This window comes from Mycolicibacterium litorale, assembly GCF_010731695.1.
Lineage (GTDB): Bacteria > Actinomycetota > Actinomycetes > Mycobacteriales > Mycobacteriaceae > Mycobacterium > Mycobacterium litorale.
Map to the genome: position 1 here is coordinate 4,042,949 of NZ_AP022586.1, position 55,933 is coordinate 4,098,881.

Below are 55,933 nucleotides of genomic sequence, written 5' to 3' on the forward strand. Positions count from 1 at the left end.
GCTCGTCGGTGGAGGTGCTGACCCGCCAGCCGGGGGCTTCCTTGGCGTAGTTGGAGGCCTCGCATTCGCCCAGGCCGTTGGCCGCGCTGGTCGGTCCGCCGTCGCGGTGTGGCCGGGCGTGGTCGCGATGCCGAATCGGCGCATTGCAGTAAGGCGTGCGGCAGGTGCCGTCGCGCAAATTGATGAACGTGGCCAACCCCTTCGGGAACAACCGTTTTCGGGACTCCAGCGCGACAAGCCGCGCAGGTGGTGAAATCGTCGAGCATCTTGAAGTCGGCGCTGAAGTCGGCGCGCATGGTGGCATCGGAGCGGTTTGCGCGTTGAGGTGGCGGGAGAACTGCGGCGGCTGAACCGTAAAGACGCGTCCGAACTCTCCGATCAATTAAACCCTTCCGGAACCCTTCGTACGGAAGCGGCGAACCCTTCGGAAAATGAAACCCTTCCGGGGCCGATGCTGCGCGCCACGCTCGGCGGCCGGTACACCGAGGACCGCGCACCGGTGTCTTCTTCACGCAACGTGGGGATCCTGATCGACGCGACCAGTGACCGGATCATGGCGGAGATCGTCGAATGAACTGGATACGCAGCCGATCTCATCGCAGACCGCCTCAAAACCTAACGGCCGGACGGAAGCCGGAAACTGGCGAAAGTGATGCTCGACGACCAGCTGAGCGCCCCGGTAGCCGGATCACTCGCGAACAGCACCTGGCAGAACACGAAGCCACCGGAATGTGACCGCCGGGCCGCCTATCTGGCCATCATCGAACCGAACTTCGCGCGCCTCGAGATAAGCCCTGTCGACACCGTGCAGGTGTGGGCGCAACCGCAGCGCAGCCGGGTGCACGGCGCAGAGATCGCCGCCACGCACCGCATGCTGGACCTCGCCCGCGGTATCAAGGACCGAGAGGAGATCCGCGACGCCGCCGAGCAGCTCCAGGCCGCGAACGCCGCCGCCGGCAACTGCAACGAGTGCTGCGGATGGTGTAAAGATGGCCGATCGCAAGCCAGCACCGACGTCCAACTCAGCGGCATGGACGTACTGCTTAAACTCACCCGGCTGCACGACCTTACGAGATAGCACCTCGACCAGACGAAACTCCGCCACCGCTACTCCATGCCCTGCACCCGCTGCGGTGCAAACCTGGACGCGACGACGGCTCGAACATCATCACCTGCGACAACAAGGCATGCGGCGCGTCCTGGACCGAACGCGAGTACCAGTTCCTCACCAGTCTGTATGTCGATGACGAGAAGTCAATCAAGATCCTCAAGTATCCACTCGCCGAGGAATACTCACGTCTCGACAAGATCGCCAACCTAATCGAGATGCTGAGCGGCGATGCCACTGTCGACCACACCGGTGCCGGCCGCATCATCCTCGAGCACCTCACGGACATCCTCGGCGGCGAACACCCGCACATCTCACCCGAAGACCGCCAAACCGCCACCGACCGGGCCGCCACCCAGAAACGTCAGCTCGCCGAAGACAACTGGACATGGAAACGCGAACGGCCCTACGAGCGGCCGAAGCCGAAGGCGAAACCCGCGGCGCATGCGGGCGGCGTCAGACGGCAGCCAGCTCACGCAGCCTCGTCGTCGACACCATCCCGCGCCGAGCGGAAAGGCCTGCCCGGCGCCCGGGTGCAACCTCGTGCACGCGGGAGAATGCCCATGAGGTTTGACCTCCGCATCGGCGACAACGGCCGACCCGCATGCAAGTACGGGCAAATCGCTCGAACGGTGGTGTCCAGGGATCACCTCTGCGAGATACGCGGTGTTGGCCCGCTCATCGTTTTCAACGCCGACCACGACCGTGAAACGCGGAACCTCGGTCACTTCGCAGTCAAGTACTGGGTCACCGACGGCAACATCGCCCACATCAAGGCTGACAACGGAGAGTGGTTGTGGCGGCTTGAGCCCGCGCACTGGTGGAACGACCCACCGCCGCAGGAACTCTGGAGCGTCGAGGTTCTTCTCGGAAGGTGGCCAGACTTATGGGAATCAGCCGCGTACTCGATGGCGGACCAAACCCTGGCCGTGGCCGGGTGATTCACGTGAGGACAAACCGAAACGCGTCGCCCTCTCCTACCGGGGCCTCGTCCAGCGCATCAGTCAGGGCCAATGCGACGACCCGACCGGCGACCTTCACCGCCTCGACACCCACCCACTGGCAAGAGCTCGACATCCACTGGCACCTACCCAGACCCGACCTACTCGTCGACGCCGAAGACGAATGGATGTCCGCGCGCGACCTCGCCCACGCAATCGACCGCACCCGCAAGGACATCTACAACTGGGCCCGCATCGGCCACATCGAACAACGCTGCGGTCCAGACGGCGCACCTGAATATCGCGTCGGATCTGTAATCGACTACCAGCGGCGCCTGGCTAAGCGGAACCGCCGCGCGCAACCGAGCAGCTGACCGGTCCTTGCGCATGCATGTTTGCCACATCTACGCCACACCCCGTCGTATCCTGGCAAGTCTTATGCCACCAAGGAGTCACCGGCCGATCACCGAAGCGACCGCTAAGGAGCTCTACGCTCATGCGATCAGCTGCGGGCACCCACAGTGCAACGAGCCGCTCTACCGGGACGAAGGCAGCGGCGTCCGCGCCCTCAACTCCCGTATTGCCCATATCTGCGCCCGCTCTGAAGGCGGCCCCCGCTGGAACCCGGACATGCCGGAAGCGGAGAACCGAAGTGCTTCCAACCTCGTGGTCCTCTGTATCAGCCACGCGGACCTCGTCGACCAGAAACAACTGGTAGCCCAGTACCCCGTTGAACTGCTGCTTCAGTGGAAACAGGCGCAACTCGACGAGTACACCAGGGTCGTTGAGACGGGCCGCGTAGCCGGATGGGCATTGACCGACGACGAAGCTGCTGAGGTGGTCGAAAAGTCGGAACGCTCGACCACGATCAACCTGACCGCAGAGACCATCATCGTCGGGGGGATGGGCGGGCATCTCGGGGGAGCCGGAGGCGGCGGCGGTGTCATCGGCTCAGACGCGGCGACAGGCGGCACTGGGGGCGACGTCACGATCAACCTTGAAGGACAGCCAGGACAGTTTCCCGGCGCAGGAGGTGGTGGCGGCGGCGCTTTGGACTATCAAGGTCCCTGGCTACCGCACACAGGTGACGGCACCGCCGGCCGCGCACACATAGCTGGATACGACGGCGGCGACGGCGGCGACACAGTCATAAGCATTGGTGACCGCGAGATCCTGCGAGCCCCAGGTGGACGAGGCGCGCGTGCGGGATCGGGCGAGCGCAAGCAGACCGATCGCCTGCATGTGTCTGCCCTACTGCCAGCGAACGCCGTCTTCGTAGACAACGCGCTGGCCCACATCCTCTACGGCGGCTGGCGACACGTCGACGTGATCTTCACGCCCGCGCGTATCGAGATGCCAATGCTCGTCGTCGTCGAGGCAGGAGGCGTGGATGCAGGCGAATACACCATCACGATCGACTTGCACAGCCCCGACGGCGAACTCCGACTGACCGCCAGCCTCGCCCTCGTGATCGACGAGCCCGGCGATCTTGTCAGAGTCCCCTTCCAGCACACCTGGGACTTCCAAGCCGATCAACTAGGGGTTTGGCGAATCTCGGTCAGGTCTGAGACCAGCACCCTCGCGGTGTATGACCTCATGATCAAGCAACCAGACGCGCCTGTAGCCAGCTCCTCCGTGAAAGGCGTTGCTACGTAGTACGCTATGCCCTAAGCACCGCTATGCCCTGATGCGGTATGAGACTCGCGAAAGGTCGCGGATTTGCCGGACTGGGTCACCGTAGGCATATCAGTGGTTACGAGCGGTGGTTTCGCTACCGGTCTCTTCGCGCTTCTCAATGGTGGATTGCAGCGGCGACTCACCGCCCGGGTGGAAGACTCAAAGAACGCCACAGCCGAAAAGCTGAAGCAGGTGGACGCGTCGATAGCTGAGGCCGATCGCAAGTCTGCGCTTGCGCTCCGGCGCGATGACTCACGCATGACGACACTTCTTCAGATCAATCGATTGGCGGCCGACGCGATCGCGCTTGCGCACAACGCGACCCTTCCACCGCTGCCCGACGGCACCCCGATCTATCCCCAGCGACCGTACGCCAACGCAGGCAGGCCGGCAGAGGAAGTTGAACGCGAGACCGCGCGTTTACTATCTGACGCTTACTTCTTCGATCCCGAGCTCGGGCGCGCCACCACGCGTCTCCACGAGTGCCGGGAGAATCTGCTGTATGAGGCCCATGAAATTCGCACGCCCGTGGAGGAGTTCGACGAAGACGATCCTCTGGTCGTGAAGCTGCGCGATGCCGGACATGCAGTCCGCGAACATGTTCAGACCATGTTGACGAAGTGGGAGTACTGACCTAACTACCGAGATCCGGGCGTCGCCCGTGAATCGCACCCCACGCCGGGAGGTGAGCAATGGCAGCGGGAGTGGACACCAGACACGGCGTCGGCGCATCCGCCAGCCTCAACGCCTACTGGACAGTCGGCCAGGGCCGCGCCAAGTGGGCGACTAGCCCGAAACCCTGGACGACGCTGTACAACCTGCTTCGCAAATACATGAGCGACGCCAAGGCAAAAGGTTGGCCACGTCGGACTACGTGAGGGTGTTCGGTCATGACCCGGGAGCTGACCGCTGATGGCAGCACCGGACGATCCGATCGGCACCGTGCGGGCCGCGCCGGTGTCCTCGCGCTGCGCGCACCCGCATCTAGCTTCCGACCCGATCTCGACGACGACGATGGTGTCGACCTCAGCTGGTTCATCGTCGACATCGGCGGAGCGGAAGACCCCGTCGCCCTGGACATCGAGGACATCGAAGACCTGCTCGCTTTGTGGCCCATCGTCTACCAACCCTGTTGGCGCCACGGAGACCCGGTTCACTGTCGGGCACCAGGCTGAGGGTGGTCCGCGCTACTGGTGCACGGGCGTCATTTACGACACGACGAAGGCCATGCACCGAGCAGCTCTCCGCCACCGCCCAACGTCGGACGCCGACTCTATCGACGAGAGCGGCGGATGCTTCCAAGCCGCGGGCAGGGGACATCCCACGTACCTCGGCATTATGCGCCTCACTCGCGAGTACCTCGCGCCGGCTGCGGTCGTGCACGAATCCGTCCACGCAGCCCTGGTCTACGCGAAGAAGGCTAAGGATGTGAACGTCCTGCACCTCGACGCGTGGAGCGACGGGCAGCGCCTCATCGACAACGAGGAGGCGCTCGCCTACGCCGTGCACGGCATCTCCAGTGCCCTGCTCGAAGAGCTTGGCCTGACGGTCAGCGCCTGATGCCCCGCGCCCCGCGGCGTTGCCCAGGTGACAGCGGCAACTGCACGACACTGATCCGTAACACGCGCTACCGCCCTGAGCACACAGTCGCGTGGCAAGGTGAGCGCACAGCGTCGAGTCGCGTCACCTCGCATCGATCGTGGAAAGAGCGAGTCAGGCCGGAGGTGCTGCAGGCCGCCGGGTATCAGTGCCAGATCCATACCCCGGCATTTGCACCGGCTACGCCACGGTGGTCGACAAGGTGGAACCGGCGGCGCGCCGCCCGGATCTCGCCCGCTATCCGTCGAACTGGCAGGCCGCGTGCGATGCTTGCAACGAGCACAAGGCCCTGACTGCTGATCGCGGCCGCCGACCGCGCCGCTGAGGGCATTTTCGCAGGTCAGAGCGACATTCCGGTGACCCCCTGGCCTCCACCCCTCCCCGGGGCAAGACGGGGACGCCGCGCACCTGATCGGGGGTGGCGGTAGAGGCGGCGCAGCGTCGCCTTCGACCGCTTGTCCGACACCGCGGCGCGGACCAGGTGGCGCCCGACCGACGCGGGAATCGGTCCGTATCCGGCGATGTCGGCGGGCGCCTCGTCACCGCCGAACAGCGACTCGTCAGTGATCCCCAGGTTCACCGCCACCGGAACGGGAACGGCCGTTGGCCGCCCGGTCACCCGCTCGACCAGCGTGTCGACCATGACCTGACCCCGCGAGCGGATCGAAGGTGGTGTCCGCGGCCCGGGTGAGCGCGGCATAGATCGCCACGCCCTGGGCCACCGGCAGCAACGCCGACACATAGGTCATCGTGTCCGGGGCCGGGCGGCAGGTCACCGTGCGTTCGGCGGCGGCTTTGGCGGCCCGGTCGACCACCGCCTGCGGGTTGAGCCGGTAGGCGATCTTCTTGGCCGCCGCCTCGATGCGCCTGTCGCCCATGCCTTCCAGTCCCGGCACGTCCGCACACAGTTCGGTGTCCAGCACGCGGCGGTGCTCGACCGACAGGCACGCCGACTCGCGCACGATCAACGTCGCCCGCCATTCCGAGAGCGCCCCACACTCCAGCGCGGCCAGCGTGTGCGGCATCTCGTGCACCAGCGCCCGGGCGAATCCCAGATGGTGGTTGCCCTTGTTCGGGCAGTCCCGGCGCGCCAGCGCCACCTCCGAAGCCAAGCCCTTGCCGCGCCTGGCCGCCGGCAACCCAGCGGCCGCCTCCGCCGCCCGGCGCTTCTCGTCCAACAACGCAGTGGCCCGCGCCTGCGCAGCCGCCGCGGCCGACTTCGCGCGTTCCAACGCCGCGATCCGCTCAATCAGCGCCGCTTCGTGGCAGCGTCGTCGATCTCCATATCGAACATGAACCCGACGCTAGGTGCGACCACCGACGCGGCACCGCGGGCCACGCCGAGGCATCCACAGCGCCACATTCATCCACAGGCGCTGGGTACAGGACTTGACGATGTCAGCGCACCACCACGTCGCTCGGCGTCCGGGGCGCGCCCAACATGTCGCGGTGGGACCCCGGTTGCCTGCCGCCCTCGTCGGTGATCCCATACCGCACCGCCATTTCCGCCCCGATCACGGTGTGTCCGCTCAGTGCCTCGCGTGCGGGGTCGCGGTAGAGCGCGTCGATCACCCGCCCGGTGAATTCGGGCGTCTCGGCGTGCTCGGCCATCGCGGTCAGGCCTTCCGGGTTGCCGTCGAACGCGCTGCGCATCTTCTCGGTCAGCAGGATGCCCATCCAGATCGAGACCGTGTGCACCGGGGTGTCGCGGAAGTCGACCGCCATATCGGCGGCCATCTTGTCGACGCCGGCCTTCTGCGCACCGTAGGCCGGCCCGTGCATGTAGCAGACCGACCCCGGCGAGGACGTGAAGACGATGAGCCCCCGCGGGCCGCGCAGCAGCAGCGGTGCGGCGTGCCACGAGGCCACATACGCCGAACGCAGCCCCACGTCGAGGACATCGCCGAGCTCGAGAGGCTTGTCCCAGAACGGCTCTGGACGCGTCAGCGCGTCGTGCACCGCGGCGGCGTTGTTGACCAGCAGGTCCAACCGGCCGGTCTCCCCCTCGACTCGGGCGAACAGTGCCGCGACTGCAGCGTCGTCCCGGTGGTCGAGCGGCACCGCAACCGAACCTTCGCCGAGGCCGTCGACGGTGCGGCCGGTGAGGTACACCCGCCAGCCGGCGCTGATCAGCGCGCGTGCGATCCCCCGGCCGGCCCCGCGGCTCGCACCGGTCACCACCGCCACCGGAGCATCGATCTGTTCGGTCACGAGGAGAGACTACGGCGCTGCGTCCACCGTTTCGTCGACGATGGACAACCGGCCCTCCCGGACCGCGTCGACGATCGACTCGGACAGCTCGGAGCAGGACAGGAACACCGTCTTGCGGCCGTGTCCGGCGAGCGCCTCGCTGTCGCGCCGCTGCGGGCAGCGCTGTGCGGCATCGCCACTCCACTGCACGCTGGTCTGCTGCCAGCTGCTCTTGCGCGCCAGCACCTCCGCGCCGCAGGCCCGGCAGGCCACCGGCACCATGGGCGCATCGTCGAGCCGGTTATCGGGCCGAACGCTCATCCCGCACTCGTGGCCGATGCCCGCGCGGCGACGTTGGCGTCGACGATCTTCATCCACTCCTCCCGCGGACGGGTGGTGTCGATCTCGTACTCGAAGCGGTCGACCATGTCGGGGGTGACGTCGGCGACGTCGACATAGAACTGCTCATACCAGCGCCGCAGCTGGTAGACCGGACCGTCCTCCTCACACAGAAGCGGATTGTCGATGCGCGCCTTGTTCTTCCAGATTTCGACGTCCTGTTCGAAACCGATCTTGACGAAGTCGCCCAGCGAGACCGCGGTCTGCACCGCAAGGTCATCGGGCAGCGACTCTGATTTCTTGACGATGATGCCGTATTGCAGGACAAAGGAATTCGCATCGATCGGATAGTGGCAATTGATCAAGACGGTGTGGTGATCGGCCTCTTCGTAGTGGTACGTCAGGTCGTCGATCATGAACGACGGTCCGTGGTAGGAGGCCACCGAGGTGGTCCCGAGCATCCGCGGACCCTCCGGGGGCTGCAGATCGGCGCGACCCGCGCTGTTCATGTACTGGGTCGCGACGTGCCCTTCGAAGATGTTCTTGAAGTGCGTGGGCAGCGATCCGTGGATGTAGAAGAAGTGCGCCATGTCGACGACGTTGTCGATCACCTCACGGCAGTTGGTGTCGACGACCGTGGTGTACCAGTGCCAATCGGTCCACTCGTCGCTGGTGGCGCCCTCGATACGCGGGATCGTCACGCCCTCGGGCGGCGGTTTGCGCTCTGGGTCGTTCCAGACGAACAGCATGCCGTCCTGTTCGAGGGTGGGCCATGTCGCGGTGCGCGCCAAGCGCGGCGCACGCTTGCTGTACGGAACCTGTTTGCAACGGCCGTCGCCGCCCCAGCGCCAATCGTGGAACGGGCAGGCGATCTCGTTACCCTTGACCTCGCCCTGGCTCAGGTCACCGCCCATGTGCCGGCAGTAGCCGTCGAGCACGTTGATCTTGCCGTCGCCGCTGCGGAACACGACGAGTTTCTGGCCGAAGGCGTTGACCGTATGGGGTTTGCCGTCGCCGAAATCGCGTGTCAACCCCAGGCAGTGCCAGCCGCGGGCGAACCGCGCCGGTGCCGCGTCGGCTTCGATCTGCCGAACTTCGTCGATGTCGGACGTCATGTGACTGTTGTACCGCCGGACCCCGGCGCGGGACAGCACACGTTCCGCTCATCAGGAATAGTCGAGCGGCTCCCCTGCGACACCGGCAGACAGCAGGCTGTGCGCCTCCGGGTTGCCGTCGAGCAGACGCGTCGTCCGCGCCGCGATCCGCCAGGTCCCCGCCACTCGCCGCAGCCAGAAATGGTTGGCGGCCGCACGCCACACCACGTACTCGGCCGGCGTCTCACGCGAGGTCCGCAGCACCACGGATTCGCACAGCGCGACGGCCTCGTCCCCGTCGACAGTGACGACCGACGGGCCGAGGAAGTGACAGCAGCCGGCGGCGACAAGGGCCTGGTGGCCGTCGGATTCGACCATCGCGCGGATGTCGTCGCGCGTGTTCATGCGCCAACCCTCGACGTCGTAGCTGCCGTCTTCCGTCCACAACTGCGCGGCACCAACGGCATTCGCTGCATCCACGCAGGGGCCGTAGCTCGCGATGAGTCGCTGGATGTCGCGCTCGTCTTCGAGCCGCTGCACCCTCGCCTCCAGCGTCGCGATCCGGTCTTCGGTCACGGCAGCGCTCCGACGAGCCGCTGGATCGCCATGTGCGAGTCGAGGACGATCTTCGCCCGGTCCGGTCCGCTGTTCTGCGCCGCCCGTTCGGCGTTGCCGCCGGCGACGTGGACTGGCCCGTCACCGAGACGGTCCAGACCCTCCTGGGCGACCTCGGCGGGGTCGTTGACGATGAAGCCCGGGGTGTCGAACTTCAGGCCGACGCGCTCCATCGCCGGTGTGCGGGTGACGCCGAGGACCAGTTCGAGGACGTCGACGCCCTGGTCACGGAGTTCCAGCCAGAGGCTCTCGGCGAACATCCGGCTGAAGGCCTTCACCCCGGAGTACACCGCATGCCTGACCGCGCCCATGTAGCCCGACAGTGAGCCGACGAGGATGATGCCACCGCGCGACCGCGCGACCATCCGCCTGCCGAAATGCTGGGTCAGCTCGAGCATTCGGGTCATGTTCAGGTCGATGATCTTGCGCCACTCGTCCAGATCGGCATCGAGGAACGGGTCATTGCAGGTGCTGGCGCCGGCGTTGTAGATCAGCAGACCCACGTCGATGTCGGTGGTCGCCTCGACGATACGCGCGGTGGCGTCGGCGTCGAGCAGATCGAGGGACAGCGCGCGCACCTGGACGCCGAGTGCACGGCACGACTCAGCGGTCTCGTTGAGCGGCCCGGGTTTGCGGGCCAGCAGAACAAGGTTGAAGCCGTCGGTGGCGAGCGATCTGGCGAATTCCGCTCCGACGCCTTCCGATCCACCGGCGATGACGGCCCACGGTCCGTACTTGTCGAGATCAGTCATGTCACCGATCCAACACCGTGCCACTTGCGGGGCGGTCAGGTGTTCCGCTGACCGGACGGATCGATGCTGCCGTGGTGGGTGACGCCCTAGCGTCACGCCGGTGACGACTGCGCGTACAGCGACGATTCCCGCCGGACTGACCGTTCAAGACACCACCGTCGACCTGCTGGTGGTGGGCTCCGGTACCGGGATGAGTGCGGCGCTGGCTGCGCACGCCCGTGGCCTGTCGGTGCTGATCGTGGAGAAGTCCGAGTATGTCGGAGGCTCGACGGCGCGGTCCGGGGGCGCCTTGTGGCTGCCCGCCAGCCAGGTGATCGCCGGCGACGGCGGTGGTGACACCTTGCAGCGGGCCGCGACCTACCTCGGCGCCGTGGTGGACGGCACGGCGCCGACCGCCCGCTCGACGGCGTACCTCGAACACATCGATGCCACCGTCGACCTGTTGCGCCGCACCACGCCGATGCGGCTGTTCTGGGCGCGGGAGTACTCCGACTACCACCCGGAGCGCCCGGGCGGGACGGCGACCGGCCGCACCTGCGAGTGCCGACCGCTGGACACCGCGGTGCTGGGCGAGTATCTGGCGAAGCTGCGCCCGGGCGTGATGGAAGTCAAGATCCCCATGCCCACGACGGGCGCCGATTACCGGTGGCTCAACCTGATGTCACGGGTGCCACGCAAGGGCATCCCGTTGGTGGCGAAGAGGCTCGCGCAGGGTGTCGGTGGCCTGCTGCTGGGCCGTCGGTACGCGGCGGGCGGGCAGGCGTTGGCGGCCGGCCTGTTCGCCGGTGTGCTGCGCGCCGGCATCCCGATCTGGACCGAGACCTCACTGCAGAGGCTGGTGACCGACGACGGTGGACGGGTCACCGGGGCGGTGGTCGACCACCTGGGCCGGGAGATCACGGTGACCGCGAGCCGCGGCATCGTGCTCGCCGCCGGTGGCTTCGACCACCACATGGACATGCGCTGGAAGTTCCAGTCCGAGAAGCTGGGTGAGCACGCGAGCCTCGGGGCGGAGACCAACACCGGAGACGCCATCCGGATCGCCCAAGACCTCGGCGCCGCAATCGATCTCATGGACCAGTCCTGGTGGTTCCCGGCGGTGGCCGCACTCCCGGACGGCGATCCCAAGGTGATGCTGGCCGAGCGGTCGCTGCCCGGATCGATCATCGTCGACCAGACGGGCAGCCGGTTCGTCAACGAGTCGTGCGACTACATGTCCTTCGGTCAGCGGGTGCTGGAGCGCGAGCGCGCCGGCAACCCTGTCGAATCGATGTGGATCGTGTTCGACCAGCAGTACCGCAACAGCTATGTCTTCGCCGCGGAGCTGTTCCCGCGGATGCCGATTCCGAAGGCCTGGTACGACGCGGGCATCGCGCACCGCTCGGACAGCCTCGAGGACCTCGGCCGGCGAATGGGTGTGCCCCATCCGCAGTTCGCGGCCACCGTCGACCGGTTCAACGAGATGGCCCGTGCGGGGCAGGACTCCGACTTCGAGCGGGGCCGCAGCGCTTACGACCGCTACTACGGCGACCTCACCGTCACTCCGAACCCGAACCTGCGGGCACTCGACCGTGGACCGTTCTACGCCGTCAGAATGGTGCTCAGCGACCTCGGCACATGCGGTGGCCTGCGCGCCGACGAGCGCGCCCGGGTGCTGCGGGAGGACGGCACTGCGGTCGACGGCCTCTACGCGATCGGCAATACCGCCGCCAACGCCTTCGGGGCGACGTACCCCGGCGCCGGGGCGACGATCGCCCAGGGTCTTGTGTACGGCTACATCGCCGCACAGGATGCAGCAGGGGCGGGACCACACGTCTAGACAGGAGTCGCCGAGATGACGCGCTACATCGATCGCCGGGTGCTGGTCACCGGGGCCGGCTCGGGCATCGGACAGGCATGCGTACTGCGCATCCTCGACGAGGGCGGACGCGTGGCCGCCACCGACATCAGCGAGGCCGGCCTGAAGGACACCGTGAGTCTGGCGGCCGCGGCCGGCGACCGGCTGGCGACGCTGACCATGGATGTCGGCGACGAGGAATCAGTCAAGGCGGGCGTCGGCGAGGCGATCGGCATGCTCGGCGGACTGGACACGCTCGTCAACGCGGCCGGGATCCTGCGGTCGGCGCGCCTGGAACACACCACGCTGGCCGACTTCGAGCACGTGCTGCGCGTCAACCTCATCGGCACCTTCCTCGTCACGCGGGAGTCCATTCCCGCGCTACGCACCGGAAACGGCCCGGCGGTGGTGAACTTCAGCTCCACCTCGGCGCAATTCGCCCACCCTTACATGTCGGCCTACGCCGCCTCCAAGGGCGGGATCCTGTCGATGACCCACACGCAGGCACTGGAGTTCGCCAAAGACGGCATCCGCTTCAATTGCGTTCAGCCGGGCTCGATCTCGTCGGGAATGACGGACGGCACCGGGCAGGCTCGACAGAGCGTGGGCCCCGGTCTACCTGACGACGCCGACTACTCGCTGTTCGGCAGGCTGCAGCCGATGCTGGCGATCGACGGAGGCGCGATGTTCGCGGACCCGTCCGCCGTCGCGTCGGTGGTGGCGATGCTCGGGTCCGCCGACGCATTCTTCGTCACCGGCACCGAGGTGCGCGTCGACGGCGGCACTCACATGTGACTCCAGAGCGCGCCGGTGATGACGTTCAGGGCCTCGAGCTGATCGCAGTAGTGGCCGGCGGAGGTCGCCGCCAGTGTGCACGTGACCGCCGTCGCCCCCATCTCGTCGAGTTCGCGGAGCCTGCGCGCGGCTTCCTCCGGATGCGCCGTCGGGTCGAGGGGCCCGACCGGCAGGACGATGTCGAAGCCCGGCGGGACATCCACCGCCGACAGCATCTCGGCGAGCGCCTCACCCCGCAACCCGAAAGGCATCCAGCCGTCGGCCAGTTCGACGGCCCGACGCAGCGAGCGCCGGGTCCGCCCACCCACCCAGATCGGCACGCGCGGTTGCACTGCGCACGGCTCGACGACCACGGAGTCGTAGCGGTAGAACTCGCCGTCGTAGGCCGGTCGATTCGTCGACAGGGAGGTGCGTAGCGCGCGCAGCGCATCGTCGGCGCGGCGGCCCCGGTCGTCGAACTCGGCCCCGAGGAGTTCGAACTCGGCCGCCAGGGACCCCACGCCTACCCCGAGGGTCAGCCGGCCGCCGCTGACCCGGTCCAGGGTGCCGTACCGTTTCGCGATCTCCAACGGGTGGTGGTAGCCGAGCACGATCACGGAGGTCGCCAGCCGGATCCGCGAGGTGCTCGCCGCGAGGAATCCGAACGTGGCGAGGGGATCCCAGTACACGGCACCACGGGCCGCGGCGTCGGCGGCAGGGACGGCCACATGCTCGGAACAGGTCAGATAGTCGAAGCCGAGGGCATCGGCCGTCTGTGCGATCGACCTCAGTTCGTCGATCCCCGCCTCGCGCTCCCACTCCGCAGCCACCCCGGGCACCTGGACGACCACTGGCGTGGACACACCGATTCGCATGCTGAGCTTTCTACAGGCGAACCAGGCGGAAGGGGTAGGTGAAGGTCCCGCCGGGGGCGCCGTCGCACCCGGTGGCGAAGGATGACGACAGGGTCCCCGAGCGGGTGACGTCGTCCCAGGTGTACACGTCGCGGGTCGGGATGACCGGCCCGTAATAGACGTTGCCGCAGCGTAATCCGTCGGGCACGTCCACGGTCATGGAGTAGCGCCCGTCGGCGAGGTGCGCGTCTGCCCGGAATGGGAACGCCTTCGCGACGGGCTGGGCGATCGCCTGCACCCGCAGACACTCGCCGGGGCACCGCGACACCGCCCACAGCCAGGTGTGGAAGTCATACCTGCCCTGGACCTGCATCTCGAAATTGCCGTACGGCGTCTCGGCCTGCGCCGCAGGTGGCGACAGCACCGCGGTCAACGCCAACACGATGCCCAGCAGCGCGCTCCTCACGCGTTCACCACCGGTCCGTAACGCTGGTCCGGATCCAGTACGCAGTGCGTCTTGGCGAACACCGTCACCATGCACTTGTTGTTGTGGTTGCACAGGCTGCGTTTCGAGGGTTGCTCGCGAATCTGGTTGACCAGATCCGGTTCTCGCAGCAACGCGCGTCCCATGGCCACGAAACCGAAGCCTTCGCGCATCGCTTCCTGCATGTGGTCGCGGGTGGTGATGCCGCCGAGCAGGATCAGCGGTGTGTGTTCGACGACCGGGACGAACTGACGCGCCGAGTCGAGCATGTACATGTCGCGGTAGGGGAAGGTCCCGAGCACCCGCTTGCCGACCATCCGAACGCCGAGGTTCATCGGCGGCGGCATGACGGCGGCGAATTCGTCGACCGGGGTGTCTCCGCGGAACAGGTACATCGGTTTGAACACCGACGAGCCCTGGGTGAGTTCGATCGCGTCGAGGTGGCGGTCGGTGTCGAGGAGCTGGACCACGCGCAGCGATTCGCTCAGCGCGATCCCGCCCCGCTTACCGTCCTCCATGCTGAGTTTCGCGATGACGGCGATGCGGCGTCCGACGACCTCACGGACCCGTTGGGCGATCTGCCGGGCGAACCGGGCCCGGTTGTCGATGCTGCCGCCGTACTCATCTTTGCGCCGGTTCATCAGCGGACTCAGGAACGAACTCGGCAGGTAGAGATGGCCGAGGTGCAGTTCGACCGCGTCGAACCCGGCGTCGGCGGCCACTTGTGCGGCAGCGCCGAATTGGTCGACGACAGTGCGGATCTCGTCGCGGGTGATCGGGCGGCAGTAGTCGAAGGACTGGGGATTGACGAACCGGCTGGGCGCCTTCGGGGTGACCTTGTTGACCTTGCGGGTGGCGACGACGCCGCCGTGACCGAGTTGCGCGGAGACCGCCGCTCCGGCCTCGTGGACGGTGTCGGCGAGTTTGCGCAGCCCCGGCACCGCACGCGGGCTCATCAGGATCTGGCCGGGTGCGCTGGCGGCGTCGTCGGCCACGGTGCAGTACGCGACGGTGGTCATGCCGACTCCGCCGTCGGCGAAGCGTTTGTGGAAGTCGATCAGATCGTCGGTGACCAGGCCGTCCGGGGACCGTCCCTCCGATGTGGCGGCCTTGATGATGCGGTTGCGCAGATGGACGGGACCGAGCATCGCCGGCTGCAGCGGGTCGACACCCGACATCGTCACTTCACGGCCCATGCGTCGGTTCTAACAGCGGGGCGCGGGCAAGGCGGGTCGTCCGTCCGCTCACCGGAACAGCGCACTACTCGGCTTCTTCGGCCCGGACCCTGCGCTCGATCTCGTACCAGTAGTCCTTGGCCAGCGACGGCTGGCCGTCCTCGCTGCCTGCGGAGGATTCGGCGAAGGACTCCGCGGCGGCGTCGAGGTCCTTGATCACGCTCAGGGCCAGCTCGCGTTCCGCGGCGTAGTAGCGTTCCGCCCACTGCAGCGCCACGCGGCCGTAGGCCCAGGCCGGTTCGGCCTCGGCCCACCGGGCCTCGGTGGCGGCTTCCCGCTGCATGCGGTCGGCGTAGGCGACGTGTTCCTGCATGATCTCCTTGAGCCGACGCGGGTTCGTCAGATGCCCGAAGGTCACCCGCAGGAGCGGGTTGTGCTTGAGCTGCGGTGGATCCACCGGCCCCTCGTCGGCCCAATCGCTCAGTGCGTCCAGACCCGCCTTGGTGATCTTGTAGAGCCGTTTGCTGCGTGCGCCACCGTCGGTTTCGACCCTCGACGTCACCAAGCCGATGTTCTCGAGTTTCTTGAGTTCGGTGTAGATCTGGCTGTATGCGGGGCTGCCGTAGAAGAAGCGCAGGCTCCATTCGGTCCACTTCTTCATGTCGTACCCGGTCAGTTCGTCCTGGTACGACAGCACGCCGAGCAGGGCCCAACCGGTTGCGGTCACGTTCGGGCCGTCGGCGGATTTCATCCCCTCAGGGTATCAACGGGCCGTGACCAGCGGCTTCGCGTGAACCACTGATCGGGACCGATGCTTGCCCGCCGGGCCACCGCCGGGGCAAGGTGAGCCCATGTCTGCATTCGACGAAGAGGTCGATGTTGTCGTCGTCGGCTCCGGCGGCGGCGTCGCGGGCGCCTACACCGCGGCCCGCGAAGGCCTGTCCGTGGCGCTCGTGGAGGCGACCGACCGCTTCGGCGGGACGACCGCGTACTCCGGCGGCGGCGGCATGTGGTTCCCGTGCCACCCGGTGGGCCGTCGAGCCGGGCTCGACGACACCCCGGAGGATGCGCTCGCCTACTTCCATCGTGTCGTCGGCGATCGGACGCCCTACGATCTGCAGCGGACCTACGTCCTGGGCGGTGCCCGACTCGTCGAATACCTCGAAGAGGACGACTGCTTCCGGTTCGCCGAACTGCCCTGGCCCGACTACTACGGCGCCGTCGAACATGCCCGCGCCGACGGCCGCCGCCACATCGTGCCGGTGCCGCTGCCGGCCGCCGACCTCGGACCGGTGGCCGCGCAGATCCGCGGGCCGCTCGACACCGAGCGGCTCGGACATCCGGCCCCCGATCTGCTGACCGGTGGACGCGCGCTGATCGGCAGGTTCCTCGCCGCACTCGCCCGGTTCCCGCACGCGCGGGCGTATCTGGGCGCACCTCTGGTCGACCTCATCGACGTCGACCGCGCGGTCGTCGGTGCGGTGGTCAACCGCGACGGCCGGGATGTCAGGATCCGCGCGCGCCGAGGCGTCCTGCTCGCTGCCGGTGGATTCGAGCAGAATCCCGAGATGCGCCAGAAGTGGGGTGTCCCCGGCAGATCCGAGGACAGCATGGGGTGCCCCGGCAACACCGGTATCCCCCACCGGGCGGCGATCCGGCTCGGCGCCGACACCGACCTGATGGACCAGGCGTGGTGGTCACCCGGCCTGGTCCATCCCGACGGCCGTTCGGCGTTCGCCCTCTGGTTCACCGGCGGCATCTTCGTCAACCAGCGCGGGGAGCGCTTCGTCAACGAGTCCGCGCCGTACGACCGGCTCGGTCGCGCCGTCTTGAGCGAGATCGACTCGGGGGCGATGACGCTGCCGTTCTGGATGATCTACGACGACCGCGAGGGGACCGTGCCCCCGGTCAAGGCCACCAACGTCTCGATGGTCGACACCGCGCGGTACGAGGACGCGGGACTGTGGCACACCGCGGAGACGCTCGACGCCCTCGCGCATCTGATCGGTGTGCCGTCGGAGGCGTTGGCCGCCACGGTCACCCGCTACAACGCGATGGTCGCCGACGGACACGACACCGACTTCGGCCGGGGCGACGAACCGTACGATCGGGCGTTCTCCGCGGGCAAGCTCCCCATGGTGCCGATCGACCGGCCCCCGTTCCACGCCGCCGCTTTCGGGGTGTCCGACCTGGGCACCAAGGGCGGACTGCGCACCGACACGAGCGCCCGCGTCCTGGACACCGCAGGCCGGCCCATCGCCGGTCTCTACGCCGCGGGCAACACCATGGCCGCCGTGAGCGGCACGACCTACCCCGGTGGCGGCAACCCGATCGGCGCGTCCCTGCTGTTCAGCCATCTCGCCGCGCTGGACATGGCCGGGGCGGGGCCGCGGTGAGCGATCCGCACGAACCGCTCACCGAATCCGTGCGGTCGTTGATCGACGCCGTCATCCGCACCGAAGTGGACTCTGACCAGATCGCCGCCGCGCACACCCATGTCACCGCGGCGCTGGAGATACTCGGCGCACAGTTGATGCCGGGTTCGTTCGGCGTTCGTGTGACGCCCGACGGATCCAGCGAACCGTGCGGCAACGTGCTGATCGGGCAGCGGAACGCGATCGCTCCACCGCTGACCGTCGACCGCGACGCCGACGGATTGGTCAGCACCGAGGTCGACCTCGGTGCTGCGTACGAAGGACCCGTCGGACACGTCCACGGCGGGGTGTGCTCGCTGATCCTCGATCACCTGCTCGGGGCCACCGCGCACCGGCCGGACGGGCCCGCGTTCACCGGCACCCTGCAGTTGCGATACGTCCGGCCGACGCCCCTTGGCCGGCTGCGCGCAGAAGCGTGGGTGGAGCATGAGGACGGACGCAAGACCTATGCGCGCGGGCGCATCCTGTGCGCGGGCCAGACCACCGTGGAGGCCCAGGGCGTGTTCATCCGACCGAAAGCGCACCGACCAGCCGGCTAGATCGGGTCGAACGCCGAGATGAGCCAGTGCCCATCGACTTTCGCCAGGCTGACCATGACGCTGCTTGCGCTCTGCGAGGCGTCCGGACGGTCCCGGCTCGTCGTCGTCTGGTTCACGAAGACCAGCACTTTCGCGGTGTCGGGGTGGATCTCGGCTTCCGCTGCCCGAACGACCGACGCCTCGGTGGCCACCGCTCGGTCCTTCGCCGCTGGGAGCAGGATCTCGTCGCTGAACTTGCCGTAGTAGTTCAGGAATTCGCCTGTCAGATGGGCTTTCGCCGACGCGAGATCGGCGTCGACGGTGTCGGGTTTGTAGGTGAGCAGCGCGACGGTGCCCTCCGACGCGGCCCGCACCGCCGACGAGGCTGCGGTGGCGTCGGTCTGCACATCGGTCCGGTACTGAGTCACATAGAGGATGACGGCCGATCCGACCGACGCCGCGGCGACCAGGACGGGCACGATCAGGCGCCAACGGGCCGACCGGATCCTGCTGCCAACGCTCACGGCACGAACTCCATCTTCGACATCTTGAGTTGTCCTGCGTCCCTGACGATGTCGACGCTAAGCCGCCATGATCGGGGTTGTCTGTCGGCGCCTGCGGCGTTGGTGACCGTCGACGTCGCGGTGACGAGGACCGTCGCCGAATCGTTCGTCATGGATTCCACGGCGGCGGCCTTGACCTTCACGTCCGTGACGACCTTGCCGTCCTGTGCGAGTCTGACGAAATCCTCGGAGGCAACCTTGAACTCTTCATGGAACTGGCCCGTCGAGTTGTCGAGGATCTGCTTCACGCTCTCCTCGGCCTTCGCGGCATCGATCGACATGAGCGTGAACGCAATCTGCCGCGCCGCGGCCGCGAACTCGACCGACTGCTGGTGTTGGCCGGCCGCTTCACGATGGTGCCACGCCATGTAACCGCTCGCTGCCAGTGACGCGGCGGTGACGAGCACGGCGAGACTCGCGACGACGGCGCTCCACCCGGGACGGCGAAACCTGCGTCGTGCGGGCGTCGAGGCGTCGGCGCGCATCCGCTCCGCGCGGGTATGCGCTGCTTGCGCGAGTGCCTGCGCCGCTTCGACTTCGGCGTCTTCGGCGTCCGCTTCTTCGGCGAGTGCGCGGTCTTCGATGGTGTCACTCACGGGTCACCAACTCCTCAGTGAACAGAGGGCGCCCTTGGGGCCCGAATGGGTGGAGACGACCACGCCGTCGACGGCGAGTTCACAGCGGAAGTTCGGCCGGTCGGAGCCGACGCCGCTGGTGGCGGTGACCATCGCCCAGCGGTCCGGTTCCACGAGGGTGGCCTCGAAGACCCACGGACGGCCCGGCTCGAGGACGACCTCCGCCTTCGGGCTGAACCGATAGGGGTTGTGGCTGTAGTCGGCCCACGTCAGCGGATCGACTGCGCGGTAGTAGATGTCGGCCTTGGTCGGTTGGTCGGCGGTGACGGTGTAGCGGACGTGATGAGGCACAGGCCCCTGCGCGGCGGTCTGCGGTGCCGTGCCGAGGAGCACGGCCGCGACCGCGGCCCATGTCAGCGCCGTGCGACTCACGCGTTGTCTCCACGCACCCAGAGGCTCTCACCGCTGGCGGCCACGCAACTGAGGAACAACCCGTCAGGTGCCTGTGCCACCGAATTCTCGAAGCCCGTGCAGTTGGTGTTCTCCACCCGGATGCCCTCCATGGGCGGTGAGCGGAAATACCGCGGCGCGTATCGGCGTGGTGAACCACAGAACACCAGCCGCCCCCAGTTCGTGGTGCCGAACACGTAGTGGCTGGTGTCGGCGCACGAAGCGCCGAGTGTCACGTTGCCGGCAATACCCGGAACGCAGCTGGGGTCCTCACATCCCAGCGGGTCCGCACCGGCCGGTGCGGCGGCCAGAACCGCCGCGGCGAGCACCATGGGGACGGCTGGGACGGTCGTGCGCACCGGCCCACTGTGACATTCGTGACGGCGACTGTGCGCCGATCGTCCCGCTCAGCGGCCGATGCGGCGCCGAGGTCGCCCTGGCCGCTGTTAGCGTCACGCATCGACGAGTGCTGAGGAGAGAGCCTTGCGGGTGTTGGGCATGGTCACCACGGTCGGCGCGCTGGCAGCTGCCGCGAGCCTCACACATCCACCGACCGCCTCCGCGAACCCGGAATGGGGTCTCAACGGCACCTATTCCGCCACGTCGAACGGCGAGTGGGCCAAGAAGAACGAGGTCTTCCGCGACGAAGTGACCGTCCGGGCCACCTGGACGATCGACACCGTGTGCAGCTACCCCACCGACTGCACCGGCACGGTGCGCAGTGACCAGGGCTGGGAAGCACCGATCTACAAGAAGGGCGGCATCTGGTACGTCAAGCACGTCGTGCCGCGCTGGGAGCCCTGCCCGGACGGTACGGCGGCCGACGGACTACAGGTGTTCCGGTTCGTACCCGTGGTACCCGACGGCAGCATGACCGACCCGGCCTCCACGACGCTGGTCGGTGAAGACCAGACGACCGGCCCCAGCGGTGCCTGCGGTATCAGCAGGCCGCTGTTCATCACCATGCCGTTCAAACTGGTCAAGCTGAGCTGACTCACGCCCCCGTCGGCAGCATGTCCTGCCACGTCTTACTCTGCCCTGCAACGGAATTCGATGCGAGCGCAGGCTGGGTGAACACCTTGCCGTCGGGGGTGGCGTACTTCCCGGTCTCCGGATCGTAGGTGGCGATGGCCACCGACGGCCCATTGGTACCAGCCGGGGCGAACGCGCTCGGCGCGACGGTCGGACCGCCGGGCGGCGGCGCCGCGGGACCCGGTGCCGGGGCTGGCGCCGGTGCGGGACCCGGGGGCGGACTCGGTGGCGGCATCGGGGTGCCGCCGACCGGACCGTAGATCTGCTCGTCGCGGTCGACCCGATCGTCCGGCGGGATGCCCTGTGCCACCAAGGACGGGTCGAACGGGTAGGGCCCCAGCGCATGCTGGCGCATGGCCAGCGGCTCGAACGGCTTGTCGCTGGCGCACTGTTCGACGGTGGCCGCCCGCTTGCCCGGCTGGGCCATGCACGGATAATTGCGGGCGCCGCGCACGCCGATCGGAGAGTCCTGCGGCAGTTTGCAGTACAGCCCGTCAGGCGTGTCGATATCGCTCTCGTCGTCCGGGGAACGCCACGACGACGGCGGCAGGAAGCCGACGGTGCAGGCGGGCGGATCATTGATGTTCAGCGTGAAGTCACCCAGCGACATGCCGGTCGGGTTGTTGCGTGACACGCCCACGGTCTGGGTCGCGGCCACGTACGGCGGAAGCAACACGAGCAACTGTTCGATCGAGGCGTGATAGGTCACCGCGACCTGGCCGACGGTGGTGAGGTTGGCCAACAGCACCGGCACCGTGGGCTTCACTGCATTGAACAGCCGCGACGCCTCGTCGGCGGCTCCCGCGCCGGTGCCGAGCAGCGTCCGCACCTGGGGGTCGTTGTCCACGAGCTGACCGGTGACACCGGCCATGCCGCGTGCCCAGGTGCGCAGCTGATCGGCGGTCTGCGCCTGGCCCTCGAGCAGCGGCCCGCTGTCGTCGATGAGCGAACGCATCTCTGCGGTCACGCCTTTCGCATCCCCGACGACGGTCGACGAGGAGTCGAGCATCGACCCGAGATCGTAGCCGGAGCCGTTGAGCGCCTTGGCCGACTCGTCGAGCAGTCCACTGATCTTGTCCTTCGGAACGCTGTCGATCATCGCGCTCACCTGGTCGAGCATCGGCCCGACCGCCTGCGGGATCGACGTGTTCTCCACGCCGATGACCGAACCGTCACGCAGATACGGGCCGGATTCGGTGCGGGGCTGCAGATCGACGTACTGCTCCCCGACCGCCGACACACTGCGCACCGCGGCGTGCAGGTCCGCGGGGATGTCCGATCCCGTGGTCAGCGACAGGGTGGCTTCGGCGCCGTTGCGGGTGGCGCGGACCTGCGTCACCTTGCCGACCTCGACACCGCGGTAGGTGACATTCGAGAACTGGTACAGCCCACCAGTTCCCGGCAGTTCGACGGTCACCGTCATCCGGCCGATCCCGAGCAGGGTGGGGGCCTGCAGATATCCGAAGACCATCACGCCCATCGCCACCACAGCGGTGACGGTGAAGATGATCAACTGGGTGCGGACGAAACGCGTGAGCATCAGTTACCCCCTGTGTCCGCGGAGGGATCTGCCTCCGCCGAGGACGGGTCCACGGTGTCGATACCGTCGGCCGTCTCCGTCAGCTCTGGAATCGGCGCCACCGCTGGCGGAGGCGTGACCGGGGCGTTGAGCGGATCCAGCGTGTAGTTGAGGTACCACGGGTCTCCGGGCGCGGGAACCATCGGCGTGCCTTCCTCCCCCCAGCGGGTGCCGAGGAACAGGCCGCGCTTGAGCCGCGGGATCGTGAAGTCGAAGATGATGAACTGGTTCATGTAGTCGCCGCGGATGGCCCGGTCGATGAAGCCCTGGGTGTAGGGGAACGTCGGGGCGTACGCGAGCGCCGTACCGAGGTTCGGCCCCACGTCGGCGAGCGCCTTGAGCGTCGGCTCGAGGTTCGTCAGGTTGCGCACCAGGTCGGCCTGGGTGTCCTCGATCATGCCGGTGGCCGTGTCGCTGAAGATCCGCAGCTTGTCCAGCGCGGTCGTGAGCCTGGGCCGTTCGGCGATCAGCACGTCGAGCGCCGGTGGAATGCGTTGCAGTGCCGACGTGATGACCTCGCGCTGTCCGGCGAGCGTGCCGGCCAGCCGATTGAGCGCCGCGATCGAGGCGTTGATGTCATCGCGCTGCCGGTCGAGCATGCCGATGAAATCGTTGAGTCGCACCAGCAGATCACGCAACTGGCCCTCGCGGCCGTTGAGGGTCGCGTTGAACTCCCGGATGATGTCACCGGCCTGGCCCAATCCACCGCCGTTGACGACCACGGACAGCGACGACAGCGTCTGCTCCGTCGACGGATACGTCGAGGATCTGTCCAGCCCGACGGTGCTCCCGGGCTGCAGGCGACCACTCGGCAGCGCGCCCACCGGCGGATCCAACGCCAGGTGCATCGATCCGAGCAGGCTGGTCTGGCCCACGGTGGCGACCGCGTTGGCGGGGACGACGACGTCGGGCTGCACCGTGACCTCCACGTCGGCGTGCCAACCCCGCAACGTCATCTTCCCGACGGTGCCGACCACCACGTCGCTGACCAGCACCGGCGAATTCGATTCCAGGGTACCAACATTGGCCAGCTGGACGTGATACGTCGTCGCCCCGGATCCGGTTCCGACGGTGCCCGGCAGCGGGATCGAGTTCAGACCGTCGAAGGTGCACCCGGAGGCGACGACCGTCACGCAGGCGGCGACCGCGGCCACGCGGCGGGTCGAACGACGGCCGATCATGCGGGTGGGCCTTGCTGCGGAGGGGCCGGCGGCACCTCGGCGGGCAGCAGCATCTGGGGCAAGGTGGCCGGCGGTGACGCTGGCGGCGCCGGCACCCCCGCGGGAACGGGTGCACCGGGGAACAACGCCGGTGTCGGGTTCGCCGGAAGCCCGTTGGGTGCGTATGCGCCCGGCGGGCCGGGCGGCGTTCCCCAGCCCGCCGGGGGTGGGACGTCGCCGGCTCCGGTGAAGGCGGACACGGCGGGCGGTACCTCGGGCGGTGTCGGGCTGCCCCCGGCGCCACCGGGCGCCAGGGCCGGGTCCGAGTAGACCAGGTTCTCGGGGCTGGGCGACTTCTTGAGGTACGCGTTGATCGGCATGGGCAGGTAGTTGAAGTTCAGCAGGCTCAGCGCGGGACCGAGGTACTCCGAACAGATCCTGGCCGTTTCGGGCGCCGTCGCATTGCGGACCGCGCCGATCGCCGAACAGATGAGCTGGACCGGGTTCGCGAAGTTGCCCATCGCGAATCCACCGAGCATCGTGCCGGTATCGGGGTGATAGATGTTGTACCCGTTGCCGATTGCGTTAGGCGCGACGTGGAGCACGTTCTCGAGCGTGACGCGATTGTCGGCGACGTTCTGGGTCACGTTGGCCAGACGCTGGATCTGCTCGGCGGTCTGATCGCGGATGCCCGCGATGAACCGCTGCACTTCCCCGACCGCCTCGGAGAGGTGCGTCAGTGCCGAGTCCATCTCCGCTCGGCTGCCGTCGACCACGCTGCTGACGGTGGCGAGACGGTCCTGGAACTGGACGATCTGCACGTTGCTGTCCCGCAGCCCTGTCACGAAGACCTGCAGGTTCTTGATGACGTCGACGATGTTGCCGCTGCCGTCGGCGAGGATGCGCCCGACTCCCGAGAGTTGGGCGATCGTCTCCCGCAGCTTCTCGCCGTTGCCGTCCATCGCATTGGCCGCGCTGTCGATGAACCGGCTGACCGAGGTGTCGGACACTCCGCTGGTCGGGCCGAGTTCGGTTGCCAACCTGGTCAACTGTTCCTTGACCTCATCCCACTCGACGGGTACCGCGGTGCGTTCCACGCCGATGACGGCGTCGTCCGGCAGCACCGGACCGCTCGACTCGTAGGCCGGGGTGAGCTGAACGTAGCGGGCGGCGATCAGGTTGGGCGCCACGATGATGGCCTTGGCGTCGGCCGGGATGGGCACGTCACGGTCGACGGCGAGGGTGAACCTGGCCTGTTCGCCCACGGGTTCGATGGCTTCGATCTTGCCGACCCGAACGCCGACGACACGCACCTCGTCACCGGGATAGATCGATGTGGCGGAGGTGAAGTAGGCGGTGATGATCCGCGGCGCGAAGAACGCCTGCCGCACGAGGACCGCGATGCCGGCGACCAGCAACGCCACCAGCGCTACGGTGAGGACCTTGGTGAACTTGGTGCGGCCGATCATCGCGAACCACCCGGGATGCCGTTGTAGGGGAACGGGAATTCGGCGCGCGGACCGGCATTGTCCGGCGGTTGGCCGGCGTTGACGCCGCGCCGGTACCCGAGCGCGTAGTCGAGGAACGGCTGCAGCGCACCACCGGGCAGCAGGTTGCCGATGAACGCGTTGTAATAGAACCCGTTGTTGACCGCTTCGCCCTGTGTCACCTGATATTTGGCGAGTCCGTTGAGGGCTTTGGCGATGTTGTCACGGTTGCGTTCCAGCATCTCCGATACGGAGTTGAGCTTCTCCAGCGTGGGCGCCAGTTCCTGTTCGTTGTCCCGCACCAAACCGGTGAGCTGCTGCGACATCGCGGAGGTGTTCGCGAGCAGGTTGACGATCGCGTATCGGCGCTGTTCGAGGACCGCGAGTAGATCGTTGGCGGACAACAGCAGCGTGTTCACCTGCTGGCTGCGTTCGGACAGGATTCCGGTGACGTCGGCGGCGCCGGCAAGCAGGTCGCCGAGTGTCTCGTCGCGGTCGTTGAGGGACCGGGAGAGCTCGGTCAACCCGTCGAAGGTCGGGCCCAGCTGGGGGGCCAGCCGGTCGATCGTCTCGGACAGGGTGTCGAGTGACTGGTTCAACGTGGCCGTGTCGGTGTCGGCGGTGTTGGCCGTGAAATCGCTGACCGCCTCGGTCAGCGAGTAGGGCGAGGAGGTCCGCGACAGCGGAATGGTCCCCATCGATTTCAGAGGTTGAGCGCCCTTCGGTTCCAGGGTCAGCATCCGCTCGCCCAGCAGCGTGCCGGTGCGGATGTGCGCGGTCGAATCCGCACCGAGGCGCACCTTGCCGTCGAGGGAGAAGGTGACCAGCGCCTTGCCGTTGTCCAGTACGACATCGGAGACAGTCCCGGCCGTGACGCCGGAGACCTTGACGTCGTTGCCGGCGGCCAGTCCGCCCGCCTCGGCGAACACCGCACGGTACTTCACCGACGTCGCCATCGCCCACAGCTGCTGGGGCTGCAGGCCGACGACGATGACGAGCACGATGAGCACCAGGCCGATGAAACCGGTACGAATGAGCTGTTTTCCACGGTATTTCAGCATCAGGGCTCCGCACACCTTCCGGTGTCTTGCTTGATCCACGGGAAGTACGCGGTGCGTCCCTGCAGATCGGTGACTCGGACGGACAACCCACAGAGGTACTGGTTGAGCCAGCTGCCGTAGGCGCCGAGGCGCACCAGCTTGCGGTAGTTGGCCGGCGCCTTCTGCAGGGAGATGTCGAGCAGCTCCTTGTCCTTCTCGAGAAGCGGCGCGATGCGGTTGAGCTGGTCGACCGACCCCGCCAACGGCGGCCGGGCCTCGGTCATCAGATCGGCCAACGATGCGGTGCCGTTGTCGAGGGACTCGATGGCCGCGCCGATCGGGTCGCGCTCCTGCGCGAGGCCGGTGACGAGCTCTTCGAGGCGCGCGACGGCGCCGGAGAACTTGTCGCCGTCCCGCGACATCGTCTCCACCACGGTGTTGAGGCTGTCGATCATCTGCCGGACCGTCGCGCCGTTGGCGGCGATCGAGTTGGCGAACGACGAGGTTTTGGCGAACAGGGACTCGATGTCACCGCTCTGGCCCTGCAGGATCTGGATCAGCGAGTGGGTCAGCGCGTTGACGTCGTCGGGGTTGAGTCCGCGGATCACCGGTTTCAGACCACCCAGCAGCAGATCGAGGTCGAGTGCGGGTTCGGTGCGGTCCTTGGGGATTCGTGATCCCGCGGGTTGGATCTGCGTCGGTCCGGGTCCGTCGATCAGTTCGAGGTAGCGGTCGCCGACGAGGTTCAGATAGCGCACCGCCACCTTTGTCCCGGTGGTCAGTACGACGTCGCTGCCCGCGTCGAAGTCCACCACGACCGTGTTGTCCGGTTGCAGTGAGACGCCGTTCACGGTGCCGACCCGGAGTCCCGCGATCCGCACGGAGTCACCGGATTTCACGCTCGACGCGTCGGTGAACACCGCGGAGTACTCGCGGGCCGACCCGGCCCGGTACTGGCCGAAGATCGCGAACAGCGCTGCGGTGAGAAAAATCATCACCACGGCGAACACACCGAACTTGACCACCGTGGGGCCGAGCCGCCTCATCCTGGCTGGCCGATCTGCGCGGTGTTGCGGGGCGGTCCGTCGAGGGGGCCGAACAGCATCTGTTTGAGGCCTTCGGAGTTGAGCAGGATGCCCTGGTTGCCGTACTGCGCCGGGTTGGCGTCGATGTCCGAGACGACGTACGGAGCGCGGGTCTCGTAGCCCACGTCGGGTAGGCCCACGCACTGCGGACCGCCGCGCGCCGCCACCTTCGGCAGGTTCTGCGGGTACCGGTAGCGCTCGGTGCCCAGGACGAACGAATCCAGCAGCAGCACACCCGGAACCGGCGGTGGCGGAGCCATCGCCAGCGGCAGCATGCCGGCCAGACCGCAGTTCAGCGCGGTGTGGTACTGGTTGGTCAGATCCAAGGTCGGCACCAGCAGGCGCATGACGTCGGCGAAGGCGCCGCGGTTGGTCGCCACGACGTCGTTGCCGACATCGGCGAGCCCGATGGCGCTGACCAGCAGGGCGTCGAGGTCGCTCTGGCGCTCCACCAGGGTGTCACTGATGCGCGACGCGTTGTCGGCGGTGGCGAGCAGATCGGGCGCGGCGTCGGCGTAGGCGTTGAGAACCTGTGGGGCGACGGCGATGTCGCGGCTGAGGTTGTCCATGCTGGGGTCGAGGTCGGCGAGCAGGGTGTCGAGGTCGGCCAATGTCTGGCCGAACTTCTCGCCGCGGCCGGCCAGGCCCTGAGACAGCGCGCCCAGCGTTTCGTTGAGCTTGGCCGGTTCGATCTTCGCCAGGACGGCCACGAGTTGTTCGAAGATGGTGTTGATCTCGACGGTCACGTGTCCGGCGTCGAGCACCTGCCCGGCGCGCAGCGGGTCGGACGAGGGCTCGGCCGGGGGCACCAATTCGACTGCCTTGGAGCCGAAGACCGTGGTCGACCCGATGTTGACCAGGACATTGGACGGGATGATTGCGAGTTGGGACGGATCCATCGCGAGCTGGATGGCCGCCCGGCCGTCGGGCAGCGCCTCTATGGCGGCGACCTTGCCGACCTGGGCGCCGTGCAGTTTGACCTTGGCATCGGGGTTCATCACCAGCCCGACGCGGTCGGACACGACCGTCACCGTCGCACTCCTGGTGAACGACCCGTTGAACAACCCCACCGCCACCGCGACGGTCGCGGCGATGCACACCACGGTGAGCGTGCCGGCCACATTGCGCGCGGAAATCGACTTCATCACCACAGCACGCCTATCCCGACAGGTTGAAGTTGCCGTTGGAGCCGTACACGGACAGCGAGACCAGTAGCGTGACCGCAACGACGACGACCAGCGAGGTGCGGACCGCGTTGCCGACGGCCACCCCGACACCGGCCGGGCCGCCGGTCGCGAAGTAGCCGAAGTAGGTGTGGATGAACAACACCGTGAGCGCCATGAGGATCGCCTGCAGGAACGACCACAGCAGGTCGATGGGGTTGAGGAACGTGTTGAAGTAGTGGTCGTAGAGTCCGCCGGACTGGCCGAACAACACCACCGTGGTGAACTGGGAGGCCAGGAAGGACAGGATCACCGCGACCGAGTACAGCGGTGTGATCGCGATCATCCCGGCGATGATGCGGGTGCTCACCAGGTACTCGATGGGGCGGATGCCCATCGTCTCCAGTGCGTCGACCTCTTCGTTGATGCGCATGGCGCCGAGTTGAGCGGTCACGCCGGCGCCGAAGGTGGCGGCCAGGCCGATCCCGGCGACCACCGGTGCGGAGATCCGGACATTGATGAAGGCGGCGAGGAAGCCGGTGAGCGCCTCGATGCCGATGTTGCCCAGCGAGCTGTACCCCTGAACGGCCAGGGTGCCGCCCGCGGCGAGGGTGAGGAACCCGACGATGACGACCGTGCCGCCGATCATCGCCAAAGTTCCTGCGCCCATGCTGATCTCGGCGATCAGCCGGATGATCTCCTTGCGGTAGTGCATCGCCGCATGCGGTATCCCGGCCAGAGCGCGGCCGTAGAACAGGATGTGGTCACCGAGGCGACCCACCAGCGAGGCCGGCTTCCTGAACTGGCTGACGACGCGGGGGTAGGCCGCTCCCAGCGTAGTGAGTGCACCCATCCCCTAGCCCGCCGTCATCCGGATGCCGATGGCGGTGACGACCACGTTGATCACGAACAGCGCCATGAACGCGTACACCACCGTCTCGTTGACGGCATTGCCCACGGCCTTGGCGCCGCCGCCGCTGATCGTCAGGCCGCGGTAGCAGGCCACCAGTCCGGCGATCAGACCGAACAGCGCGGCTTTGACACAGGAGATGATGACCTCACCGATCCCGGTGAGCAGGGTGATGCCCGCGGCGAACGCACCGGGGTTGACGTCCTGCACGAACACCGAGAAGGCATAGCCGCCGACGATGCCGATGATGACGACCAGGCTGTTGAGCAGCAGTGCCACCAGACCAGATGCCAGCATGCGAGGAGTCACAAGGCGCTGAACAGGATTGATGCCCAGCACCTCCATGGCCTCGATCTCCTCGCGGATGGTGCGCGAGCCGAGATCGGCGCACATCGCGGTCGCCCCGGCACCGGCGACGATCAGCACGGTCACCAGCGGGCCGACCTGGGTGACCGCACCGAAGGCCGCACCGGCGCCCGACAGGTCGGCGGCGCCCAATTCACGAAGGAGGATGTTGAGGGTGAAGCTCACCAGCACCGTGAACGGGATCGCGACCAGGAGCGTCGGCGCCAGGGAGACCCGCGCGACGAACCACGACTGCTCGAGAAACTCCCTGGCTTGAAACGGGCGCCGGAACGCGAACCGCACCGCGTCGATGGTCATGCCGAACAGACCGCCGACCGCCTCCAGCGGACGATCCAGATCTGAGCGGTTCACCAGTACTCCTCCTCGTTCCCGCCGAGCGCAGTCGCGGGACTGTGACTTGACGGGCAACAGTGGCATCCGGGTGAGCAGGGGCACACGTCCCGTCCCGCCCATCGGGATGACGCACGCGCCGGGACAGCGCCGCGGAGCAGACGCGTAGGCGGCAGCCAGGCGACGTATGATGAAATTAGAAATTCTTATTGCGGTAAAGGATCTTTAGCTGTACTGATGCCAGCACTATTCGTACCGTCGAACTCGTGTCCTCTCCCGTCGCCTTCGGCTTCCTGTCGTCGCTCACGCTGATCGCCGCGATCGGCGCGCAGAACGCCTTCGTGCTCCGCCAGGGCATCCGGCGTGAACATGTCGCGGCGGTCGTCGCGCTGTGCACGGTCTCCGACATGGTGTTGATCGTCGCGGGCATCGCCGGCTTCGGCGCCCTCGTCACCACGCACCCCGCCGCGATGAACATCGCGCGATTCGGCGGCGCTGCGTTCCTGATCGGCTACGGCGTGCTCGCCGGCCGGCGCGCCCTGCGACCGTCCGCGCTCACCCCGTCCGAGGAGGGCCCCGCCCGCCTCGTCGGCGTCCTCGTCACATGTGCGGCGATGACCTGGCTCAACCCGCACGTCTACCTCGACACCGTCGTTCTGCTCGGCGCGCTGGCCAACGAGCACAGCGACGAACGCTGGCTCTTCGGCGTCGGAGCGGTCACCGCGAGCGCCGTGTGGTTTGTCAGCCTCGGATTCGGCGCGCGGCGCCTCGCCGGGCTGTTCTCCTCGGCGGTGACGTGGCGGGTGCTCGACGCGCTGATCGCTGTCACGATGATCGCCCTCGGTGTCACCGTGGCGCTCGGCTGAGCGGCCGCCGTCGTCCGGACGCCGCTTTCCGGCGTGAGATTGTGACGAATACTGCCCATCAGCGAATTCGCGGCGTACCGTGGAAGGCGGCCTGGGGCTCTCCTGAGCGGTCGTTCTCCCTAGCGCCGCGGAGGGGGAGTTCCAGGCCATTCAAGGCGCTTTCGCGCCAGCGCATGTGTCTCGTCAGTCACATCAGCCACATCTGCCGCGGCAGGAACATCGGTGCGCGGCAAATTCTGACAGTCCCGCCGATTCCGTGGGCCCAGGTTTGCGAACGACATCGACGGGTGACTATGTCTTATGCGCACCCCGAAAGCCGTATTCATCACCGGCGCCGCCGCCGGCATCGGTCGCAAGACCGCCATCGCCTTCGCCCGCAAGGGGTTCACCGTCGGAGCGTTCGACATCGACGACGTGGGGCTCAAGACGCTCACCGAAGAACTCGACCGGGTACAGAGCACCCTGATCACCGGTCACCTCGACGTCACCGACAGCGACGAGATGAGCCAACGCCTCGAGGAGTTCACCCAGGCCACCGGCGGCCGCCTCGACGTGATGATCAACAACGCCGGCATCCTGCGCGCCGGGCGGTTCGAAGAACTCGACCTCGCCGGCCACTTCAAGGAGATCGATATCAACACCAAAGGCGTGGTGACCGGCCTCTACGCCGCCTTCCCCTATCTGCGCACCACCCCCGGCTCGGTCGTCGTCAACCTGGCCTCGGCCAGCGCCATCTACGGTCAGGCCGAACTCGCCAACTACAGCGCCACGAAATTCTTCGTCCGCGGCATCACCGAAGCCCTCGACCTGGAATGGAGCCGGTACGGAATCCGGGTGATCGCGATGTGGCCGCTGTACGTCCAGACAGCCATGACCGACAACATCAAGACAGGCACCACGGAATCGCTCGGCATCCGGCTGACCGCACAGGACATCGCCGACGCCATCGTCGCCGCTGTCGAACCGTCCGCGCTGCGCCGCGCGCTGCACCAGGTGCACTTCCCCGTCGGCGTGCAATCCAAGGTGCTGGCCTCCGGTGCCCGCTTCTCCCCCGCGTGGCTGACCAGGCTGGTCAACAAGAAACTCGCCCACTCCTGACGTTGGCCTCACGATGAGCGCAACCGGTGCCCGCCGACGCGCGCGCCGGTACCTTGCGCATCCATGAACGAGGATTGGCTGGCCGTGATCGTCGGCCTCACGCTGCTCGCGCTCGTACTCGTCGGCGCCATCCCGGGCAGCGTGATCCCGTGATGGAGCAGACCACCGAGGCGCCCGCCGGCGACCGTCGCTCGGCCGGCATCGGTTACGCGGTCGCCGGGGTGCTGGTGGTGCTCGCGCTCGGCGCGGCCACCCGCCTACTCGAAGCGCAGGTTCCCCGGTGGGCGAACGGCACATCGTTCGAAGGCGTCGCCAAGTCGATCGAATTCCCGGTCTACGCCATCGCTTTGGGCCTGCTCGGCAATGTCGTGCTGAGCCGGCTCGTGTTACGCGACGCTCTCGCGGGGGGATTCCGCACCGAGTTCTTCATCAAGACCGGCCTGGTCCTGCTCGGCGCGTCGATCAACCTCAAGGTCCTCGTCACCGCTGCGGGGCCGGCGATCGTCCAGGCGCTGCTGCTGATCTCCATCGTCTTCGGATTCACGTGGTGGCTCGGCGGTCGCCTCCGACTCGAGGACAAACTTCGCGCACTGCTCGCCTCGGCGGTCTCGATCTGCGGGGTCAGCGCGGCCATCGCCGCCGCAGGCGCGGTCCAGGCCAAACGCGAACAACTCGCCTACGCCGCCTCGCTGGTCATCGCGTTCGCGCTGCCGTCGATCTTCCTGCTGCCCTGGCTGTCCCGGGTGTTCGGACTCCCCGACGCCGTGGCAGGCGCGTGGATCGGCGGCAACATCGACACCACCGCGGCCGTCGCCGCCTCCGGCGCCATCGCCGGTGAAGACGCGCTGCAGATCGCCACCATCGTCAAGACCACTCAGAACGCGCTCATCGGCATCGTCGCGATCGCCCTGACCGCGTACTTCGCGCTCAAGGTGGAACGACGAAGCGCACACGACGCGCGGCCGACGGTCGGCCAGTTCTGGGAGCGTTTCCCGAAGTTCGTGCTGGGCTTCATCGCCGCATCGATCATCGGCACCCTGTTCTTGCAGTGGGGCGGCGACAAGTCGGCGATCACCACCGTCAACGACCTGCGCACCTGGTTCCTGATCTTCGCGTTCGTCGCGATCGGACTCGAGTTCTCGCTGCGCGGCCTGCGGGAGGCGGGCTGGCGTCCGGTCGCGGTGTTCGCCTCGGCCACCGTGGTCAACATCGTGGTCGCGCTCGGGCTCGCACTCGTGTTGTTCAGCGGCTTCGAGGCGGGTTAGCGGTTACGCTCGCCGCGTGTCTTCTGCCTGGTCGCGGCGTGACTTCCTGGCCGTGGCCGCCACGCTCACCGGCTCGGCGGTGCTCGCGGCCTGTTCAGGCGACGAACCCGGCACCGTCGCAAGGGACGGCTCGGTCACCGTCACCCACGCGTTCGGCGACACCCGCATCCCGGGGCCCCCGGCCCGCGTAGTGAGCGCCGGACTCACCGAACAGGACGATCTGCTGGCCGTCGGTGTGGTGCCGATCGCGGTCACCGACTGGTTCGGCGGAGAGCCGTTCGGCGTCTGGCCGTGGGCGCGAAGTCAATTGGGGCAGGCCCAGCCGACCGTGCTCAGCCTCGCCGACGGGATCCAGGTCGAGGCGATCCGCGGGCTGAATCCGGATCTGATCGTCGCGACGAACGCCGGCCTCGACGCCGACACCTACGCCACGCTGTCGAAGATCGCGCCGACGGTGGCGCAGAACGGACCCGCCTTCTTCGCGCCGTGGAAGGACCAGGCCACGCTCATCGGCCAGGCCGTGTTCAAGGCCGACGACATGCAGACGGCCATCGCGCGCGTCGACGAGCGGTTCACCAACGCCGCGTCGGCCAACCCGCAATTCGCCGGCAAGAAGGCGCTGCTGCTGCGCGGACCGCTCTTCCGCGACAGCGTGCAGGCCGTGCCGCCCGGTTGGCGTACCGACTTCCTCACCCAGATGGGGTTCACCGTCGCCGACCCCGGCGGGCCGCTCATCCCCCGCGACCGGATGTCCTCGGTGCTCGACGCCGCCGATGTGCTGATCTGGACCACCGAGAGCGAGCAGGAACAGGGCGCGCTGTTGGCCGATCCGGCCATCGCGGGCCTGAAGGCCGTCGCCGGAGGTCGCACCATCTTCACAGACAAGGAACTCGCCGGCGCCATCGCTTTCGCCTCCCCGCTGTCCTATCCGCTGGTCGCCGACCGGCTGCCCCCGCTGCTGGCCCAGATCCTGGCCTGAGGTGACCGGGTGGTGACCGCGCCTGCCAGAATGGCGCGGTGACCGAGACAGTCCACCGGGGGTCCGCGGCGGTGGGTTCCGCCTTCTACCCGACGTTGGTGGCCGTGTTCACCGGGCTGGTGCTGATCTCCAACGTCGCCGCCACCAAGGGCGTGGCCTTCGGGCCGCTGCTCACCGACGGCGGCTTCCTCGTCTTCCCGCTGACCTACGTCATCGGCGACGTGCTGAGCGAGGTGTACGGCTTCCGCGCCGCGCGCCGCGCGGTGTTCATCGGCTTCGCCATGCAGGCGCTCGCCGTGGTCGTGCTGTGGACGACCGTGCGGCTGCCCGGCGCACCCGACTACGCCAACCAGGAGGCGCTGGCCACAACGGTGTCCGCGATCACCGGGCTGGCCGTTGCCGGGCTGTCGGGCTTCCTCGTCGGCCAGCTCGTCAACGCCTGGGTGGTCGTCCGGATCAAACAGCGCACCAAGGAACAGCATCTGTGGGCCCGGCTGCTCGGATCGACCGTCGTCGGGCAGTTCGCCGACACCCTGGTCTTCTGCGCGATCGCCGCACCGATCATCGGCTTCGGCAACATGGGTTCGTTCGCCGTCTACGCGGCGATCGGCTGGATCTACAAGACCGTCGTCGAAGCGGCGCTTCTGCCGGTCACCTACCGCGTGATCGCGGTCATCAAACGCCGGGAACCGACCTACGAACCCGCGATCTGAGCCTTCCCTAAAACACCTCTGGCAAGGCTCCTCAAGGAGCAGCCGCCGACGTTACCCGGCGGTAGCTTTGGGTATGACCGCAGCACCGGATGTGATGGACCCGATGGTTCTGGGCACAGTCCTCGATTACGGCGATCACGCACTGCTCCTCCAGTTCGACAGCACCGCCGAGGTATTGGCGTGGTCGGCCACCGTCCGCGACGCCGCGCTGCCCGGCGTCGTCGACATCGTGCCCGGCGCCCGCACCGTCCTGGTCAAACTCGACAGCCCGCGCTACCAGGCGCCCACCCGGCAACGGCTGGCCGCCCTGCGGCTGGACCGGGACGCCCTCGAGGACTCCGCCAGCCCGGATGACCGCACCGCCGACGTCGTCATCGACGTGGTCTACGACGGGGCCGACCTCGCCGACGTCGCCCGGCTCACCGGCCTGGACCCCGACCAGTTGGTCGCCGCCCACACCGGGACGCTGTGGCGGGTCGGCTTCGGCGGCTTCGCACCGGGATTCGCCTACCTCGTCGGCGGCGACGAACGCCTGCAGGTTCCGCGCCGTGACGAGCCGCGCACCAAGGTGCCCGCCGGCGCCGTCGGACTGGCCGGCGAGTTCAGCGGGGTGTACCCGCGGGAATCGCCCGGTGGCTGGCAGCTGATCGGACACACCGACGCCGTGCTGTGGGATGTCGACCGCGACGACCCCGCGCTGCTCACCCCGGGCGCGTGGGTCGAGTTCCGCGCCGTCGGATGAACCGGACGAGGAGACGACGATGACGACTCTGGAGATCCTGAACACCGGACCGCTCGCGCTGGTCGAAGACCTCGGCCGGCCCGGCCTGGCACACCTGGGCGTGACCCGTTCGGGTGCCGCCGACCGCCGCGCGCACACCCTGGCCAACCGCCTGGTGGCCAACCCCGGCGACCGAGCCACTGTCGAGGTGATGTTCGGCGGCCTCACCGCCCGCGTGCGCGGCGGTGACATCGCCGTCGCGGTCACCGGCGCCGACGCCGATCCCGCCGTGAATGGAAAACCGTTCGGCACCAACAGCATCCGCTACGCCCACGACGGTGACGTGATCTCGCTGGGTGTGCCGCGCTCCGGCCTGCGCAGCTACCTCGCGGTGCGCGGTGGCTTCGACGTCGCCCCGGTGCTCGGCTCACGCAGCTACGACGTGATGTCGGCGATCGGTCCGCAGCCGCTCAAACCCGGCGACGTCCTGCCTGTCGGGGAGCACACCGAGGACTTCCCCGAACTCGATCAGGCGCCGGTGGCCGCGATCGACGACGACGTCGTCGAATTGCATGTGGTGCCCGGCCCGCGGGACGACTGGTTCGTCGACCCCGATGTCCTGGTGCGCACCAACTGGCAGGTGACCACCCGCAGCGACCGGGTCGGCATGCGGCTGGTCGGTATGCCGCTGGAGTACCGGTGGCCGGACCGGCAGCTGCCCAGTGAAGGGGCGACCCGCGGATCGATCCAGGTGCCGCCCAACGGGTTTCCGGTCATCCTCGGTCCGGACCATCCGGTGACCGGCGGATACCCGGTGATCGGCGTCGTGACCGACGACGACATCGACAAGGCGTCGCAGGCGCGGCCCGGCCAGACGGTCCGGCTGCACTGGTCGCGGCCACGTAAACACGCCGGGTGAACCGCGCCGCAAGGCGGCCGACACTGGTAGAACGGCAGGTGTGCAGCCCGGAGACCTGTCCGTACCCCTGCGGGTGCGGGACGTCCACACCGCGCGGCTGGTCCACACCGCCGATCTCGACAACGAGACCCGCGAAGGCGCCCGCCGCATGGTGGCCGCCGCCTTCGACGGCGACTTCACCGACGACGACTGGGAGCACGCGCTCGGCGGGATGCACGCGCTGATCTGCAGCCACGGCGTGCTGATCGCCCACGCCGCGGTGGTGCAGCGCCGGCTGCTGTACGGCGACACCGTGCTGCGCTGCGGATACATCGAGGCCGTCGCCGTGCGCGAGGACTGCCGCAGACAGGGCCTCGGCACCGCCGTCATGGACGCGTGCGAACAGGTGGTGCGCGGCGCTTACCAACTCGGCGCACTCGCGACCTCCGACGTGGCCCGGCCGATGTACCTGGCCCGGGGCTGGATTCCGTGGCAGGGCCCGACCTCGGTGTTGGCCCCCGGTGGGCGCGTCCGCACCCCGGAGGACGACGGGTCGGTGTTCGTCTTCCCCGTCGGCTCGGCTCTCGGGTACACCGACCTCGACACCTCCGCCGAGCTGACCTGCGACTGGCGCCGCGGCGACGTCTGGTGACCTCACACCGCATCGCCGGCGGTGGTGAGCGGAATTTCACGGCGGGGTCATCGCGTGCAGCGTCGGGGTAATGAACACTTCCTACCGTTGCCGCCATGTCGCACCGCATCACCGACTGGGATCCCGAGGACACGGTCGCATGGGAAGCCGGTAACAAAAACGTCGCCCGCCGCAACCTGATCTGGTCGGTGGCCGCCGAGCACATCGGCTTCTCCGTGTGGTCCATCTGGTCGGTCATGGTGCTGTTCATGCCGGAGGCCGTCTACGGGTTCACGGCCGGAGACAAGTTCCTGCTCGGCGCGACCGCCACCCTGGTCGGCGCGTGCCTGCGGATCCCCTACACCCTGGCCACCGCCACGTTCGGCGGGCGGAACTGGACGGTGTTCTCGGCGTTCGTGCTGCTGATCCCGACACTGGGCACGATGGTGCTGCTGGCCAATCCCGGTTTGCCGCTGTGGCCGTATCTGGTCTGCGCCGCGCTGGCCGGCTTCGGCGGCGGCAACTTCGCCTCGTCGATGACCAACATCAACGCCTTCTATCCGCAGCGGCTCAAGGGATGGGCGCTGGGCGTCAACGCGGGTGGCGGCAACATCGGGGTGCCGATGATCCAGTTGGTCGGCCTGCTCGTCATCGCCACCGCCGGAAACCGGGCACCGTACTGGGTGTGCGCGGTCTACCTGGTGGCCCTGGCCGTCGCGGGGATCGGCGCGGCGCTGTACATGGACAACCTCGAACAACACAAGATCGACTTCTCGGCGATGAAAGACATTCTGCGCGTTCGTGACACGTGGGTGATCTCGCTGCTCTACATCGGCACCTTCGGATCATTCATCGGCTTCGCGTTCGCGTTCGGCCAGGTGCTGCAGATCAATTTCGCCGCTCGCGGTCAGAGCGCCGCCGACGCGTCGCTGCACGCCGCGCAGATCGCCTTCGTCGGCCCGCTGCTCGGCTCGCTGGCACGGGTGTACGGCGGCAAGCTCGCCGACCGGATCGGCGGCGGCCGCGTCACGCTGGCGGTGTTCGCCGGCATGATCCTCGCGGCCGGGGTGCTGGTCACCGTCAGCACGCTCGACGACGGCAATCCCGGTGCGGCCACCGCCGCCACGATGATCGGTTACGTCGTCGGGTTCATCGCCCTGTTCCTGCTGTCCGGCATCGGCAACGGCTCGGTGTACAAGATGATCCCGTCGATCTTCGAGGCGCGCAGCCGGTCGCTCGACGCCGACGAGGTGCACCGCGCCGCCTGGTCGCGCGCCATGTCCGGAGCGTTGATCGGCTTCGCCGGGGCCGTCGGTGCACTCGGCGGCGTGGGTATCAACCTCGCGCTGCGGCAGTCCTACCTGTCGAGCGGTTCGGCGACCGCCGCGTTCTGGATCTTCGCCGCGTTCTACGTGCTGGCGTCCGCGGTCACCTGGATCATGTACGTGCGGCGTCCGGGTGGGGGCGCCGTCGAGCGCGCCGCACACCCCGACCTGGCCCGGGCGTGACCACCGGATCCGTGGGCAGGGCTGACAACGGCGTCGCCCTGCCCACACCGATTGCGATGGGCCGATTGCGGCAATGCCATGGCAATGGCCGGGAAACAGATACGAAACACGACCTGCATACACAGAACACATGAGTGAGCCCGACTGGCTGCCGCTCACCGGATTCCGGGTGGCAGTGACCTCCGCCCGTCGCGCCGACGAGCTGAGCGCCCTGCTGCGCCGCCGCGGTGCCACCGTCACCAGCGCCGCCGCGATCGCGATGGTGCCTCTGCCCGACGACGACGAGCTGCGGACCAACACCCGCGCGCTGATCGACAGTCCGCCCGACATCGTCGTCGCCACCACCGGCATCGGCTTCCGCGGCTGGATCGCCGCCGCCGACGGCTGGGGCGTCGCCGCCGAACTGACCGCGGCACTGGAGCGGGCCCGGATCGTCTCCCGCGGCCCCAAGGCCACCGGCGCACTGCGGGCCGCCGGGCTGCCCGAGGAGTGGTCACCCGACTCGGAGTCCTCCCGGGAGGTGCTGCGCTACCTGGTCGACGGCGGCATCGCGGGGAAGCGCATCGCCGTCCAACTGCACGGCGCCACCGACGACTGGGACCCGTTCCCCGAATTCCTCGACGAGATGCGCGCCGCGGGCGCCGACGTCGTCCCGATCCGCGTGTACCGGTGGCGGCCCGCGCCCCGCAACGGCGAGTTCGACCAACTGGTGGCCGGCATCGCCGAGGAGAAGTTCGACGCCGTCAGCTTCACCTCGGCGCCCGCGGTGGCGTCGGTGCTGATGCGCGCGACCGAGATGGGCGTCATCGACCAGGTCCTGACCGCGATGCGGACCAACGTGCACGCGATGTGCGTCGGCCCGGTCACCGCGCGCCCGCTGGCGCGGCTCGGCGTGCCCACCTCGGCGCCCGAACGCATGCGACTGGGCGCGCTGGCCCGCCACATCACCGACGAACTGCCGCTGCTGCAGGCGCGCACCGTACGGGTGGCCGGCCACCTGCTGGAGATCCGTGGCACCTGTGTGCTGGTCGACGGCGTCGTGAAATCGCTGTCTCCGGCCGGTATGGCCACCATCCGCGCCCTCGCGCACCGGCCGGGTGCGGTGGTGTCGCGCACCGACCTGCTCGGCGCGCTACCCGGCAGCGGGACCGACACCCACGCAGTGGAGACCGCGGTGCTGCGGCTGCGGACCGCGTTGGGAGACAAGCAGATCGTGTCGACCGTCGTGAAACGCGGATACCGGCTCACTGTCGACGACGACCTCGCGGAGGCGCTGTGAACCGAATCCTCGTCGCCCATGGCACCCGCAAGGCCAGCGGCGTCGCGCTGATCGGTGACATCGCCGAACGCGTCTCCGTGGCGCTGGCCGCGCCGGTCGACATCGCCTTCGTCGACGTACTGGGGCCCACCCCGGCCGACGTGCTCCGCACGATGCCCGATCGCCCGGCCGTCCTGGTGCCCGCATTCCTGTCGCGCGGCTACCACGTGCGCGCCGACATTCCCGAGCACGTGGCGGCCAGCGGCCATCCCGACGTCACGGTCGCACCGGCGCTGGGCCCCGACCCGCAGCTGGTGCGGGTGCTGGCCGACCGACTCGTCGAATCAGGTTGGTGCCCAGACGATTCAGTGATCCTCGCCGCTGCGGGCACCTCCGATCCTGGCGCGCTGCGTGATCTGCACACCACCGCCACGTCACTGTCGGCGGTCACCGGTGCGCGCGTCGACCTCGCGTTCGCCGCCACCGGGCTACCGCGGATCGGTGATGCGGTCGCCTCGGTGCGCCGGCGCGGCGCCCGGCGCGTGGTGGTGGCGTCCTATCTACTGTCGGAAGGACTCTTCCAGGACCGGCTGCGAGCCAGCGGCGCCGACATCGTCACCGACCCGCTCGGCACCCACCCCGGGCTGGTGCGGTTGATCACCAGCCGATTCCGTCGGGCCCGGGTTCCGGTCGCCGCCTGATCGCGTTGTCCAGGACGCCGGTCCTCGTCAACTTTCATGTCGCCGACCCCACCCCGCCCCCTGGGGCGACGGCGAAACAACGCGGGTTGGGTGGCCGCCGGCGGGGTATCTGACCGGCATGAATCTCCATCGCATCCTCGCCAGCGTCGAAGAGGTGACGTCGCTGGACGCAGCTGCCGACACCAGCGCCCGCATCGCCAGTCAAGTCGTGGACGGCGCCGGGCTGGGCCGGATCCTGCGCGGCTCGTGGCTCGGCCACCCCGTCCACCCGCTGTTGATCACCCTGCCGATCGGCACGTGGATGACGTCGGTGGTCTTCGACGTCGTGTTCAAGGACGTCGCGACGGCGCGCCGTCTCATCGGGGTGGGACTGGCGGCGACACCGCCGACCGTGCTGGCCGGGTGGGCGGACTACGTGCTGCTCAACAAGCGTCAGCAGCGGGTCGGCCTGGTGCACGCGGTGTCCAACGCCGTCGGGGTGACGATGTTCGGGCTGGCCTACCGGGCGTACCGGCGGGAACGGGTGCGCGCCGCACGCGTCTACAGCCTGCTCGGCCTGGCGTCGATCAGCGTGGGCGGCGCCCTGGGCGGCCACCTGTCCTACGCGCAGGGCGCCGGGATGTTCCGCTGGCAGCCGGTACGCGCGGTCACCCACCGCAACCCGGTGGAGTACCGCCGCGCGGCCTGAGCCCTACGCCGCGATCTCGACGAAACCGTCGGCGGTCCGCCGAGTCCGGTACACCGGCAGCGCCACCGACGGATCGTCGAGGCACGTGCCGTCGTCGAAGGCGAAGGCCTGCTTCTTGATCGGGGACTGCACGGTGGCCCGTCCGCCGCGGTCCCCGGTGATGCCGCGCGACATCACCGCGGCGCCGGAGAACGGGTCGATGTTGCCGACCGCGTGCAGGCTGCCGTCATCGAGACGGAACAGCGCGGCCTGCGAGCCGTCGGGCAGCAGCACCCCGACCCCGCGGCACGGGATCAGGAACTCGTAGCGGCAGGCCACCGTCCACGTCGCCGGTGGCGCTGCGGTGAGGTCGGTGCGGTCGTCGAGAAGTGTCACTGGGTCTCCTGAAGCGGTCGGACGGTGGGCATCCCGATCGGCACCGGCACTTTGCGGCCGGCGTTCTCGGTGAAGGTGATGGTCGGGTCGGACACGTCGGGCGCGTTGACGAACGACACGAAGCGCGACAGCTTGTCGGGATCCTCGAGCACGCCCTTCCACTCGCACGCATAACCGTCGACATGGCGGGCCATCGCCGCCTCGAATTCGCCTGCCAGACCGAGGGAGTCGTCGCAGACGACCTCACGCACGTGGTCGAGGCCGACCTGCTCCACCCACGGCGCTGTGCGCTGCAGCCGGTCGGCGGTGCGGATGTAGAACATCAGGAACCGGTCGATGTAGCGGATCAGTGTGTCGTCGTCGAGGTCGCCGGCCAGTAGTTGCGCGTGTGCGGGGGTCATCCCGCCGTTGCCACCGACGTAGAGGTTCCAGCCGTGTTCGGTGGCGATGACGCCGACGTCCTTCCCGCGCGCCTCTGCGCATTCGCGGGCACAGCCGGACACCCCCATCTTGATCTTGTGCGGGGCGCGCAGACCGCGGTATCGCAGTTCGAGGTTGATGGCCATCTGCACCGAATCCTGCTGACCGTAGCGGCACCAGTCGCTGCCGACGCAGCTCTTGACCGTGCGCAGCGACTTGCCGTACGCCTGACCTGATTCCATGCCACCCTCGACGAGCCTGCGCCAGATCTCGGGCAGCTGGTCGACGGTGGCGCCGAACATGTCGATGCGCTGACCACCGGTGATCTTGGTGTACAGGCCGAAGTCCTTCGCGATCTCCCCGATCAGGATGAGGTGCTCGGGTTTGATGTCGCCGCCGGGCACCCGGGGAACGACCGAGTAGCTGCCGTTGCGCTGGATGTTGGCCAGGAAGTGGTCGTTGCTGTCCTGCAGCGCGGCCTGCTCACCGTCGAGGATGTGGTCCGAACTCGTCGACGCGAGGATCGACGCCACGGTGGGTTTGCAGATGTCGCAACCCTTTCCGGTGCCGAACTTCTCGAGCAGACCCGAGAACGTCCGGATCTCCGTCGCCGAGATGATCTCGAACAGTTCGGCCCGCGACTGGGCGAAGTGCTCGCACAACGCTTTCGACTGCTCGACGCCCTCGGCTTCGAGGAGCTGCTTGAGCAGCGGTACGCACGACCCGCACGACGTGCCGGCCTTGGTACACGCCTTGAGGCCCGCGACATCACAGCAGCCACCGGCGATCGCACCGGTGAGATCACCCTTGGTGACGTTGTTGCACGAGCAGATCTGTGCGGCGGCCGGCAGTGCGCCGACGCCGAGTGCGCTGTCGGCTCCGCCCGCACCGGCCGGCGCGATGAGCGCCATCGGGTCGCCCGGCAGCTGCTCACCGACCATGGGCCGCAGAACGCCGTACGCCGAGGCGTCACCGACCAGTACGCCGCCCAGCAGCGTCTTGGCGTCATCGGAGAGCACGAGTTTGGCGTAGGTCTGATTGACCGCGTCGTTGACCACCACCTCGAGGCAGTCCGGGGTGCGGCCCATCGCGTCGCCGAAGCTGGCCACGTCGACACCGAGCAGTTTCAGCTTCGTCGACAGGTCCGCCGCACCGAACTCGGCGGCGCCGCCGAGCAACCGGTCCGCGACCACCTCCGCGCTGGTGTACCCCGGGCCGACCAGTCCGTAGCAGCGGCCGTCGATGGCGGCCACCTCACCGATCGCGTAGACGCGCGGATCCCCTGTGGTGCAGGACGAATCCGTGAGGACACCACCGCGTTCGGCGATGTCCAGACCGGCCGCGCGGCCCAGTTCGTCGCGCGGGCGCACGCCCGCGGCGAAGATCACCAGCCCCGCCTCGATGGCCGATCCGTCGCTCAGCCGGACGGTGACCGAATCGCGGTCGGTCGCCTCGATCGCGTCGGTGCCGACACCGACGTGCACATCGATCCCGAGGTCGGTGACCATCCGGCCCAGCAGGTGTCCCCCGGCCTCGTCGAGCTGCTGGTTCATCAGCCAGGGCGACCGCTCGACGATGTGCGGCGCCAACCCGAACTGGCGCAGCGCATTCGCGGCCTCCAGGCCGAGCAGGCCGCCGCCGATCACCACACCCACCGGGGTGTGACCGGCGGCCACGCTGCGCTGCGCGTCTGCGCGGATCGCGTCCAGGTCGTCGAGGGTGCGGTAAACGTGGCAGGCGGGCAGTTCATGGCCCGGCACCGGCGGCACGAACGCGTACGAACCGGTGGCCAGCACCAGTGCGTCGTAGCCGACCGTCGTCCCGTCCTCGGTCCGCACGGTGCGCGCGTCGCGGTCGATGGAGGTGACCCGTTGGTTGAGTCGCAGGTCGACGAGGTCGTCGCCGCGGTAGTCGTTTCCGGCCAGCGCGAGCAGCGTTCGGTTCCAGTGCTCGGTGTAACCGGTCAGGCCGACCCGGTCGTAGGCGGCCTCCGATTCCTCGGCGAGCACGGTGATCTGCCAGGCGCCCGCCTCGTCGCGCGCGCGCAGCGCTTCGACGAAGCGGTGCCCGACCATGCCGTGACCGACGACCACGACGTTCTTCGTTGAGGGCATGGCGCAAGGCTAGGAAGCCGATATTGCCGCGATGTCGCCTTGTGTGAAGCCCCCATCACGGTGTGCTCACCTTGCGCCGCGGGCGGTTGTGAGACCCCGCGTTCCGTTCGCCGTGGGCGAACGCCGCCCCGGGAACATGAGCGAGGTCGACTCAAGTTTTACAGGACAGAAGGCCGGCTCGGGACCGGTCTCGACGATCGTTCGAATGAGGAGGAGAGCATGAGCAACGTGGCCTTGCGGGTGCGACCCGCGTGGGATCTGGATCGCTGGGTCCGCGACTTCTTCGGGCCGGCGGCCGCCGACGACTGGTTCGGCGGAGCGGCCGGACCGGGCTTCAACCCCGCCGCAGAGATCGCCAAGGACGGCGACGACGCGGTCGTCCGGGTCGAACTGCCCGGTGTGGACGTCGACAAGGACGTCACCGTGGAGGTCGACAACGGCCAGCTGGTGATCCACGGTGAGCGGCGTGACGAACGCAGCGAGGACAAGGACGGCCGGACGCTGCGCGAGATGCGGTACGGATCGTTCCGGCGTTCGTTCCGGCTCCCGCAGCACATCACCGGCGACGCCGTCTCGGCGTCCTACGACGCCGGCGTGCTGACGGTCCGGGTGGCCGGCGCCTACGCCGGTGCCGCGCCGCAGCGCATCGCGATCGAGAACAAGTAACACCCCCGGCGCACCTCGAGGCGCCGAGAACGACGTCAGGGTCGTGAATCATCGTGATTCACGACCCTGACTGCTGTCTGGAGGACGAAAAAGCTCAGCGCCAGCGCTCGAGCAGTTCGGTGGCCCGCGTGGCCAGTGCCGCCTGCAGGAACGGACCGAAGCTGATGCGCGCCACGCCGAGCGGGCCGAACGACGCCGGGTCGTCCTGGTCCGGCAGGCCGATCGCGTTGACCGGCAGGGGCAGCTCGGCGGTCAGGCGCCGCTGGGTGTCCGCATCGTGGCGGCCGACCGGGTAGAGCACGTCAGCCCCCGCCGCGGCCGCCTCCTTCAGCCGCGCGACCGCCCGGTCCACCCGGTCGGCGTCGTCGCCGTCCTTGCGCAGGAACAGGTCGGTGCGGGCGTTGACCACGACGTGCACGCCTGCGGAGTCGGCGGCGGCCCGCAGCCCTCCGACGAGTTCCGCGTGCTCACCGGACGATCGGAGCCGGCCGCCCTCGCTGTGGACGGTGTCCTCGATGTTCAGGCCGACCGCGCCCACGCTCAGCAGTCCCTCGACGAGCCGCGCGGGCGCTTCGGCGTAGCCCGATTCGATGTCGACCGAGACCGGCACGTCGACGGCCTCGGTGATCTGCGCGACGCGCGTGAGCAGTTCATCGAAGGTCATGCCCTCGTTGTCGGCGCGCCCGACCGAATCGGCGACGGGATGGCTGCCGACGGTCAGCGCCGAGAATCCCGCGCCGACGGCGAGCCGGGCGGACCAGGCGTCCCACACGGTGGGCAGGACCACGGGATTTCCGGGTTGGTGCAAGGCGAGCAGCGCGGTGGCCCGTTGCTGCAGATCTGGGTTCGACACGTGTCCATCCTGCCGCCCCAGACGTGATCTGTCTCACTTCCAAGACAGTGATGTGGCTAGCATCGGATGCGTAATGTGATTCACGACACCCTTCAGCCCAAGGAGGTCACTTGTCCACCACCACCGGATTCGCCGAACTGCACGAACTCATCGGCGGGTTGCGACGCTGCGTCACGGCGTTGGCGTCTCAGTACGGCGACTCCCCGGCGATGCGCCGCATCGTCAACGACGCCGAACGCATCCTCAACGACATCGACCGTCTCGACATCGATGCCGAGGAACTCGAACTCGGCCGCGGCTTGAGCAGGCATCACCACGTCGGCGAGAAGATCCCGATCCCCGACACCCAGTACGACACCGATTTCTGGCGGGGCGTGGACGACGAGGGCCTCGGCGGCACCCGCTGACCGGAACGGGCGGCTCGCCGCCCGCCCCACCATGGCGTGGACGCGCCCACCCGGGTCGCCGCATGCCGTCACCGATTCTCGAAAGGCAACCGTGAGCGCACCGACCGCAGACCGCGAGGGCACCGGCGTCTTCTCCGGGCGACGCGCCCAGATCCCGCAACGGACCCTGCGCACCGACCGCTGGTGGGTGCCGACGGTACTGACCAACCTCGGCCTCGCGGCGTTCGTCATCTACGCGACCGTCCGGGCGTTCTGGGGCAGCGCCTACTGGGTCGCCGACTACCACTACCTGACGCCGTTCTACTCGCCGTGCGTCAGCAAGGGCTGCATTCCCGAGGCCAGCCACTTCGGCCAGTACCTGCCCGACGTGTGGTGGCTGCCGTACGCGGCGTTCTCGCTGCCGTTCCTGCTGCTGTTCCGGCTCACCTGCTACTACTACCGCAAGGCCTACTACCGGTCGGTGTGGCAGTCACCGCCGGGTTGCGCTGTGGCCGAACCACATTCGACGTACACCGGTGAGACCAAGTTGCCGCTGGTCATGCAGAACCTGCACCGCTACTTCTTCTACATCGCCGTGATCATCTCGCTGATCAACACCTACGACGCGATCCTGGCGTTCCGCTCCCCCACCGGATTCGGGTTCGGGCTCGGCAATGTGATCCTCGTCGTCAACGTCGTGCTGCTGTGGACCTACACGGTGTCCTGCCACTCCTGCCGCCACGTCACCGGCGGCCGGCTCAAGCACTTCTCGAAACACCCGGTGCGTTACTGGATGTGGACGCAGGTCAGCAAGCTCAACACCCGGCACATGCTGTTCGCGTGGATCACTCTCGGCACGCTGGTGCTGACCGACTTCTACGTCATGCTGGTGGCCAGCGGCACCATCTCCGACCTGAGATTCATTGGCTGAGTTTTGATTCCACACCAGCACGAAACGACGAGTGAGGTTTGATGGCGGCGACCGACCCCCGACCCAACGACTCCAGCGGTATCGAGCGACACCAGTACGACGTGGTGGTCATCGGTGCCGGCGGCGCGGGTCTGCGCGCTGTGATCGAGGCCAGGGAGCGCGGCCTGCGGGTCGCCGTGGTGTGCAAATCGCTGTTCGGCAAGGCGCATACGGTGATGGCCGAAGGCGGCTGCGCGGCATCGATGGGCAACACCAACCCCAAGGACAGCTGGCAGGTCCACTTCGGTGACACCATGCGCGGCGGCAAGTTCCTCAACAACTGGCGGATGGCCGAGCTGCACGCCAAAGAGGCACCGGACCGGGTCTGGGAGCTGGAGACCTACGGCGCACTGTTCGACCGCACCAAGGACGGCCGGATCAGCCAGCGCAACTTCGGCGGCCACACCTATCCCCGGCTGGCCCACGTCGGTGACCGCACCGGCCTGGAGATCATCCGCACCATGCAGCAGAAGATCGTGTCGCTGCAGCAGGAGGACAAGGCAGAACTCGGCGACTACGACGCCCGGATCCGGGTGTTCGCCGAGTGCACCGTCACCGACCTGATCTTGGACGAGACCAGCGGCGAGAAAAGGGTGGCCGGGGCGTTCGGCTACTGGCGCGAGAGCGGTCGGTTCATCCTGTTCGAGGCGCCCGCCGTCGTGCTGGCCACCGGTGGCATCGGCAAGTCCTACAAGGTCACGTCGAACTCCTGGGAGTACACCGGCGACGGCCATGCCCTGGCCCTGCGGGCCGGCGCGACGCTGATCAACATGGAGTTCATCCAGTTCCACCCCACCGGGATGGTGTGGCCGCCCAGCGTGAAAGGCATCCTCGTCACCGAGGGCGTGCGCGGCGACGGCGGTGTGCTGAAGAACTCCGACGGTAAGCGCTTCATGTTCGACTACATCCCGGACGTGTTCAAGGGGCAGTACGCCGAGTCCGAGGACGAGGCCGACCAGTGGCTCAAGGACAACGACTCCGCCCGCCGCACACCGGACCTGCTGCCCCGCGACGAAGTGGCGCGCGCCATCAACACCGAGGTGAAAGAAGGGCGCGGCACCCCGCACGGCGGCGTCTACCTCGACATCGCCTCACGCATGAGCTCCGAGGAGATCAAGCGCCGGCTGCCGTCGATGTACCACCAGTTCATGGAGCTCGCCGAGGTCGACATCACCACCGATGAGATGGAGGTCGGGCCCACCTGCCACTACGTGATGGGCGGCATCGAGGTCGACCCGGACACGGGCGCCGCCAAGACCGCAGGCCTGTTCGCCGCGGGCGAGTGTGCGGGTGGCATGCACGGCTCGAACCGGCTGGGCGGCAACTCGCTGAGCGACCTGCTGGTGTTCGGCCGCCGCGCCGGGCTGGGCGCCTCCGACTACGTGCGGGCGCTGAGTGATCGGCCGACGGTGTCGGAGGAGGCGATCGAGGCGGCGTGCCGGCTCGCCCTGGCGCCGTTCGACGGGCCGAGCGAGGGTGAGCCGGAGAACCCCTACACCGTGCAGCTCGACCTGCAGGACACCATGAACGAGCTGGTCGGCATCATCCGCAAGGCCGACGAGATCACCGAAGCCCAGACCAAACTCGACGAACTGCGGGAGCGGTTCAAACGCCTCAAGGTGGAAGGGAACCGGCACTTCAACCCGGGCTGGCACCTGGCGATCGACCTGCGCAACATGCTGCTGGTCAGCGAGTGCGTGGCCAAGGCGGCGCTGGAGCGCACCGAGAGTCGCGGCGGTCACACCCGCGACGACTACCCGGCGATGGAAGCGAAGTGGCGCAAGACGCTGCTGGTGTGCCGGGCCGTCAACGATGGGGCCGGCGACTCCGTGGTCCCGAGCGTCACGGTCACCCAGGAGGACCAGGTGCCGATGCGTGACGACCTGCTCGAGTTGCTCGACATCGAAGAGCTCGAGAAGTACTTCACCGACGACGAACTCGCCAACCACCCGGCAAGGAGGAGCTCATGAGCTACCAGGCGAAGTTGCGGGTGTGGCGCGGTGACGAAGAGGGCGGCGCCCTGCAGGACTACACCGTCGAGGTCAACGAGGGCGAGGTGGTGCTCGACATCATCCACCGCCTGCAGCAGACCCAGACCGGTGACCTGGCGGTGCGGTGGAACTGCAAGGCGGGCAAGTGCGGATCCTGCTCGGCGGAGATCAACGGCCGCCCGCGCCTGCTGTGTATGACCCGGATGTCGACCTTCGGCGAGGAGGAGACCGTCACCGTCACACCGCTGCGCACGTTCCCGGTCATCCGGGATCTGGTGACCGACGTGTCGTTCAACTACGAGAAGGCCAGGGAGATCCCGGCATTCACGCCGCCGAAGGACCTCCAGCCCGGCGAGTACCGGATGGCGCAGGAGGATGTGAACCGGTCACAGGAGTTCCGCAAGTGCATCGAGTGCTTCCTGTGCCAGAACGTCTGCCACGTCGTGCGTGACCACGAGGAGAACAAGAAGGCGTTCGCCGGTCCGCGCTACCTGATGCGGATGGCCGAACTGGACATGCATCCGCTCGACGTGCACGAGCGCCGCGCCGAGGATGCCCAGGAGGTTCACGGGCTCGGCTACTGCAACATCACCAAGTGCTGCACCGAGGTCTGCCCCGAACACATCAAGATCACTGACAATGCGCTGATCCCGATGAAGGAGCGCGCGGCGGACCGCAAGTACGACCCGGTGGTGTGGCTCGGTAACAAGCTCTTCCGGAGGCGATGAGCCGGGTAACCTCGGTCACAGCGGCCAATCAACGACGAAAGGCAGCCTGATGACCCTCAGTCACACGCACAGCCTCAACGACATCCGCACGGCGATTCGGCAACTGTCCATGCGCGCCGACCTGGCCCGCAAGGAGGGCAGACCCGCCGACGCCGCCGAGATCGAGCGGCGTATCCAGAACTACCGCGACGAGCTCGCGGCGCGACCGTAGTCTCGGTGGGTCAGCTGCCGAGGCGGCGGAACGTGCTGCGGTGGAACACGATCGGCGCGATGTCGGGGTGGACCGTGATGTCCTCGACCCGCAGGATCACGATCGTGTGATCCCCGGCCTCGACCAGGTCGTGGATCGAACTGTCCAGCCACACGCTGGTGCCGTTGATGAACACGGCGCCGGCCTCGGTCGAGGTGGTCTCCAGCCCGGCGAACCGGTCACCGGCCTTGGCCGCCAAGGTGCGCGCGGCCGCGTCGTGTGACTCCCCCAGCACGCTGATGCCCAGCCGGGGCAGATCCTTGAGTTTCGGCCACGTCGTCGACGTGTTCTGCACACAGAACGACACCAGCGGCGGATCGAGCGACACCGGTACGAACGTGCTCGCGGCGAGGCCGACGCGCGTGCCGTCGGTCTCGGCGGCGATCGCGATGACGCCCGTCGGGAAGTGGCCGAACGCCTCGCGCAGCGTGGCCGGGTTCAGTTCTGTGCGACTCATAGCGTGGTCCATCTTCACACGCGACACCCGGGGACACCATGGTCGCGCTCCCGATGAGCGGAAAGCCGGTCTCCGCCAGGTAGCCTGACGCGCGTCATGTGGATACCGCTGCTGCTGATGGCTGTCGCTGCCAGCCTCGAGCCGGTTCGGGTCGGCATGACGGTGCTGATGATCAGCCGGCCACATCCTGCGCGGCAACTGCTCGCATTCCTCGCCGGCGGCTGCGCGATGGCGACTGCGGCGGGGCTGGTCGCGCTGTTCCTGCTGCGGCCCGCGCTCGGTTCCGCCGAGTTCACGCTGCCCATGGTGCAGATCGCGGTCGGCGCCGTGGTGTTGGTCAACGCCGCGCTGGTGGTCACCGGTGTGTGGGGGCGCGGCCGCGACGCCGCGCACCTCGCGGAGACCAGGTTCGGACCGCTCGCCGCTCGCACGCGGCGGGTGTTCACCGGGCCGTCGCTGTGGACGGCTGGGGTCGCGGGTCTCGGCGTCGCGCTGCCGTCGGTCGACTACCTCGCCGCGCTGGCGCTCATCGTCGCCTCCGGCGCCGCGATCGGGATCCAGCTCGGCGCCCTGCTGCTGTTCAACGTGATCGCGTTCGCGCTCGTGGAGATACCGCTGCTGTGTTACCTGGTGGCGCCGGATCGCACCCGTGCGGCGCTCGCGGCACTGTACGAGTGGCTGCGCGCGCAGGGCCGCCGAGGCGTCGGGGTCCTGCTGGCCGTGATCGGCTGCGCGCTGCTCGGGGTCGGGTTCGCGGGCCTCTAACCGCCGGGCGCGGGCTGGTTGTTGAGCACGTACTGCAGTCCGGACAGCAACTGGGACACCGGATCGGCTGCACCGCCGAAGGCGGCCTGAGTGGCCGGCGCGGTGACCTCCGCGGGGTCGTAGCCGTTGACCGGGTCCACCGTGATGGGCGCGGTCAGCGGGTCGTCGTTACGGGAGTAGCCGGCGTCCACATAGGGCAGCAGCACCTCGTCGAGCTTGACCAGCGTCTCCTTGGGCACCCCGAGGTATTTGAAGGGCAGCACCAGCGGCAGGTGCTCCTCGGGAATCATGAACGTCGTCGTCTTCGCGCCGCGCGAGTTGACGGTCGTCCGGATGTTGCGGGGCGGCACCATGCTGGGCTTGGTGAACGCGACCGCGGTGTGACCGGTCGCCAGACCCACGATCGCGTTCGCGACGGAGATCCAATTGTCCGGGCGGTCCGGCCAGTCGGCGATGCTGTCGTAGGCGGAGACGAACTGGTAGGTGTCGTACTGGCTCTCCACCGGCGGCGGGATCCGGTAGTCCAGCGAGGGCACCACGCTGCCGACGGGGAACATCTGCGTCAGGAAGCTCTCGCCGAAGGCGTGCCGTGCGACCGGGTCGCCGTAGGTGGCGAAGCTCAGCTGATCGGGCGGCGGGGCCGCCGGGTCGTAGGCCAGCTTCGCCTGGACGTCGTTGAGCACCATCGCGCCTTCGGACAGCCCGATCGCCGTGCCCCGCCCACCCTCGCGGACGGCGTTGATGACGTTCGGTGTGCCGACGTCGACCGACTCACCGACGCTGGGCCCGTCGATACCCAGACCGGGGAACGAATCGTCCAAGCGGCCGATCCCGGGGAACAGTCGTTCCAGGGTGTGGCCCTGCACCTGTCCGGCGGGATAGTCGACGATCTGCCGATCCAGACCGGGGAACCAGTCCGCGCCGGTGCGCATGATGTATTCGTCGTACGGGATGCCGAGCACGTGGGCGCCGCCCAGCGCGTACGCCCGGCCCGGGGTGCCCAGCGGCGGCGGGCCGTCGGCCGGGGCGGGCGGCGGCGGCACCGGAGTGTCGTCGGCCGTCGCGATCCCGAACCCGAAACAGCCTGCGGCGCCGACGGTTGCCATCGCGGTGCCGAACGCGAGAAGTCGCTTCATACCTTCGTCACCCACTCCTCGCCATATTCGGCCGCACCGTTGCCGAACCTTACCCCGATGATTCACGCGTCCAGCCGAACGAACTGGTCCTGCCGGTACTGCTCGACACATGCGGCGCGGCGGATCTTTCCACTCGTCGTCGTGGGGATCGACCCCGCGGGCACCAGCACGAGGTCCTCGACGCTGAGGCCGTGCGCATTGGACACCGCGGCGGTGACGTCGGTTCGCACAGCACTCAGCCAGCGCACCGCGTCGTCGCCGAGGGCGGGCGGTTTCTTGAGTTCGATGACGGTGACGAGCTTCTCAGTGCTGTTCACCGCGACCGAGATCGCCGCGACCCGCCCGCGGGTGACCTCCTGGACCGTCGCCTCGATGTCCTCGGGATAGTGATTGCGGCCCCGGATGATGAGCAGGTCCTTGATGCGGCCGACGATGAACAGGTCGCCGTCGTGGACGAAGCCGAGGTCGCCGGTCCGCAGCCAAGGGCCCGCTGGGGTACCCGGCGACGGGTCGACAAGCGTTGCGCCGAAGCAGTTCTGCTGCTCCGGCGGTCTGCGCCAATAGCCCTCGGCGACGTTCTCGCCGTGCACCCAGATCTCGCCGACCACGTCCTGCGCGCTTTCCCGGTTCGTATCGACGTCGACGACTCGCACCACGGGTGACTGCGGCATCGTGTACTGCACGAGGGCCGAGCCCGCTCGGGCCGCGCACCGCTCAGCGCGGCCCGCCGACAATGCGTCGACATCGAAACGAGGAGACTCCGACGCTTCACTCCAGGTTCCGGCCGCGACGAAGACGGTCGCCTCGGCCAGACCGTACGACGGACGCAGCATGCGGTCTTGGAAGCCGAAATGAGCGAACCGATCGGCGAACCGCGCCAACGTCGCCGGCTCCACTCGTTCGGCGCCGTTGATGATGCCGTGCACCCCACCGAGGTCGAGCCCGTCCAGATCGTCGTCGGTGGTCTTGCGGGCGGCCAGGTCGAAAGCGAAGTTCGGCGCCGCCGAGAATGCACGAGGATTCTGGGCCAGCGCCCGTATCCATCTGGCCGGCTTTTCCAAGAAGGCGGTTGGACTCGTGAGGACAGCGGGATAGCCGCTCAGGATCGGTGCGCAGACGCCCAGAACCAGACCCATGTCGTGGTAGAAGGGCAACCACGACACGAACGTTGCATCGGTGGACATACCCGCGAAGAAGGTCCGCATGAGCTGCTCGAAGTTCACCGTGAGGTTGCGGTGCGAGATCGTGACCCCGGCCGGCTGCCGGGTCGATCCCGAGCTGTACTGCAGGTAGGCAACTTTCGGCAGCTCGGCCGGCTCGAGGCTCGTCGCGCCCTCGGCATCGAGATCCACCGCGTCGACCTCGACAGCCGTCGGCGCGGTGTCCAGACCCGACCGGGCGATGACGTCTGCGACATCGGCCGCGACCGCTGACGTCGTGAGGACCACCGAGGGCTCGGTATCGACCAGGACCGCGCCCACCCGGTCATGACCGGAACCAGGATGGGGCAGCGGCAGCGGTACGGCGACCAGTCCCGCCTGCATGGCCGCCAGGAACGCCAGGATGTACTCGAGGCCCTGCGGGGCCAGGATCACCGCCCGGTCGCCGACCGATCCGTGGCGCCGGATCTCGCGCGCCACGTTGACCGTTCGCCGGGCCAGTTGTGACCAGGTGAGGCTCTCGACGATGCCCGCGGGGTCGCGGGTGTAGTCGGTGAACGTGAACGCGACGTCGTCCGGACGCAGGCTGGCGCGTCCGTGCAGCATCGACAGGATGGAGGACTGGGGTGGCGTCATCCCTGCTCCTGACCGCTTCGATTCGTGATCTCAGACGTCTGACCGACCCCGACCGGTGTCCGCGGCTGCGGGCGCCGCGGCCCCACCCGCGACGGCCACCAGTTCGCCCGCCCGACCAGTGCGGCGATGGCGGGCACCGTGATGGTGCGAACCACGAAGGTGTCCAGCAGGATTCCCACCCCGATCACGAAGCCGCCCTGGACCACCAGCCCGATACTCGAGAACAGCAGCCCGGCCATCGACGCGGCGAAGATCAGACCCGCTGCCGTGATCACGCCGCCCGTCGATCCCAGGGTGCGGATGACGCCGTACCGCACACTGTGCGGGGATTCGTCCCGCAACCGCGAGACGAACAGCATGTTGTAGTCGGCTCCCACCGCGACCAACACGACGAACGCCAGCGGCGGCACACTCCAGTGCAGTTCCTGTCCGAGGATCACCTGGAAGGTCAACACGCCCAGACCGATCGCCGCGAAGTACGAGACCACCACCGAACCCACGAGGTAGAGGGGTGCGATGACCGCGCGCAGCAACACCATCAGGGTCAACAGCACGACGAGCAGGGTGGCGGCGATGATGAACCGGATGTCCTGCTGGTAGTAGTCGCGCGTGTCCCGAAGGGCGACAGGGAAACCGCCCATCGAGATGGTGGCGTCGGCGAGCGTGGTGTTCGGTTGGGCACCGCGCGCGATGTCGGTGATCTCGTCGACCTGATCCATCGCCTCGGGGCTGAACGGGTTGAGCTTGGTCTGCACGAGGTACCGCACCGAGCGGCCGTCCGGCGAGATGTAGGCCGCGGCAGCCTTCTGGAAGTCGGGCAGGTTCAGCACCTCGGCGGGGATGTTGAATCCCGCCTGTGCCGGGTCGGAGGCGTTGTCCCGCATCGTCAGCAGGAACGTCGACGCCTCGTTGAGGCCCGCGGCGATCACCTTGACCTGCTCGACCAGTTCGTCCACGCCGCCTGCGACCTCCCGGCTTCCGCTCGCCAGGCGGTTGGCGCCCTGCTGCAGCTGGGTCAGCCCCGCCTGCGGGCCGCCGGGGCGGTCCAGTCCCATGGCGTTGACCGCTTTGGCGACGTTGGCCATGGCGGCGTTGAGTTTCTTGACCGCCGTGTTGAGGGTCTGCCTGTCCTCGACACCCTGGAGCTCCTGGGCGAGTCCGTTGATCTCGTCGAGGCTGCCGTCCTGGCGCGCGGCGACGAGCCGTTCGAACTGCATGCGGGTGTCTCGGCAGGAGGGATTCGCATCGCAGACCGCGTTGCCCTGCAGCGCGGTCAGGACGGGTCCGATCCAGGCGAACAGGTCCTTGACCGCACGGAAGTTCACGCCCATGGCGTTGCCGAGCGCGTTGACGCTGGCGACCAGTTTGGCCGCGATCTCGACGTCGCGCACCAGCGCGTCGCCGCCGTATTCGGCCCTCACCGAGGAGAAGGTGTTGACGAGGTCCTGGATGCTGGGGGCGATCGTGTTGATCTGGCCGCGCACGTCGGCGAGGCTGTCGGCCAACGTGGTGGCCCCGTCCGTCAAGCGGTTCAGGTCGCCGGTGCGCTGACCGATCTGGGTGGAACC

The 55,933-nt window shown here is 68.0% G+C and carries 60 protein-coding genes and 2 pseudogenes (2 of these 62 cut by a window edge); 32 read left to right on the forward strand and 30 right to left on the reverse strand.

Annotated features, from left to right (window positions below; translation table 11 throughout):
• Positions 1-238 (reverse strand): annotated as a pseudogene (locus G6N30_RS19240) (HNH endonuclease) (its annotated part extends 149 nt beyond the left edge of the window); the annotation flags it as partial.
• Positions 239-325: 87 nt separating this feature from the next.
• On the opposite strand from G6N30_RS19240, the gene G6N30_RS19245 reads away from it, so the two are divergent.
• The 8 genes from G6N30_RS19245 (at position 326) to G6N30_RS19280 (ending at position 5,286) form a co-directional block, all read left to right on the forward strand.
• Positions 326-574, forward strand: a complete 249-nt coding sequence (locus G6N30_RS19245; RefSeq protein ID WP_134058097.1) for a hypothetical protein — start codon at positions 326-328, stop codon at positions 572-574.
• A gap of 75 nt (positions 575-649) precedes the next feature.
• Positions 650-1,078 carry a hypothetical protein gene (locus G6N30_RS19250; RefSeq protein ID WP_134058099.1) on the forward strand — a complete coding sequence of 143 codons (429 nt, stop codon included), beginning with the start codon at positions 650-652 and terminating at the stop codon, positions 1,076-1,078.
• A 248-nt stretch (positions 1,079-1,326) separates the two neighbouring features.
• Positions 1,327-2,049 carry a hypothetical protein gene (locus G6N30_RS19255; protein ID WP_134058101.1) on the forward strand — a complete coding sequence of 241 codons (723 nt, stop codon included), beginning with the start codon at positions 1,327-1,329 and terminating at the stop codon, positions 2,047-2,049.
• A gap of 188 nt (positions 2,050-2,237) precedes the next feature.
• A complete protein-coding gene (locus tag G6N30_RS19260; RefSeq protein WP_134058103.1) occupies positions 2,238-2,423 on the forward strand; it encodes a hypothetical protein in 186 nt (61 codons plus the stop codon).
• Positions 2,424-2,679: 256 nt separating this feature from the next.
• Positions 2,680-3,705 carry a hypothetical protein gene (locus G6N30_RS19265; protein WP_134058104.1) on the forward strand — a complete coding sequence of 342 codons (1,026 nt, stop codon included), beginning with the start codon at positions 2,680-2,682 and terminating at the stop codon, positions 3,703-3,705.
• Positions 3,706-3,768: 63 nt separating this feature from the next.
• The gene (locus G6N30_RS19270) at positions 3,769-4,359 is read left to right on the forward strand and encodes a hypothetical protein (protein WP_134058106.1); all 591 of its coding nucleotides are present in this window, start codon (positions 3,769-3,771) and stop codon (positions 4,357-4,359) included.
• 257 nt (positions 4,360-4,616) lie between these two features.
• A complete protein-coding gene (locus tag G6N30_RS19275; protein WP_134058108.1) occupies positions 4,617-4,901 on the forward strand; it encodes a hypothetical protein in 285 nt (94 codons plus the stop codon).
• 163 nt (positions 4,902-5,064) lie between these two features.
• On the forward strand, positions 5,065-5,286 hold the full coding sequence (locus tag G6N30_RS19280; protein ID WP_134058110.1) for a hypothetical protein: 222 nt from the start codon (positions 5,065-5,067) through the stop codon (positions 5,284-5,286).
• Between the two features lie 421 nt (positions 5,287-5,707).
• Here the strand turns inward: G6N30_RS19280 and G6N30_RS19285 are convergent.
• The 6 genes and pseudogenes from G6N30_RS19285 to G6N30_RS19310 form a co-directional block, all read right to left on the reverse strand.
• Positions 5,708-6,578: pseudogene (locus tag G6N30_RS19285) on the reverse strand (DUF222 domain-containing protein); the annotation flags it as partial.
• Between the two features lie 145 nt (positions 6,579-6,723).
• The gene (locus tag G6N30_RS19290; protein WP_163687676.1) at positions 6,724-7,536 is read right to left on the reverse strand and encodes an SDR family NAD(P)-dependent oxidoreductase; all 813 of its coding nucleotides are present in this window, start codon (positions 7,534-7,536) and stop codon (positions 6,724-6,726) included.
• Between the two features lie 9 nt (positions 7,537-7,545).
• Positions 7,546-7,836, reverse strand: coding sequence for a ferredoxin (locus G6N30_RS19295; RefSeq protein WP_134058112.1), 291 nt, complete (start codon positions 7,834-7,836; stop codon positions 7,546-7,548).
• Positions 7,833-8,969: a 3-ketosteroid-9-alpha-monooxygenase, oxygenase component gene (locus tag G6N30_RS19300; RefSeq protein WP_134058114.1), complete on the reverse strand. Its 1,137-nt coding sequence runs from the start codon at positions 8,967-8,969 to the stop codon at positions 7,833-7,835. The genes G6N30_RS19295 and G6N30_RS19300 overlap by 4 nt, the downstream gene beginning before the upstream one ends.
• A 51-nt stretch (positions 8,970-9,020) precedes the next feature.
• The gene (locus G6N30_RS19305) at positions 9,021-9,524 is read right to left on the reverse strand and encodes a nuclear transport factor 2 family protein (RefSeq protein WP_134058116.1); all 504 of its coding nucleotides are present in this window, start codon (positions 9,522-9,524) and stop codon (positions 9,021-9,023) included.
• Positions 9,521-10,315: an SDR family NAD(P)-dependent oxidoreductase gene (locus G6N30_RS19310; protein ID WP_134058118.1), complete on the reverse strand. Its 795-nt coding sequence runs from the start codon at positions 10,313-10,315 to the stop codon at positions 9,521-9,523. Before G6N30_RS19310 ends, G6N30_RS19305 begins: the two co-directional genes overlap by 4 nt.
• Before the next feature lie 100 nt (positions 10,316-10,415).
• Between G6N30_RS19310 and G6N30_RS19315 the strand changes: the two genes are divergently transcribed.
• Both G6N30_RS19315 and G6N30_RS19320 read left to right on the forward strand, forming a co-directional pair.
• On the forward strand, positions 10,416-12,134 hold the full coding sequence (locus tag G6N30_RS19315; protein ID WP_134058119.1) for a 3-ketosteroid-delta-1-dehydrogenase: 1,719 nt from the start codon (positions 10,416-10,418) through the stop codon (positions 12,132-12,134).
• A gap of 15 nt (positions 12,135-12,149) precedes the next feature.
• Entirely contained in the window at positions 12,150-12,947 is a 798-nt protein-coding gene (locus G6N30_RS19320; RefSeq protein WP_134058121.1) for an SDR family NAD(P)-dependent oxidoreductase, read from the forward strand.
• Here the strand turns inward: G6N30_RS19320 and G6N30_RS19325 are convergent.
• From G6N30_RS19325 to G6N30_RS19340, 4 genes are all read right to left on the reverse strand, one after another.
• Positions 12,938-13,801 (reverse strand): LLM class F420-dependent oxidoreductase, encoded by an 864-nt coding sequence (locus G6N30_RS19325; protein ID WP_134058123.1) that lies wholly within the window; start codon positions 13,799-13,801, stop codon positions 12,938-12,940. The two genes, G6N30_RS19320 and G6N30_RS19325, sit on opposite strands and share 10 nt — an antisense overlap.
• A 10-nt stretch (positions 13,802-13,811) precedes the next feature.
• A complete protein-coding gene (locus tag G6N30_RS19330; protein WP_134059234.1) occupies positions 13,812-14,234 on the reverse strand; it encodes a hypothetical protein in 423 nt (140 codons plus the stop codon).
• Between the two features lie 8 nt (positions 14,235-14,242).
• Entirely contained in the window at positions 14,243-15,460 is a 1,218-nt protein-coding gene (locus G6N30_RS19335; protein WP_134058125.1) for an NADH:flavin oxidoreductase, read from the reverse strand.
• Between the two features lie 64 nt (positions 15,461-15,524).
• The gene (locus G6N30_RS19340; protein ID WP_134058127.1) at positions 15,525-16,190 is read right to left on the reverse strand and encodes a PadR family transcriptional regulator; all 666 of its coding nucleotides are present in this window, start codon (positions 16,188-16,190) and stop codon (positions 15,525-15,527) included.
• 100 nt (positions 16,191-16,290) lie between these two features.
• Here G6N30_RS19340 and G6N30_RS19345 point away from each other — a divergent pair, with 100 nt between their 5' ends.
• Positions 16,291-17,835 carry an FAD-binding protein gene (locus G6N30_RS19345; protein WP_134058129.1) on the forward strand — a complete coding sequence of 515 codons (1,545 nt, stop codon included), beginning with the start codon at positions 16,291-16,293 and terminating at the stop codon, positions 17,833-17,835.
• Entirely contained in the window at positions 17,832-18,413 is a 582-nt protein-coding gene (locus G6N30_RS19350; protein ID WP_134058131.1) for a PaaI family thioesterase, read from the forward strand. The genes G6N30_RS19345 and G6N30_RS19350 overlap by 4 nt, the downstream gene beginning before the upstream one ends.
• On the opposite strand, the gene G6N30_RS19355 is transcribed toward G6N30_RS19350, so the two are convergent.
• From G6N30_RS19355 to G6N30_RS19370, 4 genes are read right to left on the reverse strand one after another with little or no spacing between them, the layout of a single operon-like run.
• The gene (locus G6N30_RS19355; protein ID WP_234880273.1) at positions 18,410-18,916 is read right to left on the reverse strand and encodes a twin-arginine translocation pathway signal; all 507 of its coding nucleotides are present in this window, start codon (positions 18,914-18,916) and stop codon (positions 18,410-18,412) included. The genes G6N30_RS19350 and G6N30_RS19355 overlap by 4 nt on opposite strands.
• Positions 18,913-19,551, reverse strand: a complete 639-nt coding sequence (locus G6N30_RS19360; RefSeq protein ID WP_134058133.1) for an Rv1363c family protein — start codon at positions 19,549-19,551, stop codon at positions 18,913-18,915. Before G6N30_RS19360 ends, G6N30_RS19355 begins: the two co-directional genes overlap by 4 nt.
• A gap of 3 nt (positions 19,552-19,554) precedes the next feature.
• Positions 19,555-19,962: an Rv2576c family protein gene (locus G6N30_RS19365; protein ID WP_134058135.1), complete on the reverse strand. Its 408-nt coding sequence runs from the start codon at positions 19,960-19,962 to the stop codon at positions 19,555-19,557.
• Positions 19,959-20,312, reverse strand: coding sequence for a hypothetical protein (locus G6N30_RS19370; RefSeq protein ID WP_179965644.1), 354 nt, complete (start codon positions 20,310-20,312; stop codon positions 19,959-19,961). Before G6N30_RS19370 ends, G6N30_RS19365 begins: the two co-directional genes overlap by 4 nt.
• Before the next feature lie 166 nt (positions 20,313-20,478).
• Between G6N30_RS19370 and G6N30_RS19375 the strand changes: the two genes are divergently transcribed.
• Positions 20,479-20,973: an Rv2253/PknI dimerization domain-containing protein gene (locus G6N30_RS19375; protein ID WP_134058139.1), complete on the forward strand. Its 495-nt coding sequence runs from the start codon at positions 20,479-20,481 to the stop codon at positions 20,971-20,973.
• A gap of 1 nt (position 20,974) precedes the next feature.
• Here the strand turns inward: G6N30_RS19375 and G6N30_RS19380 are convergent, their stop codons facing one another.
• From G6N30_RS19380 to G6N30_RS19415, 8 genes are read right to left on the reverse strand one after another with little or no spacing between them, the layout of a single operon-like run.
• Positions 20,975-22,552, reverse strand: a complete 1,578-nt coding sequence (locus G6N30_RS19380) for an MCE family protein (RefSeq protein ID WP_134058141.1) — start codon at positions 22,550-22,552, stop codon at positions 20,975-20,977.
• Positions 22,552-23,772, reverse strand: coding sequence for an MCE family protein (locus tag G6N30_RS19385; RefSeq protein WP_134058143.1), 1,221 nt, complete (start codon positions 23,770-23,772; stop codon positions 22,552-22,554). The genes G6N30_RS19380 and G6N30_RS19385 overlap by 1 nt, the downstream gene beginning before the upstream one ends.
• On the reverse strand, positions 23,769-25,220 hold the full coding sequence (locus tag G6N30_RS19390) for an MCE family protein (RefSeq protein WP_134058145.1): 1,452 nt from the start codon (positions 25,218-25,220) through the stop codon (positions 23,769-23,771). The genes G6N30_RS19385 and G6N30_RS19390 overlap by 4 nt, the downstream gene beginning before the upstream one ends.
• Positions 25,217-26,299: an MCE family protein gene (locus G6N30_RS19395; RefSeq protein WP_134058147.1), complete on the reverse strand. Its 1,083-nt coding sequence runs from the start codon at positions 26,297-26,299 to the stop codon at positions 25,217-25,219. Before G6N30_RS19395 ends, G6N30_RS19390 begins: the two co-directional genes overlap by 4 nt.
• Positions 26,299-27,324, reverse strand: a complete 1,026-nt coding sequence (locus G6N30_RS19400) for an MCE family protein (protein WP_134058149.1) — start codon at positions 27,322-27,324, stop codon at positions 26,299-26,301. Before G6N30_RS19400 ends, G6N30_RS19395 begins: the two co-directional genes overlap by 1 nt.
• Positions 27,321-28,508, reverse strand: coding sequence for an MCE family protein (locus tag G6N30_RS19405; RefSeq protein ID WP_134058151.1), 1,188 nt, complete (start codon positions 28,506-28,508; stop codon positions 27,321-27,323). Before G6N30_RS19405 ends, G6N30_RS19400 begins: the two co-directional genes overlap by 4 nt.
• Before the next feature lie 13 nt (positions 28,509-28,521).
• Complete coding sequence (locus G6N30_RS19410) at positions 28,522-29,379, reverse strand: MlaE family ABC transporter permease (RefSeq protein ID WP_134058153.1); 858 nt, start codon at positions 29,377-29,379, stop codon at positions 28,522-28,524.
• A gap of 3 nt (positions 29,380-29,382) precedes the next feature.
• Positions 29,383-30,099: an MlaE family ABC transporter permease gene (locus G6N30_RS19415; protein WP_234880301.1), complete on the reverse strand. Its 717-nt coding sequence runs from the start codon at positions 30,097-30,099 to the stop codon at positions 29,383-29,385.
• 299 nt (positions 30,100-30,398) lie between these two features.
• Here G6N30_RS19415 and lysE point away from each other — a divergent pair, with 299 nt between their 5' ends.
• From lysE to G6N30_RS19480, 12 genes are all read left to right on the forward strand, one after another.
• A complete protein-coding gene (gene lysE / locus G6N30_RS19420) occupies positions 30,399-30,998 on the forward strand; it encodes an L-lysine exporter (protein ID WP_134058156.1) in 600 nt (199 codons plus the stop codon).
• 300 nt (positions 30,999-31,298) lie between these two features.
• A complete protein-coding gene (locus G6N30_RS19425; RefSeq protein WP_134058158.1) occupies positions 31,299-32,096 on the forward strand; it encodes an SDR family oxidoreductase in 798 nt (265 codons plus the stop codon).
• Positions 32,097-32,248: 152 nt separating this feature from the next.
• The gene (locus G6N30_RS19435) at positions 32,249-33,361 is read left to right on the forward strand and encodes a YeiH family protein (RefSeq protein WP_134059241.1); all 1,113 of its coding nucleotides are present in this window, start codon (positions 32,249-32,251) and stop codon (positions 33,359-33,361) included.
• Positions 33,362-33,377: 16 nt separating this feature from the next.
• Positions 33,378-34,340, forward strand: a complete 963-nt coding sequence (locus G6N30_RS19440) for an ABC transporter substrate-binding protein (RefSeq protein ID WP_134058160.1) — start codon at positions 33,378-33,380, stop codon at positions 34,338-34,340.
• 38 nt (positions 34,341-34,378) lie between these two features.
• Positions 34,379-35,053 carry a queuosine precursor transporter gene (locus tag G6N30_RS19445; protein WP_134058162.1) on the forward strand — a complete coding sequence of 225 codons (675 nt, stop codon included), beginning with the start codon at positions 34,379-34,381 and terminating at the stop codon, positions 35,051-35,053.
• Between the two features lie 73 nt (positions 35,054-35,126).
• Complete coding sequence (locus G6N30_RS19450; protein ID WP_163687679.1) at positions 35,127-35,795, forward strand: 5-oxoprolinase subunit B family protein; 669 nt, start codon at positions 35,127-35,129, stop codon at positions 35,793-35,795.
• 19 nt (positions 35,796-35,814) lie between these two features.
• On the forward strand, positions 35,815-36,693 hold the full coding sequence (locus G6N30_RS19455; protein WP_134058164.1) for a 5-oxoprolinase/urea amidolyase family protein: 879 nt from the start codon (positions 35,815-35,817) through the stop codon (positions 36,691-36,693).
• A 67-nt stretch (positions 36,694-36,760) separates the two neighbouring features.
• The gene (locus G6N30_RS19460; protein ID WP_407664757.1) at positions 36,761-37,324 is read left to right on the forward strand and encodes a GNAT family N-acetyltransferase; all 564 of its coding nucleotides are present in this window, start codon (positions 36,761-36,763) and stop codon (positions 37,322-37,324) included.
• 95 nt (positions 37,325-37,419) lie between these two features.
• Entirely contained in the window at positions 37,420-38,811 is a 1,392-nt protein-coding gene (locus G6N30_RS19465) for a nitrate/nitrite transporter (RefSeq protein WP_134058167.1), read from the forward strand.
• Between the two features lie 130 nt (positions 38,812-38,941).
• Positions 38,942-40,090, forward strand: coding sequence for a uroporphyrinogen-III synthase (locus G6N30_RS19470; protein WP_134058169.1), 1,149 nt, complete (start codon positions 38,942-38,944; stop codon positions 40,088-40,090).
• Entirely contained in the window at positions 40,087-40,770 is a 684-nt protein-coding gene (locus G6N30_RS19475; RefSeq protein WP_134058171.1) for a sirohydrochlorin chelatase, read from the forward strand. The genes G6N30_RS19470 and G6N30_RS19475 overlap by 4 nt, the downstream gene beginning before the upstream one ends.
• A gap of 118 nt (positions 40,771-40,888) precedes the next feature.
• On the forward strand, positions 40,889-41,458 hold the full coding sequence (locus G6N30_RS19480; protein ID WP_134058173.1) for a DUF2231 domain-containing protein: 570 nt from the start codon (positions 40,889-40,891) through the stop codon (positions 41,456-41,458).
• Between the two features lie 3 nt (positions 41,459-41,461).
• Here G6N30_RS19480 and nirD read toward each other — a convergent pair whose 3' ends face one another.
• Complete coding sequence (gene nirD / locus G6N30_RS19485) at positions 41,462-41,833, reverse strand: nitrite reductase small subunit NirD (RefSeq protein WP_134058175.1); 372 nt, start codon at positions 41,831-41,833, stop codon at positions 41,462-41,464.
• On the reverse strand, positions 41,830-44,367 hold the full coding sequence (gene nirB / locus G6N30_RS19490; protein ID WP_134058177.1) for a nitrite reductase large subunit NirB: 2,538 nt from the start codon (positions 44,365-44,367) through the stop codon (positions 41,830-41,832). The genes nirD and nirB overlap by 4 nt, the downstream gene beginning before the upstream one ends.
• Before the next feature lie 219 nt (positions 44,368-44,586).
• Here nirB and G6N30_RS19495 point away from each other — a divergent pair, with 219 nt between their 5' ends.
• On the forward strand, positions 44,587-45,033 hold the full coding sequence (locus G6N30_RS19495) for an Hsp20/alpha crystallin family protein (protein ID WP_134058179.1): 447 nt from the start codon (positions 44,587-44,589) through the stop codon (positions 45,031-45,033).
• A gap of 94 nt (positions 45,034-45,127) precedes the next feature.
• Here G6N30_RS19495 and G6N30_RS19500 read toward each other — a convergent pair whose 3' ends face one another.
• Positions 45,128-45,886 (reverse strand): isocitrate lyase/PEP mutase family protein, encoded by a 759-nt coding sequence (locus G6N30_RS19500; protein ID WP_134058181.1) that lies wholly within the window; start codon positions 45,884-45,886, stop codon positions 45,128-45,130.
• Between the two features lie 110 nt (positions 45,887-45,996).
• On the opposite strand from G6N30_RS19500, the gene G6N30_RS19505 reads away from it, so the two are divergent.
• The 5 genes from G6N30_RS19505 (at position 45,997) to G6N30_RS26945 (ending at position 50,172) form a co-directional block, all read left to right on the forward strand.
• Complete coding sequence (locus G6N30_RS19505) at positions 45,997-46,293, forward strand: Rv0250c family protein (protein ID WP_134058183.1); 297 nt, start codon at positions 45,997-45,999, stop codon at positions 46,291-46,293.
• A 91-nt stretch (positions 46,294-46,384) separates the two neighbouring features.
• The gene (locus G6N30_RS19510; protein WP_134058185.1) at positions 46,385-47,203 is read left to right on the forward strand and encodes a succinate dehydrogenase subunit SdhC; all 819 of its coding nucleotides are present in this window, start codon (positions 46,385-46,387) and stop codon (positions 47,201-47,203) included.
• Between the two features lie 41 nt (positions 47,204-47,244).
• Entirely contained in the window at positions 47,245-49,212 is a 1,968-nt protein-coding gene (locus G6N30_RS19515; protein WP_134058187.1) for a fumarate reductase/succinate dehydrogenase flavoprotein subunit, read from the forward strand.
• Positions 49,209-49,961 carry a succinate dehydrogenase/fumarate reductase iron-sulfur subunit gene (locus G6N30_RS19520; protein WP_134058189.1) on the forward strand — a complete coding sequence of 251 codons (753 nt, stop codon included), beginning with the start codon at positions 49,209-49,211 and terminating at the stop codon, positions 49,959-49,961. The genes G6N30_RS19515 and G6N30_RS19520 overlap by 4 nt, the downstream gene beginning before the upstream one ends.
• Before the next feature lie 49 nt (positions 49,962-50,010).
• On the forward strand, positions 50,011-50,172 hold the full coding sequence (locus G6N30_RS26945) for a hypothetical protein (protein ID WP_166674616.1): 162 nt from the start codon (positions 50,011-50,013) through the stop codon (positions 50,170-50,172).
• A gap of 10 nt (positions 50,173-50,182) precedes the next feature.
• On the opposite strand, the gene G6N30_RS19525 is transcribed toward G6N30_RS26945, so the two are convergent.
• Positions 50,183-50,668, reverse strand: a complete 486-nt coding sequence (locus G6N30_RS19525; protein ID WP_134058191.1) for a flavin reductase family protein — start codon at positions 50,666-50,668, stop codon at positions 50,183-50,185.
• Between the two features lie 96 nt (positions 50,669-50,764).
• Between G6N30_RS19525 and G6N30_RS19530 the strand changes: the two genes are divergently transcribed.
• Positions 50,765-51,433: a GAP family protein gene (locus G6N30_RS19530; RefSeq protein ID WP_134058193.1), complete on the forward strand. Its 669-nt coding sequence runs from the start codon at positions 50,765-50,767 to the stop codon at positions 51,431-51,433.
• Here G6N30_RS19530 and pe read toward each other — a convergent pair.
• From pe to G6N30_RS19545, 3 genes are all read right to left on the reverse strand, one after another.
• Positions 51,430-52,569: an acyltransferase PE gene (gene pe / locus G6N30_RS19535; RefSeq protein ID WP_134058195.1), complete on the reverse strand. Its 1,140-nt coding sequence runs from the start codon at positions 52,567-52,569 to the stop codon at positions 51,430-51,432. The genes G6N30_RS19530 and pe overlap by 4 nt on opposite strands.
• A gap of 62 nt (positions 52,570-52,631) precedes the next feature.
• Positions 52,632-54,365 carry an AMP-binding protein gene (locus G6N30_RS19540; protein ID WP_134058197.1) on the reverse strand — a complete coding sequence of 578 codons (1,734 nt, stop codon included), beginning with the start codon at positions 54,363-54,365 and terminating at the stop codon, positions 52,632-52,634.
• Positions 54,362-55,933, reverse strand: the 3' portion of a protein-coding gene (locus tag G6N30_RS19545; protein WP_134058199.1) for an MMPL/RND family transporter. The gene runs 1,479 nt beyond the window's last position; 1,572 of the gene's 3,051 nt are visible here — the last part of the coding sequence; the start codon falls outside the window, past its right edge — the gene reads right to left on this strand; the stop codon is at positions 54,362-54,364. The genes G6N30_RS19540 and G6N30_RS19545 overlap by 4 nt, the downstream gene beginning before the upstream one ends.

Bases quoted from the DNA above. Each gene is read 5' to 3' on its own strand.
- G6N30_RS19380 (WP_134058141.1), bottom strand. From the start codon at position 22,552: ATGCTCACGCGTTTCGTCCGCACCCAGTTGATCATCTTCACCGTCACC.
- G6N30_RS19480 (WP_134058173.1), top strand. From the start codon at position 40,889: ATGAATCTCCATCGCATCCTCGCCAGCGTCGAAGAGGTGACGTCGCTG.
- G6N30_RS19335 (WP_134058125.1), bottom strand. From the start codon at position 15,460: ATGGGCCGTGAAGTGACGATGTCGGGTGTCGACCCGCTGCAGCCGGCG.
- G6N30_RS19395 (WP_134058147.1), bottom strand. From the start codon at position 26,299: ATGCTGAAATACCGTGGAAAACAGCTCATTCGTACCGGTTTCATCGGC.
- G6N30_RS19425 (WP_134058158.1), top strand. From the start codon at position 31,299: ATGCGCACCCCGAAAGCCGTATTCATCACCGGCGCCGCCGCCGGCATC.
- G6N30_RS19465 (WP_134058167.1), top strand. From the start codon at position 37,420: ATGTCGCACCGCATCACCGACTGGGATCCCGAGGACACGGTCGCATGG.
- G6N30_RS19405 (WP_134058151.1), bottom strand. From the start codon at position 28,508: ATGAAGTCGATTTCCGCGCGCAATGTGGCCGGCACGCTCACCGTGGTG.
- G6N30_RS19530 (WP_134058193.1), top strand. From the start codon at position 50,765: ATGTGGATACCGCTGCTGCTGATGGCTGTCGCTGCCAGCCTCGAGCCG.
- G6N30_RS19415 (WP_234880301.1), bottom strand. From the start codon at position 30,099: ATGACCATCGACGCGGTGCGGTTCGCGTTCCGGCGCCCGTTTCAAGCC.
- G6N30_RS19325 (WP_134058123.1), bottom strand. From the start codon at position 13,801: ATGCGAATCGGTGTGTCCACGCCAGTGGTCGTCCAGGTGCCCGGGGTG.
- G6N30_RS19515 (WP_134058187.1), top strand. From the start codon at position 47,245: ATGGCGGCGACCGACCCCCGACCCAACGACTCCAGCGGTATCGAGCGA.
- G6N30_RS19340 (WP_134058127.1), bottom strand. From the start codon at position 16,190: ATGAAATCCGCCGACGGCCCGAACGTGACCGCAACCGGTTGGGCCCTG.
- G6N30_RS19255 (WP_134058101.1), top strand. From the start codon at position 1,327: ATGCTGAGCGGCGATGCCACTGTCGACCACACCGGTGCCGGCCGCATC.
- G6N30_RS19260 (WP_134058103.1), top strand. From the start codon at position 2,238: ATGTCCGCGCGCGACCTCGCCCACGCAATCGACCGCACCCGCAAGGAC.
- G6N30_RS26945 (WP_166674616.1), top strand. From the start codon at position 50,011: ATGACCCTCAGTCACACGCACAGCCTCAACGACATCCGCACGGCGATT.
- G6N30_RS19275 (WP_134058108.1), top strand. From the start codon at position 4,617: ATGACCCGGGAGCTGACCGCTGATGGCAGCACCGGACGATCCGATCGG.
- G6N30_RS19300 (WP_134058114.1), bottom strand. From the start codon at position 8,969: ATGACGTCCGACATCGACGAAGTTCGGCAGATCGAAGCCGACGCGGCA.
- G6N30_RS19525 (WP_134058191.1), bottom strand. From the start codon at position 50,668: ATGAGTCGCACAGAACTGAACCCGGCCACGCTGCGCGAGGCGTTCGGC.
- pe (WP_134058195.1), bottom strand. From the start codon at position 52,569: ATGAAGCGACTTCTCGCGTTCGGCACCGCGATGGCAACCGTCGGCGCC.
- G6N30_RS19540 (WP_134058197.1), bottom strand. From the start codon at position 54,365: ATGACGCCACCCCAGTCCTCCATCCTGTCGATGCTGCACGGACGCGCC.
- G6N30_RS19295 (WP_134058112.1), bottom strand. From the start codon at position 7,836: ATGAGCGTTCGGCCCGATAACCGGCTCGACGATGCGCCCATGGTGCCG.
- G6N30_RS19385 (WP_134058143.1), bottom strand. From the start codon at position 23,772: ATGATCGGCCGTCGTTCGACCCGCCGCGTGGCCGCGGTCGCCGCCTGC.
- G6N30_RS19345 (WP_134058129.1), top strand. From the start codon at position 16,291: ATGTCTGCATTCGACGAAGAGGTCGATGTTGTCGTCGTCGGCTCCGGC.
- G6N30_RS19435 (WP_134059241.1), top strand. From the start codon at position 32,249: ATGGAGCAGACCACCGAGGCGCCCGCCGGCGACCGTCGCTCGGCCGGC.
- G6N30_RS19520 (WP_134058189.1), top strand. From the start codon at position 49,209: ATGAGCTACCAGGCGAAGTTGCGGGTGTGGCGCGGTGACGAAGAGGGC.
- G6N30_RS19310 (WP_134058118.1), bottom strand. From the start codon at position 10,315: ATGACTGATCTCGACAAGTACGGACCGTGGGCCGTCATCGCCGGTGGA.
- G6N30_RS19370 (WP_179965644.1), bottom strand. From the start codon at position 20,312: ATGGTGCTCGCCGCGGCGGTTCTGGCCGCCGCACCGGCCGGTGCGGAC.
- G6N30_RS19265 (WP_134058104.1), top strand. From the start codon at position 2,680: ATGCCGGAAGCGGAGAACCGAAGTGCTTCCAACCTCGTGGTCCTCTGT.
- nirB (WP_134058177.1), bottom strand. From the start codon at position 44,367: ATGCCCTCAACGAAGAACGTCGTGGTCGTCGGTCACGGCATGGTCGGG.
- G6N30_RS19390 (WP_134058145.1), bottom strand. From the start codon at position 25,220: ATGATCGGCCGCACCAAGTTCACCAAGGTCCTCACCGTAGCGCTGGTG.
- G6N30_RS19400 (WP_134058149.1), bottom strand. From the start codon at position 27,324: ATGAGGCGGCTCGGCCCCACGGTGGTCAAGTTCGGTGTGTTCGCCGTG.
- G6N30_RS19450 (WP_163687679.1), top strand. From the start codon at position 35,127: ATGACCGCAGCACCGGATGTGATGGACCCGATGGTTCTGGGCACAGTC.
- G6N30_RS19470 (WP_134058169.1), top strand. From the start codon at position 38,942: ATGAGTGAGCCCGACTGGCTGCCGCTCACCGGATTCCGGGTGGCAGTG.
- G6N30_RS19375 (WP_134058139.1), top strand. From the start codon at position 20,479: ATGGTCACCACGGTCGGCGCGCTGGCAGCTGCCGCGAGCCTCACACAT.
- G6N30_RS19410 (WP_134058153.1), bottom strand. From the start codon at position 29,379: ATGGGTGCACTCACTACGCTGGGAGCGGCCTACCCCCGCGTCGTCAGC.
- G6N30_RS19455 (WP_134058164.1), top strand. From the start codon at position 35,815: ATGACGACTCTGGAGATCCTGAACACCGGACCGCTCGCGCTGGTCGAA.
- G6N30_RS19320 (WP_134058121.1), top strand. From the start codon at position 12,150: ATGACGCGCTACATCGATCGCCGGGTGCTGGTCACCGGGGCCGGCTCG.
- G6N30_RS19280 (WP_134058110.1), top strand. From the start codon at position 5,065: ATGCGCCTCACTCGCGAGTACCTCGCGCCGGCTGCGGTCGTGCACGAA.
- G6N30_RS19495 (WP_134058179.1), top strand. From the start codon at position 44,587: ATGAGCAACGTGGCCTTGCGGGTGCGACCCGCGTGGGATCTGGATCGC.